Genomic DNA, 57,250 nt, shown 5'->3' with positions numbered 1-57,250 from the left:
ATATATACCGTAGTGCTGTTTTGAATTCAACACATTTTGTAAAAATCCACGATGAGACGGTAACGTAATCTTGACTGGACAATGGGTTAACGACATGGTATATGAAAAAATGTTTTCCGAGAGGAAGGCTAATCTTACAAGGAGGTGAAACCGTGGCCCATACCATTACCGACGATTGCACCAATTGCGGCGCATGTGAGGATTCCTGCCCGGTGAACGCCATCAGCGAGCAGGGTTCCAAGCGTGTAATCGACGCCGATACCTGCATTGACTGTGGCGCTTGCGTGGATACCTGTCCCGTGAATGCCATCCATGCCTAATCCGCATTGATGCAAGGTCGCTGAAAAAGCCCGTGGCAACACGGGCTTTTTTTTTATGGTATACAAGGTCGGCTTCCTGCTTTTGGAGCTTATCTCCTGATGAGCCAGAGGATGAGGGATAGGATGGCTGAAATCAGGATGCAGGTGGCGAGGGGAAAATAAAAGCTGAAATGTTCCCGTTTGATGAAGATATCTCCAGGAAGTCTCCCCAGCCACGGCAAACGCGGGGAAATGGACAGTAGAAGACCCGCCGTCACCAGGATAAGTCCCATGATGACCAGAGGGCGTCCCATCCCGTTCACGGCTTTTTCTCCCGGGGGGCATACCTATCCTTTTCGCTGTAGATGCAGCCGCAGTATTGTTGACGGTAAAGCCCCGCCTCTTTCGAAAGCCTGATCCCTTCCTGCCAGCCGCTACGGAAATCTTCATACAGGAAGGCCACGCCAAACTCCTGGCCTGCTTGCTCTCCAAGTAGCCTGATCTCCTCGTGTCGTTGGTAACGGCTGTAGAGTAACGATGTGGTAAATGCTTCAAAAGCGTGCTCGGCAGCGGCAGACGCGGCGGCCTTCAGGCGCGAGGCATAGCAGTAGCCGCACCGCTTGGCAGGGTCTGCTGCGACGTTGACCAGAAAGCCCTCCAAATCATAGTCGTCCCGCACCATGAGAGCCAGTGCCTCGTTTTCGGCCATCTGTTGCGCAGCTTCCAACCGGCGGGCATACTCCTGATACGGGTGGATGTTGTGGTTGAAGAAAAAGCCGGTGACGCTATGGCCGACGGCCCGCAGTCTGTGTAAAGGATAGAGGGCACACGGCCCGCAACAGGTGTGGAGGAGAACATTCATGATGGCAAGGTTTCCTGATGTCGCGTAGTGTTGATGAAGGTTATTGTAACCCCAACAGCCCGGCGGTTCAAAGAAAAATCAGAGCGTAGACTCCAGATCACCGACACAGTGAAAAGCGCGGGACGTCATCATGGTTGCTATTTTTCCCATTTTTAGGTATGTACTGCTTCGCTTGATAGAAATGGTCGGAACGATTATTTAAATGTACTAATAAGTGGGGTTTGAAATGATTATTGAAAAAGCCAAGTGGGTGTTGCGGACAGAAGCCGAAGGCCTGCTGGCTATGGCGGAGAGAATCGGCAGCGACTTTGAGGATGCGGTGGATCTGATATTGTCCAGCAAGGGGCGCGTAGTGGTCAGTGGCATGGGCAAGTCCGGATTGGTCGGCCAAAAGATCGCGTCCACCATGGCATCAACCGGTACACCGGCTTTTTTTCTCCATCCCGCCGAGGGAATCCATGGCGATCTGGGGATGATTATGACCGGAGATGTAGTCATCGCCATATCCAACAGCGGGGAAACCGAAGAGGTACTACGTATTCTGCCGGTTATCAAGAGGCTTGGCGCCCGTTTGATCTCCATGAGCGGCAATTCGGCTTCCGCCCTGGCGCGCAGCAGCGACGTTTTTCTGGACGTATCGGTGAAAGAAGAGGCCTGCCCGCTTGGGCTTGCCCCCACGGCATCCACCACCGCCACTTTGGCCATGGGAGACGCTCTGGCTGTAGCCCTTCTGGTTAAGCGGGGCTTTCGCGCCGAGGATTTCGCCATCTTTCATCCTGGCGGTTCGTTGGGCAAGAAGCTGCTTTTGCAGGTCGAGGATATCATGCACGGGGGGGAGGCGATACCGCTTGTTTCCGAGAATGTGCTGATGAAGGATGCCTTGTTCGTCATCACGGCCAAAGGGCTGGGGGTAACCGGTGTAACCGCGGAAGGGGGGGCATTGCGAGGGGTGATTACCGACGGCGATTTGCGCCGGGCTCTGGAAAAAGGCTACGATATCCTCGGCAAACGGGCTGCTGAAATCATGAAGCTGAACCCCAAGCGCATCATGCGCCACGAACTGGCCGCAGCCGCATTGCAGATCATGGAGCGTTGTTCAATCACCTCGTTGTTTGTCTTTGACGACGAGCAGACCAGTGTCCCCTGCGGCATCATACATCTGCACGACATCCTCAAGGCGGGTATTGCATAATATGGACGAACGGCTCAAAACGATCCAACTGCTGCTCCTTGATGTGGACGGCGTCATGACGGATGGTGGCATCATCTACGATGGCAACGGTCTCGAAACCAAGGTTTTCAACGTCAAGGACGGCCATGGCATCAAAATGCTGCAACGCGCCGGTATTGAGGTGGGTATCATCACCGGACGTTCCTCCGCCGTGGTAACGGTTCGCGCCCAGGAGTTAGGGATTGAACTGGTCTACCAGGGCTCTCTGAGAAAACTGGAAAGCTACGAAGATGTCAAGCTGAGGACCGGTCTTGCCGACAGTCAGATCGCATATATGGGGGATGACATCATTGATGTGCCGGTCATGCGGCGCGTTGGATTTGCGGCTGCTCCGCAGGATGCGCTTTCCGAAGCAAAGAAAGCTGCTCATTACATTGCGTTCTGTAACGGCGGGCGAGGGGCGGTGCGCGAGGTGTGTGATCTGATCCTCAAGGGGCGCGGCGTATGGGGCGAAGTAACGGCGCGTTATGAATTGTGCTGATTATTCAATCTTTGTGCCAAAAATCAGGTTTGACGCACCTTTTGCTGGACAGCCCTGCCAGCCGATGCTATAGTATACGCCGATATGGTATCGCCCGGAAACATCAGGTTTGTATTGGCTGTTCTTGTCACGTCGGCGATTATCGGCATTGTGGCCGCCATCACCCTGAAAGGCTCACGCCAGGCGGCCCCACCGGAGCCGATCTCACGGCAACTTCCCCAGAACATCGACATGGCCATACATGACGCATGCTTTTATGAGGTACGCGAGGGTACGGCTGTGTGGAAGCTGGTAGCCAAGAAGGCCGAGTACGACAAGAACGGTGAGATGGCGTATCTGTCCGATATCCGTATGGAGTTTTCCAAGACGCCTGCTGCCGGCTCCATTACGGTGACGGCGGCAAAAGGGGCCTATTCCAGCAGGAAACAGAATGTTGCCCTACGTGGCAAGGTGCATGTCGTAACGACTACCGGCATCAGTTTCGATACCGAGGCCATCGATTATGTGGCGTCGCGTTCCCAGTTCAGAACGTCGGACGAGGTGATGTTCCGGCAGCAGCGCCTGACGCTGACCGCACGAGGAATGGAATTTGACGTTAAGAGTCAGAAAGCTCGATTCCACAAGGATATTGATGCCCGCGTGGCAGGTTCGAAGAGTCGATAAAATGAAGGTAATGAAAAAAAAATTATTGTTGGTTATAATTACTTTCGCTAGCCTGGCGCTCCCGTTGTCCGTGGCTTTCGCCGCCGCCCACAAGGATCGTTCGAGCCTGCCCATTGCCATCAAATCCAATGAACTGGCCGCCGACAACAAAGGTAAGACCGCTATCTTTACCGGAAAGGTAGTTGCAAAACAGGGGGATATCACCATTTATGCCGATCGCCTCACCATCAATTACGGCGACAAGAAGAACGACGTCGAAAAGATCGAGGCAGACGGCAATGTACGCATAGTGCAGGAGAACCGCATCGGAACCGCCGCGCACGCGGTCTACGAAAGCAAGCAGGGGCGCATTACCCTGACCGGCAATCCAAAGATCACGCAGGGAACCGACTCCATGTCAGGCAATACCATAACGTATTTCATCGATGATGACCGCAGCGAGGTTTCCAGTGGAGCCGGTCGCCCGGTTGAGGTGCTCATTCATCCGTCGGTAAAAAAAGGCAATGCCGGCACACGCTGATCCTCTCCGACTCTGGACCCGAGGCCTGCTCAAGAATTACGGCGGGCGGCAGGTGGTGAAGGGGGTTGACCTCTCCATCCAGGCGGGCAGGGTGGTTGGGTTGTTGGGGCCGAACGGCGCCGGCAAGACCACTACATTCTATATGGTGGTCGGGCTTGCCCGGCCCGACGGTGGGCAGGTCTTTCTGGGTGACGACGACATCACCGCGCTACCCATGTACCAACGGGCCAGGAGGGGCATCAGCTATCTTCCCCAGGAGGCGTCGGTCTTCCGGAAGCTCTCCGTGGCCGACAACTTTCTGGCGATATTGGAGACGGTCGAGCCGGACCGTGATAGTCGCAAGCGCCGCATGGAAGAACTTCTCGATGAATTCGGGATTACCCATATCGCCGGCGCCAAAGGGTATGCCCTCTCCGGTGGGGAACGCCGGCGGGTTGAGATCGCCAGGGCGTTGATCACGAATCCTGTTTTTATCCTGCTGGACGAACCCTTTGCCGGCATCGATCCCATTGCCGTGGCCGACATCCAGCAATTGATCGTATCTCTCAAGGAACGCAATATCGGCGTGCTTATCTCCGATCACAACGTGCGCGAAACCTTGGGGGTGTGTGATGAAGCCTATATCCTGAGCGGCGGCGAGGTGCTGGAATTCGGCTCTCCGGACGACATCGCATCCAGCCGCAGGGCCCGTGAGATCTACCTGGGGGACGATTTCCGCCTCTGACGGCAGGCCCATTCACCCGTCATTTCAGGTTACGTTTTGTTACGTTTTCTTGTTACGTTTCGTTACTCGCATATTACGTTTTGCTACGGTTTGTTACGTTTCGGTGTGAGCACGCCGATCATCATGTCCTGTTCGAGGTAGCAGCAGCATGGCAATGGAGATGCGCCAACAACTGAAGATGACCCAGCAACTGGTGATGACGCCCCAGTTGCAGCAGGCCATCAAGCTGCTCCAATTGACCCGCCTGGAGCTTCAGGATGTCGTGCGTCTGGAGTTGGAGGAAAATCCGCTCCTGGAAGAAAGCATCGAGGTTGAAGAGGCCCGCGACCCCGAGCCCCTGGAGATCGACGAGAAGGAAAGTATCCCGGAGCAGGGCGGCGACGACTTCCGCGAGGTGGAAACCGGCGAGGACACCCTGCGGGACTGGGACAGCTATCTGGACGGCTACAATTACAGCTCCGGCGAACAGTACAGCGGCGACGAGGAGCGGCCTTCCTTCGAGAGCATGCTGACCCGCAAGGGAACCCTGATCGACCATCTGCTGTGGCAGCTTCATATGGGGCCTTTTTCGGATGCCGAGGTCGTGATCGGCGAGGAGATCATCGGCAACATCGATGAGAACGGCTACCTGCGCGCCGCGGTGGAGGAGATCGCCCAGGCCTGCAACTGCGATGGCGAGCAGGTGGCGCCGGTCCTGGAGCGCATCAAGGAGTTCGACCCCACCGGTGTCGGCGCCCGCGACCTGCAGGAGTGCCTTCTGATCCAGGCCCGCTTTCTCGGGATGCAGGGAAGCGTGGTGGAACGGTTGCTGCTCAACCACCTGAACGATCTGGAAACCCGCAAGTATAAACAGATCGCCCGGGACCTGGGGGTCGATATCAACCAGGTTCTGATGGCGTCCAAGATCATTGCCGGCTTCGACCCGCGTCCCGGCAGGATTTACGGTTCCGAGGACGTGCAGTACATCTCGGCCGATATCTTCGTCTACAAGGTGGGCGAGGAATATGTGGTCATGCTGAACGACGAGGGGTTGCCCAATCTCCGGCTGAGCCCGTATTACACCGAGGTCAAGGGCAATGCCAACGTCGATTCCCGGGCCGAAGAGTATATCAACGAGAAAGTCCGCTCGGCCATGTGGCTGATCAAGAGCATCCAGCAGCGTCAACGCACCATCTACAAGGTCGCCAAGAGCATCATCAGGTTTCAGCGCGAGTTCCTCGACCGGGGCATCGAATGCCTGCGCCCTCTGGTGCTGCGGGATGTGGCGGACGACATCGGCATGCATGAATCCACGATCAGCCGGGTCACGACCAACAAGTACATGCAGACCCCCCAGGGGCTCTTCGAGTTGAAATATTTCTTCAACAGCGGGCTTTCCACCAGCGAGGGCGATTTCGTCGCTTCGGAAAGCGTCAAGAACCGCATCAAGGAGATTATAGACAAGGAGGACCCGCGCAAGCCGCTCTCGGATCAGAAGATCGCCGAGTTGCTTTCCGGGCAGACCGTCAATATCGCCCGGCGCACGGTCACCAAGTACCGGGAGATTTTGAGGATCGGTTCCTCGTCGGAACGCAAGCGGCATTTCTGAGCCTCGTTTATCCGGGGCTCTGGTCACACTACACGATATATTACACGAGGAGGTACGTATGCAGGTAACGACCACATTCAGGCACATGGAACAGAGCGATGCCCTCAAGTCCTATGCCGAGGAAAAGCTTGAGCGGGTGACAAAATATATCGACGAGCCGATCACCGCCCAGGTATTTTTCACGGTTGAAAAAAAGATCCGCCACATCGTGGAGATCGTCATAAATGCGAAGGGGGTCAGCACCAAGGCCTCCGAGGCAACCAACGACATGTACGCCGCCGTCGACGCCGTGATCGACAAGATGGAGCGTCAGCTCAAGCGCTACAAGGAAAAGATCAAGGACCACAAGCCCAATGGCGACGAGCGCGGGCGTCAGGTGACCAAGAAGGTGTTCCAGGCCGAGAGCATCGAGGGCGCCGGCGAACCGGTCGTCATCAAGGCCAAGACGGAGACGGCCAAGCCGATGTCGGTTGAGGAAGCGGTCATGCAGATGGACCTGCTTCACAAGGATTTCATTGTCTTCACCGACTCCAACAGCAGCGAGATCAGTGTCCTCTATCGTCGCAAAGACGGCAATTTCGGCCTGATCGAACCTCAGCAGGCGTAGGTGCCGGACCGGCTCGCCGGAGGTGCAATTGGACGGAATCAGCCTTTCCATACAGGAAATTCTGAACGACAGTGAGTACGGCCTGGGGCTGAAGCTGCTGGCCGGTCAGCGGGGGATGGGTAACCGGATAGCCAGCCCGCGTATCCAGAAACCGGGCCTTGCCCTGAGCGGTTACACCGAGCACCTGCATCCCGAACGGATTCAGGTGCTCGGCAACACCGAAATTTCCTATCTCAACCAGATCGACGACCGTCTGGCCGAGGAAAGCATCAAGACGCTGTGCGTGTTTCCGATCTCCTGTTTCATCATCACCAAGGGGCTGCTGCCGCCGCAGTGTCTGCTGGACATGGCGGAGAACGCCGACATCCCGGTTCTCGGCACCCCTCACCAGTCCTCGACCTTCATCTCGCTGATCACCAAATTCCTTGAGGAACGCCTGCTGCCCACCACCCACCTTCACGGCGTGCTGGTGGACGTGCTGGGGGTCGGTATCCTGCTGACCGGCAAAAGCGGCATCGGTAAAAGCGAGTGCGCCCTCGATCTGGTCATCCGCGGGCATCGTCTGGTGGCCGACGATATGGTCTTTATCAAGAAAAAGGTGCCGGCGGCGCTCGTCGGCCAGGCCGAAGAGGCCATCCAGCACCTGATGGAGATTCGCGGCCTGGGCATCATAAACGTCAAAGACCTCTACGGCGTCTCGTCCATCCGGGAAAAGAAGATCATCGACATGGTGCTGGAGCTGGTCGAATGGGACCCCGACCAGGAATACGACCGCCTCGGCCTCGATGACCGCCGGGAAACGATCCTGGGGGTCGAGATCCCCCATATCTGCATTCCGGTCAGGCCGGGACGCAACCTGGGATCGATCATCGAGGTCGCCGCACGCAACTTTCTGCTCAAAGGGATGGGGTATCATTCCGCGCGGGACTTTCAGGAACGGCTCATGTCGCGGATCGGGGCTCGCCCCCTGGGCAACGAGGTGGAGTAGTCCATGCGGATCATCGTGATAACCGGCATGTCCGGGTCGGGAAAGTCCACGGCCGTCAGGGCTCTGGAGGATGAGGGCTTCTATTGCATCGACAACCTGCCGGTACGCCTCTTCAAACCTTTTGTCGAGCTGATCGAGAAGTCGGGCGAGACCTCCAAGGGCATCGTCCTGGTTGCCGATATCCGCGGGCGGGAATTCCTCAAAGGTTACGAAAGCGCTTTTCAGAAGATCCGCAATGCCGGTCACAAGGTGGAGATCTTTTTCTTCGACGCCCTTGACGAGACCCTGATCAGGCGTTTCTCCGAAACCCGCAGGCGCCACCCGGCCGCCGAGCACTGTTCGGTCAGCGAAGGGATCCGCATCGAGCGCGAACGGCTTTCCGGCCTGCGGCAAATGGCGTCCAGGATCATCGACACCTCCGAGTTCAACGTCCATCAACTCAAGGATTTCGTCCTGAGGATCGTCAGGGGCGAGGAGGGAAGCAGCCCGTTTGTGGTGGAGGTCCAGTCCTTCGGTTTCCGCTACGGCATCCCCATGGAGTCGAGCATTGTCATGGACGTGCGTTTTCTGCCCAACCCGTTCTTTGTCCCGGAGATGAAAAACCTGTCGGGGCTTGACCCGGAGGTGCGGAACTATGTCCTGGGCCTGCCGGAAACGAAGACCTTCATCGATGCATTTTTTCCGCTGGTAACTATGTTGATACCGGCGTATCAACGGGAGGGGAAGGCCTACCTGACCATCTCCATCGGATGTACGGGAGGGCGGCACCGTTCGGTCGCCGTCGCCGAAGCGACCGTGGAATACCTGCGGCGCAGTTATCCCGGCGTGCGCATTACTCACAGAGACATTGAAAAGGGACAACCATGACAGGATTGGTTCTTGTAACACATGCGGGGTTGGCAGGGGCGCTGCTGCGTTCGGCAGAGATGATCTCCGGCCCGATCGACGCCTGCGAAACAGTGGAGGTCGCGGCTGAAGAGCGTTCCGAGCAGATCATGGCCAAGGTGGTCGCCGCCGTGGAAAAGGTAAGCGCCGAAGGCGCTCTCATCATGACCGATCTGTTTGGCGGGACGCCCTCCAACATGGCCATGCCGTTTTTGAAAGACGGCGCCGTGGAGGTGCTGACCGGCGTCAACCTGCCCATGATCATCGAATTCTGTTCGAAACGCGACAGGATGGGCGTTCCCGAGCTGGCCGCCGAACTTCAGCAGTGCGGTCGCGAAGGGATCATTATCGCCGGAGAGTTTCTGAAAAGGTAACAGGACGGAGATTAAACAAAAAACGGCACGTAGGCCGCAGAGACGCTGAGACACGGAGAAAACCGGGAGTAAGGCGGGAAAAAACGAAATTCCTGACAATGGTTTTATCGAAAAAGTTTTTTGCCGTTCTCCGTGGACCTCTGTGGCTCCGTGGCGAATGCTTTTTCCGAAATACTTCATACCAAGGAGCAGCGCGCTCCCACGAGGTCATACCACGCCATGCTCCACCAGGAATTCACCATAATCAACAAGCTCGGCCTGCATGCCCGCGCTTCGGCGCTGTTCGTCAAGACGGCCAGCCAGTTTTCCTCCGAGATCCGCTTGGAAAAGGAAGGGATCGAGGTTAACGGCAAAAGCATCATGGGTATCATGATGCTGGCCGCCTCGAAGGGCGCAACGGTTCGCCTGAGCGTGGACGGCGCCGACGAGGCCCTGGCCCTGCAAACCATGGGAGAACTGATCGCCAATGGTTTCGGCGAAGAGTGACATGCGCCTGTTTTCAGGCATTGCAGCCTCACCGGGCATTGCGGTCGGCAGGTTGCGGGTCGTTGACCGCCGGAACCTGACCATAGACGCCTATCCCATCGAGCACGACTACATAGAACCCGAGATCGGGCGGTTACGGACCGCCATCGACCAGACCCGCGCCGAGCTTGAAGCCATCAGGGCGCGGCTTGCGGAAGACACCGGCTCGGATCACCTCTTTTTCATCGAAACCCACCTGCTGATCATGTCCGACGACCGCCTGTTCACCGAATCGGCGGCAATCATCGAAGGCTCGCGTATCAACGCCGAAGGCGCCCTGCACCGGACCCTCCACAAATACCGGGAATTATTCGCCGGCATCGAGGATGCCTACCTGAGAGAGCGTATCAACGACGTCGAGGCGGTCGTCGAGCGGATCCTGCGCACCATGACCGGACAGGTTCACACGCCGATCTCGGCCGAGCAGGGGCACACCATCGTCGTTGCCCGCGACCTCACCCCCGCCGATATTCTGCAGATGGACAAGACGCGTATCATCGGCATGGTGACGGAGGGGGGCGGCCGGACCGCCCATGCGGCAATTCTCGCCCGTTCCTTCCGGATGCCTGCCGTGGCGGGCATCGACGGCATTGCCGATCCGGCCTATGACAATGCCCCGGCCATTGTCGACGGCACGAGCGGGAATCTGATCGTGCACCCCGACCAGGACACCTTTCAGCGTTACCTCAAGCTGAAGCAGCGTTACGAGTACGACGAGCAGGCGCTGCTCAGGAGCGCCGCGTTGCCCTCCCTGACGCTCGACGGCCATCGTCTCGAACTCAGGGGGAACGTGGAGGTGCCGGAAGAGGGGCAATTCGTGCTCAGTCATGGAGGGGAGGGGGCCGGGCTGTACCGCACCGAAATGCTCTTCATGAACCGGCGCGAGATGCCTGAAGAGGACGAGCAGTACCGGGTCTACAGCGCCATGCAGCAGGCTGTTGTCCCCCATCCGCTCACCATCAGGACCCTGGATGCCGGCAGCGACAAACTGCTGGCCGATATTCCGTTCAGCGTGGGGCAGAACCCCGCCATGGGGATGCGCGCCATCAGGCTGACGCTGGCCATGCCCGACGAGTTCAAAAAACAGTTGCGCGCCATCCTGCGGGTAAGCGCCAACGGTCCCACCCGCATCATGTTCCCCATGATATCGGGGCTGGAGGAATTACGCCGCGCCCGGGCTTTGCTGGACGAGGCCAAAAAAGAACTCTCGGAAGCCGGGATCGCCTTCGACAAGGCAATCCGGGTCGGTATCATGGTCGAGTTGCCCTCGGCCGTGACCATAGCCGACCTCCTGGCAAAGGAAGCTGATTTCTTCAGTGTCGGCACCAATGACCTGATCCAGTATTCGCTCGGCATCGACCGCTCCAACGAACATCTGGCGCCCCTGTACCAGCCGCTGCACCCGGCCGTGCTCCGTTCGCTGCGGCAGGTGGTCGAGGCGGCCCACCAGGCGGGCATACCGGCCTGCATGTGCGGGGAGATGGCGGGGGACCCGTTCTTCCTGCCGATCCTTCTCGGGCTCGGTTTCGACGAGCTTTCCATGAACGCCTCTTCAATCCCGCGGGTCAAACGGATGGTGCGCAGTTGCAGCAGGGAGCGCGCCGCCGGGATTGCGGAGGCCTGTTTTGCCTTTGCCACCGCCGGCGAGGTCGAAGCGTTCCTGAAAAAACAGATAGACATCCACTTTTCGACAGGTCGCAGCTGATGCCCAACCTTCTCGTCCTTGACCTATTTGCCCTTGCGTTCGGCCTGGTTACCGGCTCGTTCCTGAACGTCTGCATCAGCCGCATGCCCAGGAACGAATCGGTGGTTTTTCCGCCGTCCCACTGCCCGCTCTGCAATTACCGCATCCGCTGGTACGACAATATCCCGCTTCTGAGCTATCTGTTCCTTCGGGGCAGATGCCGCGGCTGCGGGGGGCATATCTCGCTCCTCTATCCGTTGGTGGAGTTGTTGAACGGGCTTTTGACCCTGGCCCTGTTCTGGCGTTTCGGGCTTTCCCTGAGCTTCCTGGCGCTCTTCCTCTTCTGTTCCGCCCTGGTGGTGATCACCTTCATCGATATGGAACACCAGATCATTCCGGACCAGATCTCCCTGCCCGGTATCGTGATCGGCTTTCTGTTCTCCTTCTTTCTGCCGTGGCAGAGCTGGCTCAACTCCCTGGTGGGGATTCTCCTGGGAGGGGGCAGCCTGCTGCTGGTCGCCTCCTGTTACCAGTGGCTGACCGGCAAGGAGGGCATGGGCGGGGGCGATATCAAGCTCCTGGCCATGATGGGGGCCTTTCTGGGCTGGAAAGCCATCCCCTTCATCATCTTCGCCAGTTCCCTGGTCGGGTCGGTGATCGGCGTGTCCATGATGCTGATCCAGAAGAAGGATTCCAAGCTGGCCATTCCTTTCGGCCCCTATCTGGCCTTTGGCGCGGTACTGTATATCTTCTACGGCAGGCAGCTCATCCAGTGGTATCTCCACATGGGCAGCTTCGCCAGGGGATAGCGGTGGCTACGGTCCGGCTCAGCCTGACGGCATCCATCCTGGCCTTTCTGACCTGCATGTTGCTCCTGGCGTGGCTGCTTTTCAGCACGCTTGCCTTCAAAACCTCCGCCAACGATCTCTATTCCCAGAAGGGCGAGTACGGCCGGACGCTCCTGAGCGTCTTTACCGCCCAATTGCCCGATGTGGTGCCGACCTTTCCCGAGGGAATGATCCAACCCATGTCCTCTCCGGCCGTATTCGCCCAAAAACTGGCCGATGAGGGCGCATTCGCGCGCTTGAGCCTCCTCGATGCCAACGGGAAGATCATCTTTACCGTCGGCAACGAGTCGGCGGATGTGTACCTGCCCTTCAGCGGTTCCCCCCAATCCCAGGAGCGCGGCGTGGTCCTGCAGGGCGGGGCGGCTATCGCCCGCGTCATTCCCGTGATACGCAACGGCGTCGCCGTGGGCAGGGCGGGGATCGTGCTGACGCTCGCCGCGGAGAATGAGCGCCTGCATCGTTCGCAAAAGCTCTTCATGGCCTATTTCGTCATCGACTTCATTCTCCTTCTCGGATTCGGCTCCTATATCCTGTCGCAGATCGTGGTAAAGCCCATCAACCGCCTCCTGACCGCCACCGGAAAGATCACCGGCGGCCAGTACGGCCAGCAGGTGCATGTCTCCGGCAGCGCGGAACTTGTCCGCCTGGCCGAATCCTTCAACGAGATGTCCCGTTCCCTGCTCGGCAAGGAACAGCAGGTCACCGAACATGTGGCGGCCCTGGAAAGGGCCAACGCCGAGTTGCATCAGGCGCGGGAAGAGGCGGTTCACACCGAGAAGATGGCCTCCATCGGGCTTCTGGCGGCCGGCATGGCCCACGAGGTCGGTACGCCTTTGGCATCCATCATGGGCTACGCCGAACTGCTTTCCGGCGAACAGCCGGACAATCCCGTCATTCAGGATTACGCGCGGCGCATCTCGGGCGATTGCAGCCGTATCGACCGTATCGTGCGGGGGCTTCTGGATTTCGCCCGGCCCAGGGGCAGCGCCGTGGAGGCGTGCGACCTGGACCGCCTCATTGCCGAGACGCTCGAACTGCTTGCGCAGCAGGGGGTGTTCAAGCATATCAAGGTCACCACCCAGAAGGACGATCATCTTCCGCCGGCGCTGGTCGATCCCCACCAACTGCAACAGGTGCTGATCAATCTGATTCTCAACAGCCGCGACGCCATGCAGGGTGGCGGCAAGCTGGCCCTGCGGGTCAGGCAGGAGGCCTGCCCGGTCTTCCTTCGCCAGCCGGCCGACTGCCTGCGCCTCGATGTGATGGACAGCGGCGGGGGGATACCCGAAGAGGACCTTTCGCGCATCTTCGATCCTTTTTTCACCACCAAGCCGCCCGGAAAGGGAACCGGCCTGGGGCTCGCCATATCGGCGCGCATCATCGAGGCCTTCGGGGGCAGGATTACCGTCAAGAGCGTGCCGGGTACGGGAAGTTGCTTCACTTTATGGCTACCCGCCCAAGCAGGTTGTTGAAAAACCCAGGTTGTTCAAAAATAGTCGAATCTTCGCACCCGGAGAAGGCCCTGAGGAGGCGTAGCAGCGCTACGCCGCACGAAAGGGCTTTCGAGGACGGCGGAGAGACGGCTGTTTTTCAACAACCTCCTCGTGGAGAGGTCCCATGACAGATTCCCCCAAACATATCCTGATCATCGACGACGAGGAAAACCTCCGCCACATGCTCTCGGTCATGCTGACGCGCCAGGGATACCGGGCCGATACGGCCGCCGACGGCGTCCTGGGGCTGGAACTCCTCAATGCGGCGACATATGATTTCGTCCTCTGCGATATCCGCATGCCGGAGATGGACGGCAAGACCCTTCTGGCGCGGGCGCTGGAAGCGGGCATCGCTGCGCCGTTCATCATGATGTCCGCCTACGGGACGGTGGACACGGCGGTGGAGTGCATGAAGATGGGGGCCTACGACTTCATCTCCAAACCGTTTAAAAAAGACGAGATCGTGATGGTGTTGAGGAAGGCCGAGGAACGGGAGCGCCTCAAGTCGGAAAACCGGCGGCTGCGGGAGGTCGTGGCCGGCAAGGACGGCTTCTGCGGCATCATCAGCCGCAATCCGGCCATGCGGGAGATCTTCTCCCAGGTCGGCAGGATCGCCGGCCTCAAGACCACCGCGCTGATCCTGGGGGAATCGGGCACCGGCAAGGAACTGGTGGCAAGCGCCATCCACAACTGCGGCGCCAGGGCAAAGAAACCCTTCGTGGCGGTCAATTGCGGTGCCATCCCCGAGACCCTTTTGGAAAGCGAGTTGTTCGGCCATGTGCGCGGCGCGTTCACCGACGCCTCTGGCGACAAGGCCGGCCTGTTCGAGCAGGCCGACAACGGGACCCTTTTTCTCGACGAGATCGGCGAGATGCCGCTTTCCCTGCAGGTCAAGCTGTTGCGCGTGCTCCAGGAGGAGGAGATCCGCCGGGTGGGGGCCGACGCATCCCGCAAGGTCAATGTGCGGGTCGTCTCGGCCACATCGCGGGACCTGGAAGCGGATGTGCGCTCGGGCCGTTTCCGCGAGGATCTCTACTTCCGGCTCAATGTCTTCAGCATCACCTTGCCGCCCTTGCGGGAGCGTATCGAGGATATCCCCCTCCTGGCGGACTATTTCATGGCCAAATATGCGGCCGACGGCGGCGCCGTGCCGGTCAGGATCGCCCCGGACGCCATGCGCCTCTTGTCGGCATACGATTGGCCCGGCAATATCCGCGAACTGGAAAACGTCATCGAGCGCGCCACGATCCTCTGCGCCGGCGGCGCCGTTACCGCCGAATGCCTGCCGCCCAGGGTCAGGAGCGGAATGGGGGCAGGCCCGGCGCACCTGCCGGACGAAAACCTTTCCATCAAAAAGGCCGAAGACGCCCTGGAGCGGGACCTTATCCGCAAGGCGCTGCTCAAGACCGGCGGCAACCGCACCAAGGCGGCCATAATCCTGGAGATCAGTCACCGTTCCCTGCTCTATAAGCTCAAGGAATTCGGTATCGAGTAGGCAAAAATTGCGTGGTTGTCGAACATGTGGTACACCAGGTATGAAAAAATTGCGGAGCAATCGGCACCCGCTTTAAAAAACTCATTGGAATCAACGTGTTGTGCCTTTACTGCGTAAAGGCATCCATTTTGCTTGATATTCATCCATATTCTCGAAAGGAATCCATCCATGCTCAAGGTACTTTTCTTCGCAGCCGCTGTTATCACGCTTTTCGGTTCCCCGTCATTCGCCATGGACAAAGCGGGGCACGGCACCGACTGCACGTCATGCCACACCCTCTCCGTCAAAGAGGCCTCGGAACTCCTCAAGGTCACCGGCGGGACGGTGAAATCCATCAAGCCGGCTCCCATACAGGGGATGTTCGAGCTTTTGGTGGAAAAGGACGGCAGGCAGGGCCTCGTCTATATCGACTACGCCAAGAAACGGCTCATGCAGGGGTTCGTTATCGATCTGACGACGCTGCAGCCGGTTTCGGCCCACACGCAAGAGGAGTTGCCCCAGAAAAAGCAGGCGACCTCCCTGGACACCAAGACCATTCCCTTGGAAAACGCCATTGTCATGGGCAACCCGAAGGGCGACAGGAAGCTGTACGTGTTCACCGACCCGGACTGCCCCTACTGCCGCAAATTCCATGAAGAACTGAAGACCCTGGCCAAAACCGCGCCTGATGTGGCGATCTACATCATACCGTTCCCGCTGGCCATGCATCCCGGCGCCTACGACAAGGCGCGGGCGATCCTGGAAACCCAGAGTCAGGACGTGCTGGACAAGGCCTTTGCAGGCAAGGAAGTGCCCAAACCGACGCAGGACGCCAGCAAGGCCCGGATCGACGCCAACATCAAGTTCGGCAATGCCAACGGCATTTCGGGCACCCCCACGATGGTCATGCCGGACGGCAAGATCGTGGTCGGGGGCAGGGATGCGGAGACGCTGAAGAAGATGCTGGAAGAGAAATAGGTTTGCTGCCAAAGCGTTATCTTGGGCCGGAAGGCCGTTGACAGATGTTTGGCGTGCGGTTGGGCGGACTTGTCTGCTTGGGTCCCAATACAACATTGGCTGTGGGCATTGTGGAGTTCGGAGGTCGAATAATGAAAAACACGCGAAACTGGTTGCTTCTCACGAGTCTCGGCATCGTTCTCACGGCTGGTTCCGCCCTTGGCGCCGATGAGATGTTCCGTGCCAAATTGCTGAAGAATAAAGGCGATTATCTGGTGGTGAGGACCACCAGCGGGACTCAGCGGGAGGTCAGGCTGAGCCGGAAGGTCGTGGTCGTTTCCCGGGAGAAGGCGACCACGGAGGCCGGGAAGATCGTCAGGAATTCCACCCTGCTCCTGTCGCTCAACGGCGGCGAGGTTACCACGATCGTCGTGGAGGAGGTGCCGAAATGAACATCTTCAGACACCTGCTGGTAGCCATGTTCTTGGTCTCCATCCTGGCAAGCGGCGCCAGCGCCGGGGTGCCGTACGTCAGTTCGACGACCCCCGCGAACAATGCGACCGGCGTCAGCGTCAGCGATCCCATTGTCATCAACTTCAGCGAAGCGGTCAAGTGGACCACGGTCTACAATAACGGTTCGTACCGTATTACCGTATTCGAGGATGCCCCCAACACGCCGTTCACCGCACTTACCTATTCGCCGACCTCGGACAGCACCAGGTATACCCTGACGCCGACAACGGCGCTCAAGTTTTCGACAAAATACCGGGTGGTCGTCAATTATCGCATAAAGAGCGTCTACACCAACGAGAGTATGGGTAACAACAGCAATACCTATACCTTTTATTTCACCACGGAATCCGCCCCCGATACGGTGCCCCCCACCGTGACGCCGAGTTCCCCCGCCGACGGAGCGACCAATGTCCCGCTGAATTCCACGATCGTTGCCCAGTTCAGCGAACCCATGACTTCCACGAGCGTCACGACCAGCTCCTTTACCTTGAATAACGGCGTAAGCGGGACGGTCGTCTACGATTCCACCAACAATACGGCGACGTTTACCCCGAGTTCAGCCCTTGCCGGCGGCACGACCTACACCGCAACCGTTACGACCGCGGTAACCGACCTGGCCGGCAACCACATGGCTGCGAACAAGACCTGGCAGTTTACCACCCTGATTCCGGATACGACGCCCCCCACCGTTCTTTCCACGTCGCCGGTCAGCGGCGCCACCTCCGTCGCGGTCACCTCGGCCATAACCATTGTCTTTTCCGAGTCCATGGATCCCAGCACCATCACCACAGGCACCATTACCGTGGCCGGTGTGAGCGGGACGGTGAGCTACGACAGCGGCACCAACACGGCAACCTTTACGCCGTCGTCCAGCCTGAATTACGGCACCGATTACACCGCTACGGTGTCGACCGGGGTCAAGGACCTGGCGGGGAACGCCCTGCAGGCCTCGCGGGTCTGGACCTTCACCACCGGGCAGAATGTCACGCCCCCGGACGTGAACGAATACTGCCAGGTGCCGCCTTTCATCGCCGGCACCGGCGTGCAGCCGAACGTGCTGCTTACGATCGACAACTCCGGCAGCATGATGGAGTTTGCCTACAAAACCAAGGGCAAGGGCGGTGGGTCGGGCACCAGCGCCGATAGCAGCTATGATCCGACTACTACCTATTACGGCTACTTCGATTCCACGCAGATGTATAAATACACCTCCACGTCGGGCGGCTTTTTCGAGGTGGACAGTACGAAAACCCTGTCCCTTACGAGTTTCTGGTCCGGCAACATGCTCAACTGGCTGACCATGCGGCGAACCGACGTCGTGCGCAAGGTCCTGGTGGGGGGCAAGACCACCCCGCGTTCCGCCAATACCGCCAACTATCTGATCCCTCTCGAGAACACCGACAGGGACTACTATAAGGCCTATGGCGGCGTTTATTACAAGATTGACGACGGCCCCACCGTCAAGGTGTGTTCGTCTTCCTCATGTTCCAGTTTTTCAACGACATACAATACAAAAGTGTATGTGGGGGATCAACCTCCCCAGGATGGTCTGGTGTTGCGTTATTCGGACCGCATCCGTTTCGGCATCATGTTCTTCAATGACGACGGCTCGCGTTACGAGGACGGCAGCAACTCGGACCGCGACGGCGGCAATGTGGCCGTGGACATCGGCTCCACCGGAACCAATCTCATCACCCAGATCGAGAATACCGATCCGTCCACCTGGACGCCGCTGGCCGAATCGTTCTACGAGGGGGTTCGGTACTTCGAGGCCACGACCAGCGCCTATAACGGCGGCACCTATTCGGGCAAGGACCCCATCACCAGTTCCTGCCAGCGGAACTTCATGCTGATCCTGACGGACGGGGAAGCGACGAAGGACCAGAACCTGCCGGGTGGCTCGTTTAACAATAAGGCCGGCACCAAGAGCAATCAGGTGACCGACAGCTATGGGTTCAACATCAAGACCTGGATGGACGCCATCGGCACCAACGAGGGCACGACCAGTCTCTACAGCACGGACCCCGGCTCCAATGGGTCGTATTATCTGGCCGGCGTTGCCTATTATGCGCACAATACCGATCTGCGCAGCTCAACGGTCGGAAACGGGGCGATTAGCGGCACGCAGAACCTGATAACGTACACGGTCTTTGCCTTTGACGATTCCGCCGTAGGAAGAAAGCTGCTCCAGCTTGCTTCAAAATATGGCGGGTATGATGACCGCGACGGGAACGGCAAGCCATATACCGATAGTACCTGCGGCACGGCGTCGCCGAATGCAAAATGCACCGAGTGGGATAAAAACGGCGACGGCGTTCCCGACACCTATTATGAAGCCAACCAGGGAAGCCAGCTTCAGGATGCCCTGACGTCGGCCTTTAACGACATCCTGACCCGCGTTTCCTCCGGGACGGCCGCCTCGATCCTGAACAACAGCGAGGGGAGCGGCGCCAGCCTGCTGCAGGCGGTGTTCTATCCCAAGAAGGCCTTCGACAGCGGCACGGAGGTCACCTGGGTCGGGGAGCTGCAGAACCTCTGGTACTACCTCGATCCTTATCTGCAACTGAGTTCGATCAGGGTCGATACGGTCTCCGACTATAAACTGAGCCTTCTGGACGATAACATTGCCCAGTTTTATTTCGATTCCTCCACAAACCAGACCCTGGTGCGCCTGTCGAAAGATGTGAACGGCACGGGAACCACGACCGTTGACCTGGGGACGTACAGCCCCGACGACGCCACCAACGTCAAGAGCCTGTGGCGGGCGGGAAAGCTGCTCTGGTCCCGTGATCTTACAAGCGATAATCGCACCATCTACACCCACACGGGGTTGGCCGCCTACGACACGGTCGTCAACTCGGGGGGGGATGCCACGGGTTTGGCGAGCTTCAGCTCCGCACTGAAGAACGACCTCTCCGTCCAGAGTTATCTGCGCGCCGCCAACGCGACGGAGGCCAATAAGCTTATTTCCTACATACGGGGAAGCGACCAGTCGGGCTATCGCACGCGCGCGGCCACCATAGCGGGTGCCGCGGGAACATGGCGCCTGGGGGACATCATAAGTTCGACCCCCAAGATAGAGGGCAACGTGGGGCTCAACTCCTACCACCAGGACATACCGACCGGCTATACCGACAGTTCCTACAGCCAGTTCATCAAGTCCAACGACTACACCAATCGCGGCATGGCCTATGTGGGGGCCAACGACGGCATGTTGCACGCATTCAGGATGGGGGTTCTGCAGGAGCTGACCGATCCGTGCCGCCAGAGTGGGGCAAACCAGGCTACCTGTGCCGCCGATAAGTCTCAAATCAACGATTATACGGTTGTTACCTCCGGAGCGAACCAGGGGGCCAATGCCAATATCAGGGCGGATGCAGCGGATAACATCGGCCGCGAGGAATGGGCCTACGTCCCGAGGCAGGCATTGCCGTACCTGAAATTCCTGAGCGATGCCGATTACCCGCACCTGTTTTATGTGGACGGCACCCCCCTGATCGTGGATGTGGCCGTCAATAAACACACGGAGTGCGCCAGTGCCGGTACGGCCAATTACTGGGACTGCGCCAAACAGACCAGGTACACCACGGTTTCCGGCGTCCAGACCAAAAACCTCGATGTCGCCAACACCAGTTGGAAGACTGTTTTGATCGGCAGCACCGGGCTGGGAGGCGCGAGCCGGAACAGGGGGGGCGCCGGGGCCTGCTACGGCGCCGGCTCGGATTGCGTCAAGACGCCCATGGCCGATCTGGGGTACTCGAGTTACTTCGCCCTGGATGTCACAAACCCCAAAGAGCCGAAGTATATGTGGGAGTTTCACGGCGACCCGACGGCTGGCGCCACCGCCGCCCTGAAGGGCGGCAACCTCGGCTTCGCCACGACCGGCCCGGTGATTGTCCGTGTCGGGGGAGCAACCAAGAACGGTCGCTGGTTCGCGGTCTTTGCGTCCGGGCCTACCGGAACGATCGATGCGACCAATCACCAGTTTCTGGGGCGTTCCGATCAACCTCTCCGCCTGTTCATCGTCGATGTGGCCACGGGGGCTCTCGTGAAGACCATCGACACGGGCATAGCCAATGCCTTTGCCGGATCCGTGTCCAACGGGGCGATCGACAACGACCGTTCATTTCCGAACAAGAGCGGCTTTTATCAGGACGACGCCGCGTATATCGGTTATGTGCAGAAGACCGATTCGACCCATTGGACAAGCGGCGGGGTTATCCGCCTGGTGACCAACGAGAGCATTGACCCTAACGACGCCAGCAAACCATGGACGTGGAGCTCCGTGATCAGTGGCGTCGGCCCCGTCACCACGGCCGTCACCAAGTTGCAGGACAGGGGCAACGGCAAATTATGGCTCTATTTCGGCACCGGCCGGTATTTTTACAAAAACGCCACGGAAATCGACGATGAGGACAATGGCCGCCGTATTTACGGAATCCAGGAACCATGTTACGACGCCGCCGCAGTGAAGATTTCCCCAACCTGCACAACATCCCTGTCTACCGCCCAGTTGCTGGATCAGACGACCACGCCGACGTCGACCCTGGCGTCGACCTATAAGGGATGGTACATTAACCTGGATACCTCGGCCCTGAACGACGGCTATGCATCGGAACGGGTGATAACGGACCCGGTGGCGTCGACGAACGGGGTCGTCTTTTTCACCACCTTCCGGCCCACGGGGGATGTGTGCGGTTACGGGGGCAACTCCTACATCTGGGCGGTCAATTACGCCACCGGCTCGACGCCGGCAACCAATGCCATGAAAGGCAAGCTGATGGTTCAGGTCTCGACCGGGGCCTTCGCAGAGGTTTCCATGTCTTCCGGCTTCACGGCCAAGGACAACCGGCGCTCCACCAGCGCGATCCAGGGGGTGCCGCCGAAAGCCCAGGGCCTTTCGCTTCTGACGAACCCGAAGCCGGTCAAGAAGATTATCCATATCCAGGAAAAGTAAACCTCCGGGAGCATGCGTTTGACGAGGAACAGCTTATGAACCGTCGTGGTTTTTCATTGATAGAGTTGATAGTCGTGATGTCCCTGATAGGGATACTCGTCGCGATCGCCGCCCTGAACTTCAATTCCTGGCAGACCAAGTACAACATCGAAGCCCAGGTGAAGGAGATGCTGGCGGATTTGACCGGGGCGCGGTTAATGGCCATCCAGACCAAAAGGGAACACAGGATAATTCTGAACCCCACGTCATATGCGTTCTGGCGTTACACCGGTGAATCTGTCGCAAGCGACACCCGGGTTTTCAATAAGCAAACGAAGTACCCAATTCAACAGTTTTCCGACTCCGGCACGCTGTCTAATTTCAGCAACACAACCATTACGGTCGATGAACGGGGTTACACCTCGGACCTGCTTACCATTGCGGTGGGGATCGGTTTGGGGAACCCCGCGTACGACTGTCTGGTTGTCCAGCGCGCCCGGGTCAACATGGGGAAGATCAATGGCAATAAGTGTGTCTACTGATACGAAGGGTTTCACCCTGATCGAGTTCCTGGTGGCCATTGTGATTCTGATGGTGGGGCTTTTGGGCCTGCTCCAGACGGTGAATTACGCCATCCACTACAACATGGGCAACCAACTGAGGCAGGGGGCGCTGTTGGTGGCCGACGAAAGCATGAACCTGGAGAAGGCGAAACCGTTCGATTTGATCTCCAGTTCCCCGTCTCCCCATGTCCAGTCGACGGTGGTTTCACGCGTGGTTAATGGCGCATTTCGCAGCTATTCGGTCGTCAAGACCAACGCGGATGTAACCTCGAAGACAAAAAGCATAGATCTTCAGGTGAGCTGGCGTTACCAGCGTACGCGGTTTGTACACTCGATCATGTCGCTCGTGTCCAACTACTAGCAGGAATTTACCGGAGGCGTGTTCATGCTGAATTCCCGCAAGGGTTTTACCTTGGTAGAGCTGATAGTCGTCATGGCGGTATTCACCGTGGTCATCATGATCGCGGGGGATTCCTTCAAGACGATTCTCAACCAGATGGGTAAAATCACCAAATCCGAGGAGAGCAACATCGAAGGCGTCCTGGGGCTGGAGATGTTTCGTCACGACCTGCAGCAAGCCGGTTACGGACTCCCCTTTTCCTATCTCGCCCCGATAACCTACTATGAAGCGGGCTATGCCCCCGCCAGCGCTTATAACGACGGCACCGGCACCACCGCCAGCGGCGTTCCCCGCGCCATCGTTGCCGGCGACACCCTTGCCGCAACCACGGCCTCGGACGGCACGGACAGCTATAATATCCTTGCCGGAACCGACTATCTGGCGCTGAAGGGTGCGACGCTCGGTCTGACCAAGGCCGCCCAGAACTGGACCTATATGCCCTACAGCAGCGGTATTACCGGCAAAAAGAAACCGCGAATCTGGCAGAAGGACAACCTGGCCAATACGGACCGGGTGATCGTGTTGAAGAAAACGTTTTCCGGAAGTACGTACACGAACCAACTCATCTTCAATACCGCCCATCCCGAGACATACTGGGCAAACTACAACAGTGGCGGCTTTGCCGATACATCCTTCAATCCGACGCTTCCGGAGGAAATGTACTATATCTATGGCATCTCGGCAGACGACAATGTCGGCATGCCGTTCAATCGCGCGGATTATTTCGTCGCCTCGCCGGCAGATTCCACGAAGAAACCTTCGTACTGCTCGCCCGACAGCGGGGGCGTTCCGACCACCGGCATCCTGTACAAAGGTTCGCTGAATCATTCGTCAAGCGCTCCGGGCGGTCATCTGACGTACATTCCCCTGTTGGATTGCGTCGCGGACATGCAGGTCGTCTTCGGTTGGGACGTGGACGACGGCCAGGGCAGCGAAGGGCAGGACGGCGTTGTCGAGACCTTTTCGACACCGCTGGCCAGCGGCGGGGCGATCACCGTCTCGCCTGCCGGCAATATGGGCCGCGTCACGAGCGCGCTGGCGGACCCCGAAAAGCTGCGCAACAGCCTGAAGGTCGTCAAGGTCTACGTGCTGGCCCAGGTGGGGCGCCGTGACGCCAACTACCAAAGCCCCGCCACCTTTGAAATCGGCGACCCCACGTTGGACAATTCCATTTCCAAAACGTTCACCCTCAGCGCCGCGATGCGCAACTACCACTGGAAGGTTTACCGGCTGATCGTGCGCCCGAAAAACCTTTTGACGAATCAGTAGCATTCACGGGGAAATTTCATGAATCGCTTGCTCGCAAAACAAGACGGGATCGCTTTGGTCACAGCCCTTTTCATGACCTTGATTTCACTGACCATCGTCATGGCGGTCATGTACATGATTAGCCAGAACATCCAGCAAACCGGGTCGTCGAAGCGCTATAAAACGGCGTTGGAGGCGTCGTACGGCGGCACGGACATCGTCATGAAGGAGATTTTGCCCACGGTCCTCAAAAACTATGCATCCGCCACTCTTGTCACTGACCTCCAATCCAGTTTTGCCGGAGTCAACCTCGAGGTCAGGGCGACACAGACATGTCTGCAAGACAAACTGAGCAAGGGCACCTCGGACTGGGATCCCGCCTGTAGCCGGTACCCGGACCCCAAGTCGACGCCGGACATGACCATGCAGCTTCAGGCGACGGGGGGGCAAAGATATACGGTGTACTCGCAAATCGTGGATACCGTCTTCGGCAATACGGACACCAGCGGACTTCAGCTGGAAGGCGCCGGCGTTGCCGAATCCCTGTCCGTCATCACCCCGCAGCACATTCCCTATGTGTACCGCATGGAGGTGCAGGCGCAAAAAGAGACGAATGCCGTAGAACGTGCAAACATGTCGGTCCTTTATGCCTATTGATCGACAGGGCCGGGAACCGGTTCGCTCGGAAATTTGTTCTATATTATAATGGTTTAAAAAACCGGATTGTACGAAAACGCTTGACAAATCGCCGTATACATGGTTTGAAAACCGTGTAGCAATATTATGATTTTGTATTTTTTTGAGGGGGGCTTGTACCGTGCACGGGAAAATGCCATGTGTTGCTCTAGTTCTGTTTGTAATCGCCGCCGGTATGCAACTTCTTTCGTTTTCCGGCTCCGCCGGTAACGCCTTTGCCTTATCCGGTCAATCGTCCCCCCTGAAAGCGTCCTGCGTTACCGCCGACTGCCACGGCAAGATGGGTACCGAGAAGTACGTGCACGGTCCCGCGGCCACCGGCGACTGCACCTTCTGCCACAAGCCCACGGGAAAGCATTCGTTCGAAGCGATACGGGACACGGGCAAGCTGTGCGCCGAGTGCCACGAACGGCTCGATACCCATAAATATGTCCATGCGCCGGTCAAGCAGGGGAAATGCTTCACCTGCCACGATTCCCACCAGTCCCCCAACAAGTATCAGTTGCGCGCAGCCGGTGCGGAACTCTGCTTCAAGTGCCATGACCGGTCCATCATGAAGGGCAAGTTCGTCCACGGCCCTGTCGCCGTGGGGAGCTGCACCACCTGCCACGCCGTGCATCAGGGGGATTACCCCCGGTTGTTGCGGGCGCCCGTCAACCAGGTCTGTTTCGAATGCCATGCCGACAAGGCCGAGGCGTTCAAGAGCAAGAAGTTCACCCACGCTCCGGTCCAGAAGTCCTGCACCGAGTGTCACGACCCCCATAACGGCGAATACCGGTACAACCTGAAAGCCGACGGCTCGGAGGATCTCTGCCTTACCTGTCACAAGGAAAAACAGATGGAGATCAACTCGGCCACCGTGAAACACAAGGGGCTGGCGACGGAGAAGAAATGCCTTGCCTGCCATGATCCCCACGCGTCCAATTACGTCAAGCAGTTGACCATGCAACCGGCGGACCTGTGCCTGAGCTGCCATAACAAGGAGTATGGGGCCGGCGCCACGCGCGTGGCAAATATGAAAGCCGTGCTGGATAGCAATACCGAATATCATGGCCCCATCAAGCAAAAGGATTGCTCGGGATGCCATAATACCCACGGCTCCAAGAATTTCAGGATCCTGCGCGAAAATTTCCCCGCGGTTTTTTATGCCGGCTACAACGCGGAAAACTACAAGCTGTGCTTCATGTGCCACGAAAAGTCCCTAGCCGAGGACGAACATACGACGAAATTGACCGCCTTCAGGAACGGGGATCAGAATCTGCATTTCGTCCATGTCAACAAGACGGTAAAGGGTCGCACCTGCCGGGCCTGCCACGATGCCCACGCGACGAACAATCCGCGCCATATCCGGGATGCGGTTCCCTTCAACGCCTGGAAGCTGCCGGTCGGCTTCGTGAAGACCAGCGACGGCGGCAGTTGTCTGCCGGGGTGCCACAAGCAGTTTTCCTATAACCGGAACCATGCGGTAAAGAATCAGTAATGGCGGCGGGCCGTATCGACGCCATGACGGCACCGGCCGTATCCCGTTTGCGCACGGCCGTGCTTTGGTGCGCGCTGGCCGGTATGAGCGCCGTGCTCGCCTGCCCCGCATCATGGGCGGCGGACGGGGAGGCCCCCCAGGCGGCCGTCCCGGAAAAGCAGCCGGCTCCCGTGTCCGCTCCGGCCGCCGCAAACCCGGAAGAGAAGGAGATCCGGGGCCTGCGCGAGCAGATCGCGCAGGCCCCGGACGATTCCCTCCTGTATGTGCGCCTCGGGTATCTGTACCTGAACGCCGGGGCGCTGACGGAGGCGAAAGCCGCCTTCGACGATGCCCTGAAACGCAACCCCTACTCCCATGCCGCCATGACGGGGGAGGGGATCGTCCTGGCCCGCACCGGGAACCTCAAGGAGGCCGAACAGGTGTTGAAAACGGCCCTCGCCCGTAATCCGAATCCGGTCAGAACACACTATGAGCTGGGGTTTGTGTACGAAAAATCCGGCGATCTCGAGAAGGCCCTGGCCGAGTATAAAGAGGGGATAGCCAAACATCAGCAGGGAAGAAAGTAACGTCCGATCCCGCCGCTCCCTCCCGCCACGACGATTGTTAGAAGGAACGATGACCAGGCATATTTCCCCATTTTCCCGGATGTTCTCGAGAAGGACCGCGCTCCTGGGCGCTCTGCTCGCACTCTTGGGCGTTTTTCCGTTCACCTCGGCCGACGCCACGTTGCAGCAGCTTCAGGTCGGCATGGAGGCCCCCGGCTTCTCCCTGCCGCTCGTCTCCGGCGAACGGAAATCGTTTGCCGACCTGAAAGGGGATAAGCTGACCGTGCTCCTGGTCTGGTCCACCTGGGACCGGAAATCGGAAAAGGCCCTGGCCCGGATGCAGACCCTGTATCAAACGTACCGGGACAAGGGGCTGGCGGTGGTGGCCATCGAGGCGGATGTGCAGGGAAACGCCGACGCCGACCTGGCCAGGATCCGTTCGACGGTGGAGCGGCTCAAGCTGACCTATCCCGTTCTCGTGGACAACGGCCTTAGCTACTTTCACGATGTGGGCATCATTGCCCTGCCTTCGACGGTCATCGTGGACCGGGAGCGGGTCATAAAGTACGAGCTTTCGGGGTATCCCCTGGTGGGTGCCGAGGAGATGGCGGACTTTCTGACCGCCTCCATCGAGGGCACGAAACCGGCCATGGCGGAGAAGAAGGGGTATCAGCCCGCCAAGAGCGCGCTGCGGTTTTACAATATGGGCCGGAACACCCTGAAGTCGGGGCGCATGGCCGAGACCGCGGAGATGTGGTTCAAAAAGGCCATCGAGGCCGACCCGAACTTCGTCCTGCCCCATATCAGCCTGGGCAGGTTCTATGTGCAGCGGGGCGACAAGGCGCTGGCCGGGGAGCAGTTCCGGGAAGCCCTCGCGAAGGAGCCGACCCATGTGATCGCCCTGTGCGAATCGGCGCTTTTATTGTTCGAGGACAATCGTCTGGCGGAAGGTCAGAGCTTGCTGGAGAGCGCCTTCAAGGCGGATGAATCCTACACGCCGTGTTACTATTATGCCGGTTTTGCCTACGGCAGGCAGGATAAGCTCGATCAGGCGTTGAAGATGTTCGACGAGGCGGAGAAGATCAACCCGCTGGACTATAACCTGTATGTGTACAAGGGGCGGGTGTTCGAAGAGCGGAAGAGGTTGCCGGAGGCCGCGGCCGCCTATGGGAAGGCGTTGGAAACCGTCTTCCAGACCGACGAAACCTTGAAGCGCAAACAGCGCGTTCCCGACGGCAGGACGGAAGAGGGGATCGTCCTGGCCCGCGCCGGGAACCTCACGGGGGCCGAACAGGCACTGCGGGCGGCCCTGGCCGGCAATCCCAATCCGGTCATGGCCCACCATGAACTGGGACGTGTGTACGAAAGATCGGGCCGGCTCGAAGAGGCGCTGGCCGAGTATAAAGAGGGGATCGCCAAGTACCGGCAGGGGAGACGGTAACGTCGGCCCTGCGTCGTCATAACACTCATGCGCCGGTCGCATACTGGAAGGTATAATGTCCCGAAAAAAAGTCTCGTTATGGTCTCGATTTTCGCAAAGAACCGCACTGCTGGCGGTGCTTTTTACCGCCTACGGCATTTTCCTGTTCACCCCGGCGGCCGCCACGTTGCAGCAGCTTCAGGTCGGCATGGAGGCCCCCGGCTTCTCCCTGCCGCTCGTCTCCGGCGAAAATAAATCGTTTGCCGACCTGAAAGGGGATAAGTTGACCGTGCTCCTGGTCTGGTCCACCTGGGACCGGAAATCGGAAAAGGCCCTGGCCCGGATGCAGACCCTGTATCAAAAGTACCGGGACAAGGGGTTGGCGGTGGTGGCCATCAATGCGGACGGCCAGAAGATTTCGGACGCCGACCTGGCCAGGATCCGTTCGACGGTCGAGCGGCTCAAGCTGACCTATCCCGTTCTCGTGGACAACGGCCTCGACTACTTTCACGATGTGGGCATCATTGCCCTGCCTTCGACGGTCATCGTGGACCGGGAGCGGGTCATAAAGTACGAGCTTTCGGGGTATCCCCTGGTGGGTGCCGAGGAGATGGCAGACTTTCTGACCGCCTCCATCGAGGGCACGAAACCGGCCATGGCGGAGAAGAAGGGGTACCAGCCCGCCAAGAGCGCGCTGCGGTTTTACAATATGGGCCGGAACACCCTGAAGTCGGGGCGCATGGCCGAGACCGCGGAGATGTGGTTCAAAAAGGCCATCGAGGCCGACCCGAACTTCGTCCTGCCCCATATCAGCCTGGGCAGGTTCTATGTGCAGCGGGGCGACAAGGCGCTGGCCGGGGAGCAGTTCCGGGAAGCCCTCGCGAAGGAGCCGACCCATGTGATCGCCCTGTGCGAATCGGCGCTTTTATTGTTCGAGGACAATCGTCTGGCGGAGGGTCAGAGCTTGCTGGAGAGCGCCTTCAAGGCGGATGAATCCTACACGCCGTGTTACTATTATGCCGGTTTTGCCTACGGCAGGCAGGATAAGCTGGATCAGGCGTTGAAGATGTTCGACGAGGCGGAGAAGATCAACCCGCTGGACTATAACCTGTATGTGTACAAGGGGCGGGTGTTCGAAGAGCGGAAGAGGTTGCCGGAGGCCGCGGCCGCCTATAGGAAGGCGTTGGAAACCATTTTACAGATCCATTAGCAGGTCGTTGAAAAACAGCCATCTTAGCGCCTATCGGCGTCCCGCTAAACGGGATGACTACGCTGTCGCTCCGTCACCGATAATTATGCTCACGCATAATTATACGCCGCCTTCCTCGAAGTCCCTTTCGTGCGACGTAGCGCTGCTACGCCTCCTCAGGGCCTTCTCCGGGTGCGCCGATCTGACTATTTTTGAACAACCTGAAATTTTGAACAACCTGCTAGAAGATTGTTCGTGGCGATCCGCCTCGTTCTAGCTGGCAGCTATCCTTTCTGATATTCGAGAATAAAGGCCTTCTCGATATCGGCGGCCTTGACATCCAGGCTGGTCAGGGAAAGATAGCGAAGACCCCCCTCAATGGTGTTTTCGCTCGCGCTGAGCGGTCCGTCATGGGGGTCCTTGACCTCTTCGTTCTGGGACCCGATGACCAGGAGGGTGTTGTCGTAGAGCGTTCCCTTGACATTGACCTTGGGGTTGGCCCGTTCATCGACCTTCGAGCGGAGGGCCATGACCCGGTCGGTCAGGGTTGCGCGGGTTTGCCGCAGCTCCTCGATCTCCTTGAGCGATGATGTCTGGCCGATCTTCTGGTGGTTGTCGGCCAGTTCGTCCATCAACCGTTCCAGTTCCTCGGCGTCGCGATAATCGACGCCAACGGTGAGCTTTGTCCTGACCGAGGCCAGCGATCCGATCTTTTTGGCCTCAATCCCCCCCAGCGCAATGCATGAACCTCCGGCAATGGCCCCTTTGTTGACCACGATCCGGCCCAGCGTCCTGACGGTGCAGTTATGCATCTCCACCTCGACGATGACATCGCCTGCGCATTCGATGGTGCAGTCATGGAGAAACTGCGCCCTGATGCTGCCGCCGCACACGATGGACCCCTTGCCCTGGCCGTCCATGCCGCACAAGGTAATGTCTCCGCCGCTGGTTATGGTGCAGTTCCCGATATTCCCGTTGACGCGCAGCCCCTTGGTGGCGCTGACGCTGAAATCGTCCAGCACGTCGCCCCGCACCTCCACCACGCCGTTGAAGACGATCGAACCGACCCTGAAATTGACATCGCCGGACACGACGTACTCTTCCTCGACGGAGATCTCCCCGGAGGCCAGGCACACCCTGCCCGCGGCAGTGGCGGCAAGCCGCTCTCCATTATCTTCGATGGTGATGTTTTTGCCGATCTTGAGGGATAGGGGCTTGCCGGGCTGGGCGGGAAGGGTTTCGCCGGTCACCCCCCTGCCGGAGACGCCCGGTTTGGGAGGGACGATGCGGGCTATTTCGTCCCCCGCGTCGACGTTGATGAAGGTCTGAACCTGGTGCAGGTCGATGTCGGCGTCATCGTCGCCCTCTGCCTGAACCAGGACGGATGGTTGCGCCGTATAGGAGAGCCAGGCGTCGATGCCGTTGACTGCCGGAGTGCCGGTTGCCACCACCACGTTGCTCAACGATTGGCCGGCTGCGGCATTGACCGCAAAGGTGGTGACGGCGTCTTCGTCAAGGCCCTCCTTCACCCCGGCTGCGGCAAGATAGCCGTTGAGCTCGTCCCTGGTCATCATGGCGCCCTGCTGGCGGGGCACATAGCTGCACCGGCAATCCAGCTTGTCGGCGGCTACGGCAATGAACAGACTATAGCCGAGCTTCTTGAACTCCTTGCCCGGGATGCTTTCCTTCACCTCTTCGCCTGAAGACGCGTCGCCCATCATGAATGTGACTCCGTTCGCTAGAGTGACTTCCGGTTATTTGACGTGTAAACGTTTTCTCGTAGCTGCGGCCGGGAATTTCAGGAAGCGATCGTTCCTTTAATTAATATCGGCACAATGGTCTCACAATTGTAGAAATATTTGCACTTTTAATTGCGGGGGCGGGGAAAAGGCAGGACTCCCCCGGCAGGGCCGGGGGAGTTTGAGTCGGTTATTTCGCGGCAGCTTTGACCATCAACTCGCTGACCATCCTGGTGAAACGCAACGGGTCCTTGATGGGCGAACCCTCGGTCAGGAGGGCTTGATCGTAGAGCAGGTCCGCATAATCGCCAAGGGCCGGGGCGTCCTTGTCGGCCGTGTGGAGGTCGGCCATGACCTTGAGGATCGGGTGGTCCGGGTTCAGTTCCAGGATGCGTTTGGATTCGGGCACACTCTGGTTGAGGGCCTTCATGATGCGTTCCATATTGGCGTTCATGCCGTGTTCGTCGGCAACCAGGCAGCAGGCGCTGTCGGTCAGGCGGTTGGAAAAGCGCACCTCCTTGACCTTGTCCTTCAGCCGTTCCGTCATGAGCGAGATCAGGTCGGAGAACTCCTTTTGGGCCTCTTCCCGTTTTTTCTCCTTCTCTTTCTTCTCCTCTTCGCTGTCGATGCTGATGTCGCCCCGGTCCACCGCTTTGAGCTGTTTGCCGTCGTACTCGGTAAGCGCCTGCACCACCCACTCGTCCACCGGGTCGGTCATGAAAAGAACCTCGAAACCCTTTGACCGGAACACCTCCAGGTGCGGAGACTGCTCCAGGGCCTCGCGACTGGTGCCGGTGATGAAGTAGATCTCCTTCTGGGCCTCGGGCATGCGCGCCACATACTCTTTCAGCGACACGAAGGAGCCGTTTTCGGTCCCGGTGCTTTCGAACAGGATCAGATCCTGGAGTTTTTCCTTATTGGCAAAATCGAAATGGACCCCTTCCTTGATGACCTGGCCGAATTCCTTCCAGAACGTCACATACTCTTCGGCGTTTTTCTCCTTCACCTCGGCCAGGGTGGAGAGGATCTTGCCGACCAGGTTCTTCTGGATGCGCCTGATCTGGGCGTCCTCCTGCAGGAGTTCGCGGGAGACGTTGAGCGGCAGGTCGGAGGAATCCACCACCCCTTTGACGAAGCGCAGGTAGTCGGGGATCAGCTCTTCGCACTTGTCGGTGATGAACACCCGTTTGACATAGAGTTGCAGCCCCTTTTTGCGGTCGGCGAAGAACATGTCGAACGGCTTGCGGGCCGGCAGGTATACCAGGGCCTTGAACTCGCTGGTGCCCTCGGCCGAGAAGTGGATGGTGCGGAAGGGGGCGTCGAAGTCGTGGGAGATATGTTTGTAGAACTCGTTGTACTCCTCTTCGGTCACATCGCTCTTGGAACGCGCCCAGATGGCCTTCATGGAGTTGAGGGTTTCCTCCTCCGTCTTCTCGATGGTGCCGGCCCCTTCGATCTCCTTGCCGTCCACCCCCTTGGGCACTTCGGTGCGGGTGACGTCCATCACCACGGGGTACTGGATGTAATCCGAATATTTCTTCACGATGGAGCGGATCTTCCACTCGTCCAGGTATTCTTTGAATTCTTCTTTCAGATGCAGGATGATCTCGGTGCCGCGCCGCTCCCGGCTGCATTCCTCGATGGTATAGGAACCGTCGCCGGTGGACTCCCAGCAGCATCCCGCCTCGATGGACCCGGCCGTGCGCGTGAAGAGCGTGACCTTGTCCGCAACCATGAACGAGGCGTAAAAGCCGACGCCGAACTGGCCGATCAGTTCCGGGTTGTCGCTGGACGCCTTCTCCTTGAGGGTCTGCATGAAGGCCTTGGTGCCGGAGCGGGCGATGGTGCCGATGTTCTCCTCGACCTCGGCCATGGTCATGCCGATGCCGTTGTCGCGGATGGTGAGGGTGCCTGCGTCCTTATCGGGGATGAGTTTGATCTTCCAGTCGCTGTTGCCTTCCAGTATGGTTTCGTTGGAGTGGGCCTCGAAGCGGATCTTGTCGATGGCGTCCGATGCGTTGGAGATCAGCTCCCGCAGAAAGATGTCGCGGTTGGAATAGAGGGAGTGGATGACCAGGTCGAGAAGCTGCTGGACCTCGGTCTGGAACTGCTTGGTGGTCTTGGACATGCGTATATACTCTCCTTTGTGGGATGGAATGGATACGGGAACAACCTAATCATCGCAGGGGAATTTTTCAAGGGGGAGGGACAACCTTTCCCCTCACCCGGCCTCCGGCCATCCTCTCCCGCTGGGAGAGGGGTTGATGCATATCCCTTCTCTCCACGGGAGAGGGTGCCCCGGAGGGGCGGATGAGGGGGACTTTGACGACTAACCGGGGTACACTAGCCTTTCAACTTCTTCCTGATGGCCTCCACCACGTGATAGGCGTCGTTGATGGCGGTGTAGATCAGGTTCGGGTGCTTCTCCTCGGCAATGGCCCCCTCCTTGATCTTCATGTAGGAAGGGGAGATGGCGCCGCCGATGACGTAGACCCCCTTGCGGGTGGATTCGAATTCGGCGGTCAAAAGCACCAGGCGGTCTCCCTCCCGGGCGATCTTGCAGACCCCGGCCGCGCAGGCGATCATCTGGATGCCGAGCTTGTCGAAGATGGGCATCGGCCCCTGGGAACCGATGCAGGCGATCACGTTCTCCATGGGGAAGCTCAGGGCGTGGTACAGGTCGATGCCGTCCGCCTGCTTGAATTCGTTGATGCGGATGACCAGGCGGTCGACCCCCTCCGCGTCCACCTCGCCGATGCGCGGCGTGGCGCCGGGATACAGGCGGATATTGCCCCCCAGCAGGATCTCTTCGCCCAGGCGCTGGGCCGTCTCCTTGTTGACGTCGAATTTTCCCGACGTGTGGGACCAATAGACCGGCTGGTTGTCGTTTTTCTCGCGCTTGGCCTTGAGTATGGCGATGACCACGTCGGCCGCCGTGTTGCCGCCGCCGATGACCAACGTCTTGATGCCGACGAACTTGCTGGCGTCCTCCAGGTTCTTGGCCACCATCTTGGCGTCGCCGTACACCGACAGCTCGCGGGGGATGCTGCTCCCGAAGGCGAGCACGACCTTGCGTCCGCGGAACACGCGTTTGCTGGTGACGACGGAGAGCACGTCCCGTTCTTCCCGGATGTCCTCGAAAGCGACGTCGGTTTCAACCTTGATATTCTCATGCTGCACGAAATGCTGCACGTACTGGATGTAACTCTCCACCGTGACCGGCTTGTCGGGCGGACGCAACTCGTCCACCAGGAACGGCTCCGGGGCGTCCTTGGGTTTGGAGGCATACACATGCTTGCCTTCGGGATAGGTATTGGCGATCCCCTGGAATACCGCCTTGCCCGATTCCAGCACCAGGTAGGAAAGGCCGTGTTTGTGGCACAGATAGGCGGTGGCCAGGCCGGCCGGCCCGCCGCCGACGATGAGAACATCGTATAGTGAGCTCATGGAGTGTCCTCTGTCTCGTGATGAGATATCGTACGAAATTTTTATAACATGACTTACCGCTAATATAAAGCCATTCGGAAAAAATGTGCGCGCAGGGGGGGTATTCCGGCATGAGTGGCTTTTTTCCCACAGTAGGGTACAATGATACTTACTACGAACAAAGGAGGATTATCATGGGAGATAGAGATAATAAGGTTGCTGCCGCGGCATTGCTGATCATGGCGGGCGGGATACTGGGGGCCGGGTTTGCGCTGCTGTGGGCGCCCCAGTCCGGCCGGCGCACCCGCCGGGACATCTCTCGTTATGCCAAGCGCGCCAAGGGCCGGGCCGATGAGGCGGTGGAGGATATTACGACCAACATCAAAGACCTGGTTGAAACCATCGGTGAGAAGACCGATGATCTGGTCGAAAAAGGCAAGGATGTGGCCGGCGGCGCCCGCAAGGACCTGATCCACTTGATCGAGGAGGGCGCCTCGCGGCTGGAGAAGTTTCGCACCAAGCTGAGCCGGATGTAGCGCCGTTTATTATTCCAAGTAGCAATCAAGATGGCGCTACTATCAGCCACCCCCAGCCCTTTAGGCCCCAGAGGGTCCTCCTTATCAAGGAGGGGAGCCTATAGTCCCCCTCCTGATTCAGGAGGGGTCAGGGGTGGTCAGATATCAGCTTGAATGTTTTTTGGAATTACTGGTTTAGGGTAGGTGAGGGGGCAGCCGGTGAGGGCGAATGAGAACCGCCGCCGTTCGGCTGCTCTTTCTGCTTTACCGGGTGCGGTGGGGCCTGCTGCTCTTTGGCCGGCGGCTCTTTGGGCTGCGCCTCCTTCGGTTTCGCTTCGTTCGCTTTCTGACCCTCCTCTTTGGCCGCCGGGAGCAGGGTTATGTCGCCGTAGTAGCCTGTCGCCGACCCGTGGGTGTTGTCGCTATCGGTCATAATGACGATTGCACCGGCTTTCGGGGCCTCCTCGCCAAAGGCCGCGCGGTAGTCCTCGGCAAAATTGCGCCGGTGAACGACCCAGTGCCCCGCCTGCTCCTCACCGCTATCCACCGCAATCACGGCGGCGCTCTTCGAGTAAGGGCTGCGCATGCTCTCCCCCTTGTGCAGGCTGTTGCCCCACACATACTCGATCGCCCGCATCCTGGAAAAAAATCCCCTGGGGAATACCACATAGAGACGGGCCGCGAAGTCGTTGCCGTCCTTGGTCCTCTCGTTGGCCTTCTTGATCGTGTGGTCGATCTTCCATGACCACTTGATCACCGGATAGGCCTTGGGGTCGATATCGATCTTGTAGAGCAGCCCGGAAGCCGCGTCGTTGCTCTTCCCCACCAGAACGGTTTTCCCGTTGTCCTGGGCAAAGGCGTAGGTGGATTTCTTCGAGCCGAAATAGGTTTGTTCCTTCCAGCCGGTGAGGTCCGCCGAACTGAACTTGCCGACGCGCAATTCCGGCTCGGCCGCCAGGGCGGGCAGGCAGGTCAGGAGAGAAGCCATGATGAGGGTGGGGTACATCGTCAGGTAGGGGAACATGTTATTTAGCCTTTTGAGATGGTTATGGCCGTTTCGCCGTCGCCGGGGATCAGGGCGCTGAAATACTCGATGGAGGCGAAAGCGGTCGACGGTTTCGGATGGACCCTGGAGCTGAAGCGGCTGATATACACCGGGTACCCGATGCCGTACTGCGCCGCCGTGGCAAGGTTGGTTTCGCTGTCTTCCCCCAGGAGGGTCCGGGCGGGGTCGTAGCTGACGAACCTCTGGAGGGCCTCCCAGAAACCGGGGTCCTCCTTGGGCAGGCCCACCTGGTGCGCCGAGACGATCCCGTCGAAGTATGACCCGATACGGGTGGTTTTCATCTTCAGGTCCAGGGTCTTGGAGTGGGCGTTGGTCACCAGCCAGATGTTTTTCCGGTGCTGTCGCAGAAACAGCAGGAACTCCACCACAAAGGGGTGGACGGCGATCAGGTGCTCCACCTCCCGTTTGAGCTGGGGGATATCGAGCTTCAGGCGTTCCGACCAGTAGTCCAGGTCGGTCCAGTTGAGGGTCTGTTCCTGGGATTTGAACAGGGCGTGCAGGTGCGTCCGGGCATGCTCCACACTGGCGCCGTTCTTGGCGGCCCAGCGCTCGGGAACGTGCTCCAGCCAGAAATGGTCGTCGAAGTGCCGGTCCAGCAGGGTCCCGTCCATGTCCAGCAGTACGGTGTCTATGGTGTTCCAATCAATGATCATGGCAGTAATGAGGATTTTTCTCAGGCTATGAAAAATTCAGGTTGTTCAAAAATAGTCAGATCGTCGCACCCGGAGAAAGCCCCGCGGAGGCGTAGCAGCGCTACGCCGCACAAGAGGGCTTTCGAGGATGGCGGCGAGATGGCTGTTTTTCAACAACCTCCTTTCTGGCTATTTAGCGTTTGCCGTTGGCCATCTTCATACTCTCCGGATCCCGCCGAAGCCGCCACATGAAGACCGGGCCGGCCAGCCCGCCGATGCCCACGCTGGCAAAGGCCACGCCCCAGGCGGCGTTGACGCCGGGGAACGGCTGCCACCCCCGGAAGGTGTCCAGGGCCCAGCCGAAGACCGTCGGCGAGATCGTGGCCAGGGAATAGCCGATCAGCGACTGGAGCCCCATGGCTGCCCCCAGGTAGCCGGGAGCGACCAGTTCCGTCAGCCCGGTGGAGAACACCGGCGATTCCGCCACCACCAGATAACCGTACAGCAGACCGGCGGCCAAGGTCAACCAGATGTTGGTGTTGATCAGCCAGCCGAAGGTAAAAGAGAGCAGGGCGCTGGAGAGCATGACCATGCTGATGGTGGCGGTGCGGCCGAAACGGTCGGACAGGGTGCCGGTAACGGCGGTGGAAAACGCGCCGACCCCGACCAGGAGCGCGGCAATGGTCGAGGCGAGGCCGGTGGCGCGTCCCTGCCCGTAGCCCCAGCCGATCAGGGCGGAGGTGAAAAACGGCGCCAGCCAGCTCCGCATGCCGTACATCTCCCACATGTGGGAACCATAGGCGAAGATCATCAGGAGGGCAGGCCGGTTGCGGACCACTTCCGCCGTGTAGCTGCTGGTGCTGTGCGGCCGCGGGGCCGGGCGATAACCGCGGAAGAGCCGGAAGGAGAGCAGCGCCCCGGCGAACACCCCGGCGGAACAGCCGATAAAGGCGATGCGCCAGCCGTACAGGCCGCTCAACCATCCGGTGACGGCCAGGGACAGGGACGACCCCAGCATCAGCGAGCCCACGTAGATGCCGATGGCGCGCCCGCGTCCGGCCGGGGCAAAACGCTCGGCGACCAGCTTGAGCCCCGGCATGTAGGTCCCGCCCATGCCGATGCCGGTGAGGGCGCGCAGGATCAGGCCGCTGGTGAAGTCGTGGGCGTACAGGGCGAACAGCAGGTTGGCCGTGGCGGACCAGAGCGCGGCGCCGATGAAGATCCGCTTGGTGTTGATGCGGTCGGTCAGGGCCGAAAGGATGACCCCCGAGGTGATGTAGCCCAGTTGATAGACCGAGAAGATCATGCCGGCCCGGGTATTGTTGATGCCCCATTCCTGCCGCAGGGTGGGGAGGACGGCCGAATAGTTGATGAATACCAGCATGATGAAAAGCTGGCAAAGACAGATCGAGAGCAGCCAGCGGGTGTTTTCCCGTTCCTGCGCTGCGTCGGCGCCGCCTGTCGGGTTGCTCATGGAAACAGGTCTGCTTCCCTGAACCGTTTGCCTTCGCGGTCCTTGGCCGAAACGGTCGGTTCGGAGGCCAGCGGCCAGGTGATGGCCAGGTCGGGGTCGTTCCAGGCGATGCAGCGCTCATGCTCCGGCGCCCAGTAGTCGGTGGTCAGGTAGAGGAACTCGGCATACTCCGAGGTGACGCAGAAGCCGTGGGCGAACCCCGGCGGTACCCACATCTGCCGCTTGTTTTCGGCGGAGAGGTGCGCGCCGAACCACGCGCCGAACGTGGGCGAACTGCGGCGGATGTCCACCGCCACGTCGAACACCTCGCCGGAGATGACCCGTACCAGCTTTCCCTGGGGCTGCTGGATCTGGTAGTGCAGGCCGCGCAGGACTCCGCCGGCCGAGCGTGAATGGTTGTGCTGGACGAAATTGACGTCAAGCCCGGTCAACTGGCGCCAGACCCGCTCGTTGAAGCTCTCGAAGAAAAAACCGCGTTCGTCGCCGAAGACCTTGGGTTCGAAAATGAGGACTTCGGGAATGGTAGTGGTGACGATATTCATGGCTGCCCCGCAGGAAAAGAGTTGGTGGACCTTTCTAACAAATTACGGGAACATCCCGCAAGAGATACTTTTTTGTGAAACCGGCCTTCAAACAGGGTGGCTTTTTCCAAAAAGCGAGGTATGATGGGGCTATGACAAACTCTACAGTCCTAACCAACGGCGTCAGGCTCATCAGCCAGCGTGTGGAATACATGCATACCGTTTCCATCGGCATCTGGGTGGCCAACGGCACGCGCCACGAAACCCCGGACCATAACGGCATCGCCCACTTCATCGAACATCTGCTCTTCAAGGGAACCGAACGGCGCACCGCACGGCAGATCTCCCACGAGATCGATTCCATGGGAGGCATCCTCAATGCCTTCACCGGCCACGAATACGTCTGCTATTACGCCAAGGTGCTCGCTTCGTTCCTCCCCAGGGCGGCGGACCTGCTGACCGACATCTTTCTCCATTCGAATTTCCCGGCCGACGAGATCGAGCGCGAGCGGAAGGTCATCCTCCAGGAGATCAAGATGCGGGACGACGCGCCGGATGAGTGCATCCACGACCGCTTCCACGAAAGCTTCTGGAAGGGGCATCCGCTGGGGCTGTCGGTACTCGGCTCGGAAGAGACCATCGGCAGGATCACCCGCAACGACATTATTGCATACAAGCAGAGCCGCTACCGCCCCGAGGACATCATCATCTCGGCCGCCGGCAACGTGGACCACAATGAGTTGGTCGGTCTCATGGAAAAGGCCTTTTCGGGGGTTTCATCGGGCTGGGTTCCCGCCGCGCCTGCCGGAGAGCCCGACAGCTCGCCCGGCCGGTGCGTCCACCTGATCGAGCGCGACCTGGAGCAGTCGCTCATCTGCCTGGGAACGCGGGCGTTGCCCCAGGACCATCCCGACCGCTATGCCCTGTACCTGCTCAACACCATCCTGGGGGGCGGCATGAGTTCGCGGCTCTTCGAAGAGGTGCGCGAGAAGAAGGGCCTGGCCTACTCGGTCTATTCCTATGTGATCTCCCACGCCGACTCCGGTTCGCTGGTGGTCTACGCCGGAACGGAACAGAAGCATTGCCGGGAGGTCATCGATATCGCCCTGCGGGAGATGGGGCGGCTGAAGCGCGAAGCGGTGCCGGCGGACGAGCTGGATTCCTCCCGCGAGCAACTCAAGGGGAAGATCCTCATGTCGTTGGAAAGCACCGACAGCCTGATGACCCGCCTGGCCAAGAACGAGATCTACCTCCGGCGTTATCAACCGGTCGAGGAGGTCCTGGCCGGTTTCGACGCCGTCACCGCCGAGGATATCCTGGCATTGGCGGGCAGGTTGTTCGACGGCAGCAGGCTGAACCTGGAAGTGATGGGCAAGACCGCCGGTCTTGATGTCACCGGGGAACAACTGGTTTTCTGACGCCGCTCATTTAATCTAAGTTACTCAGAAGATGACATTAAAGCGACCACCCCCAGCCCCTCCTTATCAAGGAGGGGAGCTTATAGTCCCCCTCCTATTTTAGGAGGGGCTAGGGGTGGTAAGATGTCCGCTTGAATACTCATTTGTATTCACCCCCTGCCGGTGTGGCCGAAACCTCCTGCACCGCGTGAACTGTCCTGGCTGAACTCCCCGACAATATTCAATTCCGTCTGGACAATCGGCACGAACAACATCTGGCAGATGCGTTCGCCCGGCTCCACGGTGTAGGCTGCCGCGCCCCGGTTGAGGATGCCGATGCCGATCTCCCCCTGGTAGTCCGAATCGATCACCCCGACGGTATTCGCCAGCACGATCCCGTGTTTGATGCCCAGACCGGAGCGCGGCACCAGGAGCGCCACCAGGTTCCGGTCGTGGATGCTGATGGCTATGCCGCTGGGGATGAGCACGGTTTCGCCCGGCTGTACGGTCAGGGGGGCGTCCAGACAGGCCCTCAGATCCATGGCCGCCGAACCGTCGGTGGCATAGGTGGGAAGGGGGATGCGCGAACCCATCAACGGGCTCATGATTTTGGTTTCAATTTTATGACGGTTCATGATAGTTTTTCCCGTGATTCGGAATGATTTTGTTTGGTCGTTACCATAACCAGAGCGGCTGCCGAGCGCAACCAAAATCTGACGGCGCAAAGGACGTATGAACGATGAAAGATCCTAGAATAACTCAGTTCGCAGAGATATTGGTGGACTACTCGACGCGGGTGAAAAAGGGCGATGTGGTGTTGATCAACGCCGCAGGCCTCGAAGCCCTGCCCCTGGTCAAGGAACTCCACGCCCTGTGCCTCAAGCGGGGCGCGGCGTATGTGGAGTATGCCTTTTCCGTTCCCGAGATCGACCGCAATTTCTACAACCTGGCCAACAAGCAGCAGTTGGACCATTTCCCCCAGCACAAGCTGGATTTCTTCAAGACCCTGACCGTCTACATCGGCATCGCGGCCGGCGACAACTCCATGGTCATGGCCAACGCCCGCCAGCAGGCCATGGTGGCCTACCAGAAGCTGACCAAGCCGCTGATCGACCAACGGGTCAAGCATACCCGCTGGGTGGTGACCCGTTACCCGACCCATGCCGCTGCCCAGGAAGCCAGGATGAGCCTGGACGAATACGAGGATTACCTGTTTTCGGCCTGCTGCATCGACTGGCGCGCCGAGTCGAAGAAACAGGACAAGCTCAAGAAGCTGATGGACAAAACCAGGGCGGTGCGTATCGTTGCGCCGGATACGGACCTGTCGTTCAGCATCGACGGCCTGCCGGGGATCAAGTGCGACGGGCGTTTGAACATGCCGGATGGCGAGGTGTTCTCCGCGCCGGTCCGGGATTCGGTCCAGGGGCACATCACCTATAACTGCCCCAGCATCTATCAGGGCAAGGAGTTCAACGGCGTGCGCTTCGAGTTCAAGGACGGCAGGATCGTCAAGGCCGTGGCCAATGCCGGCATGAGCGGGGCGCTCAACAAGATTCTCGATACCGACGAGGGGGCCCGCTACATCGGCGAGTTCTCGTTAGGCATCAATCCCGGCATCCGTCGGCCCATGCGCAACATCCTCTTTGACGAGAAGATCTTCGGCTCGATCCACTTCACGCCGGGACAGGCCTACGATGAGTGCGACAACGGCAACCGTTCCGCCGTGCACTGGGACCTGGTGAGGATTCTCGCCGACGGCGAGATCTGGTTCGACGGCGTCCTGATCCAGAAACAGGGCGTATTCGTCCACAAGGATCTGCTGGAACTGAACCCGTAACGCCGGAACGCGGCAGCGACCGGAAGGACCGGAGCCCGCACGCCGCCCGTGTTGTGACACGCCGCTCATTCTGCCGGTACTCCGGCAGGTTGCGGTATATTTTTAAAAGCAAAGGCTGAGGCCTTCCGGGCAAACAAGGCATGGAGGCGCCACGGATTCAGGTGACCTGTATATGAGTGAAGAATTGAAACAGCCAGAGGTAGAATTCGAGCACGATGATTTCGAGTGTGCGTCGCTCGACGATGAACTCCGGGTGGACGAGTGCTGCCAGGAGTTGCTCAAGCGTTTTTACCTCCACCTGGTCGGCAAGGGCATGACGCCGGAGCAGGCCTCGGAACGGGCTTTTAGCGCCGATCTCTATGTGCGGGATTTTCTGGTGGACTTTGCCCGTCTGAACGTGGTCCGGCCGCAACCGGGTGTTGTCAGGCGTTTTGCGGCGACCTGGTTCGTCACCCATACCCTCGACCCGGAGATGCGCATCCTGGAACGGCATCTGGCCGGCATCCGCGAGTTGTACCGCTATCTGCACGGGCAGCACCTGATCTCCCGCGAGGAGTTGAACTTTCTGGAGGACGAGGCGGCGCAGGAGGACTATTACCGCCAGCGCATCGAGAGTTTTCTCAATATTGTCGGCGACGGTTACTTCGCCTGGGAGGCGGAGTGCCCCCTCCGGGGCTGATATCTACCCAGGTTGTTGAAAAACAGCCATCTTAGCGCCTATCGGCGTCCCGCTAAACGGGATGACTACGCTATCGCTCCGTCACCGATAATTATGCTCACGCATAATTATACGCCGCCGTCCTCGAAAGCCTCCTTGTGCGGCGTAGCGCTGCTACGCCTCCGCGGGACTTCCTGCGGGTGCGACGATCTGACTATTTTTGAACAACCTAATTACAGTGCAAAAGGATTGTGGGACCATGGCAGGTAAACGATTGAAGGAAATGACCGTCACGATCCTGGCTCAGGAACACGTCAGGAAAGAGTGGTATTTCGACTTTGACGCGGAGGTATTCCGACGCTTTTGCGATAGTCTGACGCGGGATATGAAAAAGCTGGGCGTGGCGCTCAGGATCGCCCGTAATCCCGACGCAACCATCAAGATCACGAGCTATGCCGACCTGCTGAACTGCGTCAAGATCTCGTCGCTCGACGACGGCCATGCCAACCAGTGCGTCGGGCATATTATCGGCAAGAGCGAACATCTCGATATCATGGAAGATATCGGGGTTGCGGTGCGCCGGGTCGCCTTTGCCCCGGAAACCATCGCACCGTCCAGCGAATTCAGAAAGGTGTGCCACAACTGCGGGTGCGGGTGTTGAAACGAAAATTATGAAAGACACTACGGATAGATTCGAGGCATTGCTGGAAAGGGTGGAACGGCTTGTGGAAGGGATGATGCCCGCTGCGCCGGTCCCCCCCGATTTTGGACAATTTCTGGCGTTTCGCTGGGAGCGTGTCGGAGAGCGGGGCCGGCTGGCGCCGGTGGCGCGTCCCCACCTCTACGATCTGGACGACCTGGTGGGCATCGACGACATCAAGGAAGACGTTGTCCGCAACACGACCCAGTTCGTCCAGGGGTTGCCGGCCAACAACGTGCTTCTGTGGGGCGAGCGGGGGTGCGGCAAATCGTCCCTGGTCAAGGGGCTCCTGAAACCGTTCGCCTCCCGCGGGTTGCGGATCGTCGAGCTGAAGCGCTGGGACATCATGTCCCTGCCCCACATAACCTCCCTGTTGCGGGATGCGCCCTACCGGTTCATCCTGTTCTGCGACGATCTCTCCTTCGACGAGGGGGAGGGGGATTTCCGCGCCCTCAAGACCCTGCTGGACGGCGATATCGAGGAGCGCCCCGGCAATGTGCTGATCTATGCCACCTCGAACCGCCGCCACCTCATGCCGGAACGGATGGAGGACAACACCGGCGAGCTGGAGATCCATCCCGAGGAGGCCGTGGGCGAAAAGCTGGCATTGTCCGACCGGTTCGGCCTCTCCTTCGGTTTCTACAGCCTCGACCAGGATGAGTATCTCGACGTGGTCCGCTATTATGCGGCCCACCGGGGGCTCCCGATCAAGGATGCGGAGTTGTGCGCCCTGGCGTTGAAGTGGTCGCTGTATTCCGCCCGCCGCAGCGGACGTTCGGCCCGCCAGTTCGTGGACGACCTGGAGGGGCGCCTGGGTCTGTCGAAGAAAGGGAAGCGGGCGAAAACCTCCGCCTGACCGGCCCCGGCGACGGGGCAACCCTTGGAAAGTAGTAGCGTTAAAAGGTTTTATGGTGTATTTGTTAACGTTGTCGCACCTCGCACCTGCCGCGTCCGATAACCCGCCCGCCGCCGCATCCGGTTCGGGTTTGCCGGGCGTCACGTGCTGTCAACCTCCCGTCCGTGAAGGAGATGCTTGTTTATGACCACCGTCGTCATACCGGAAACCGTCAGGAAGTTGCTCGCCTCGCAGCCCATCGAGCTGCCGATCTTTCATCCCGTTGCCCTCAAACTCCAGCGGATGCTTTCCGATTACGACTTTACGGTGGACGAAGTGGCCCAGGTGGCGATCGAGGACCAGTCTTTGGCGACCCAGATGCTGAAGATGGCCAACTCGCCCATGTACATGGGGCGCACCAAGGTCGCCACCATCAAGGAAGCGGTCATCCGCCTGGGGGCGCAGCAGGTCATCAACCTCGCCATCGCCGCGTCCCAGGCCGCCACGCATTCCTCGCACAATGAAGCGCTTAACCGTTACATGAAGCAGCTTTGGCTCCATAGCCACGGATCGGCCCTGGGCGCGCGCTGGCTCGCCCATGCCTGCGGCATGCGCGGGGTCGCGGACGAAACCTACCTGGCGGCGCTGCTGCACGATGTGGGCAAGCTTTACCTGTTGAAAGCCATCGAGCGCCTGGTGGATGCCGGCGTGATCAGCTCCCTGTTCGACGAAGAGCTGATCGCCGATATCTTCGAGGCCATGCACGTGGAACAGGGCTACCGCCTGATGGTGCACTGGAACTTCCCGGCCATGTACTGCGATGTGGTCCGGGACCACCATATCGAACAGTGGGATGTGGTCAACAAGATGCTGACCATCGTTCGCTTCGTCAACCTGGCCTGCCGCCGGATCGGCCTCGGCCTGAAACACGAACCCGAATTGGCGCTGATCGAGACCAAAGAGGCCGAGGTCCTGGATCTCACCGATTTCCAGATTGCGGAACTGGAAGCGCTGCTGGAAGAATCCCGGGAAGTCGGGTTTGCCTGACCCGCGCCCGACGGGATGTTGCCCGTCCGTCCCTGAAACGGTGCCGCACGCCATGCCCTTATCGACCACCCTTCGCTGTTACCTGACGCTTCTTCGGCCGACGCAATGGCTGAAAAACCTGATGATCTTCTTTCCCCCCTTCCTGGGGGGAACGCTCTTCACGGCCGTTGTCCGTCCCGCCGCGCTGCTCCCGTTCGTCTCCTTCTGCCTGGCGTCGAGCGCCACCTACGTCCTCAACGACCTGCTGGACCGGGAAAACGATCGCAACCACCCGGAAAAGAGGTTGCGGCCGCTGCCCTCCGGCCGGATATCGGCCGTCTCCGCCGGTATGCTGGCCCTGGCGCTGGCCCTGGCCGCCGTGGGCCTCGCCTGGAGCGTATCCCTGCCGTTTCTGCTCTTCCTGGCGATCTACGGCCTTGTCTCCTGCGCCTACTCCATCAGGTTGAAGGAGTACGCCCTGGTGGACATCTTCTGCATATCGGCCGGATTTCTGTTGCGGCTGGAAGCCGGGGGGGCCGCTTTCGGGGTGACGATCTCGGAATGGCTGTTCCTCAGCGTATTCCTTTTGGCGATCTTCCTCAGCACCGGCAAGCGCCTAAGCGAGAAGAACCGCCTGGGGGCGTCCGCCGCCGATCACCGCAAGGCGCTGGCCACCTATCCCGAAGGCTTTCTGGACGGAACCATGTACCTGACCGGCTCAGCCGTGCTGGTGACCTACACCCTCTACGTGATCACGCGCCACTCGCCGATTCTCATCTATTCCGTGCCGCTCTGCTGCTTCGGGCTCCTTCGCTACATCCTCCGGGTCCAGTCCGGGAAGGGGGGCGACCCGACCGAATCCCTGACCAGGGACCTGCCGCTGTTCATGGTGGGGCTCGCCTGGATGCTGATGGTGGGGTGGGGGATCTACGCCCCATGAGACGCGCCCTGCTGGGATGGCTTTACAAGGCGTTCCCGTTCGACCTGCGGGGGGATTGTTCCGTGCCCCAGGCGCGGGACGGTATCCGCATCTCCTGCGTCATCAACTTTTACGGCCGGCTCGACCTGCTGTCCGGCATTCTTAACTCCCTTGCCCAGCAGCGCTATGACCGGGACCGTTTCGAGGTGGTCCTCGTCGAGGACCGGAACGGCACGGACGGCGGCAGGCGGCTTGCGGAACATTTTTCGGACCGGCTGCGGATCGTCTATCTCCCCCTCGATGCGAATTTCGGTAAAATGGGCTATTCGAGGAACTTCGGCCTGTCCCGGACCAAGGGCGAGATCGTGCTGTTCCTGGACGACGACACCATCATATTGCAGCGGGATTTCCTCGCGATCCTCGACGACCGGTTCGGGCGGGATGCCGGCCCGGATGCCGTGGTGCCCCACGGCCATGCCAGCTTCAACCTGATCCGGGGCCGCTACGGCTTCCATGATCCCTATTTCATGACCAGCCGCTGTACCGCCTATCGCCGGGAGGTCCTTGAGGAGTTGGGCGGATTCATGTCCCACTTCGTGGGGCAGGAGGACGTGGAATTCGTCGTCAGGTTTCTGATGGCCGGCAAGCGCTCGGAGAACGTCCCGGAACTGAACTATTTTCATCCGCCGCTCCTGGTCCCCAATTTTCGCAAGCCACGGTCCGTGGGACACTCGTTCTATGGCTTGCGCTCGAAATACCCCTTGCCGATCTGGCTGATAATCATCCTCAACTGCTCCCGGCACGCACCCTTGTACCTGCTTCCCGTCAGGCGATGCCGGGAGATGGGGCGCTTCGGCATCGGCTTTTTTGCCGGGGTGTTTGTTTCCCTTTTCAAAAAGGAAGGCTTTCAGTACAATTGAGACGATGGAACAGCCGGAAATCATCATAAAGCCCGGTATGGGCGCGCTCCACTACTGGCGCGATATCTGGCGCTACCGGGAGCTTTTCTTCTTTCTGGCGTGGCGGGATATTCTGGTGCGCTACAAGCAGACCGCCATCGGTATCGCCTGGAGCGTGTTGCGCCCGCTGTTGACCATGGTGGTCTTCACCATCGTCTTCGGCAAGCTGGCCAAACTTCCCTCCAACGGCGTCCCTTATCCGATCATGGTCTACGCGGCCATGCTGCCGTGGCAGTTCTTCGCCAACTCGCTCACCGAGAGCAGCAATTCACTGATCGACAACTCGAACCTGCTCACCAAGGTCTACTTCCCCCGCCTGATCGTCCCGGCCGGCTCGGTCATCGTCAGCATGGTGGATTTCCTCATCTCCGCCGTCATCCTCGTCGGGCTGATGGTCTGGTACCGTTTCGTCCCCGACATGAGAATCCTCTTTTTGCCCGCCTTCTTCATGATGGCGTTCATGGCCTCTTTCGGCGCCGGGTTGTGGCTCTCGGCGCTCAACGTGCAATATCGCGACTTCCGCTACGTGGTGCCGTTTCTGGTGCAGTTCGGGCTCTACATCTCGCCGGTCGGCTTTTCCAGCGCCATCGTGCCGGAGCAGTGGCGCTTCCTGTACTTTCTCAACCCCATGGTCGGCGTTATCGACGGTTTTCGCTGGGCGCTCCTGGGGGACGCCTTCCCGGTCAACTGGCCCGGCTTTGCTCTCTCCTTTGTCCTCGTCGTCCTGATCCTTGCCGGCGGAGTTTTCTACTTCCGCCGCATGGAACGCAGCTTTGCGGACGTGGTGTAACCGCATGTCCACGGTCATTACGGTCGAAAATCTCGGCAAGAAATACCTCCTGCGGCACCAGTCCGGCCAACAGCCGTATGTGGCCTTGCGCGACGTGCTGAGCGACGGCGTGAAAACTCTCGGCCGCAGGCTGCTGGGGCGGGGCGGGGCAACGACGCGCAGTGCGGAGCGGGAAGAGTTCTGGGCGCTGAAGGATGTGTCCTTCGAGGTCAAGCAGGGGGACCGCATCGGCATCATCGGCCGTAACGGCGCCGGCAAATCGACGCTGCTCAAGATTCTCAGCCGCATCACCGAACCGACCACCGGCAGCGTCCGCATCAAGGGAAGGGTGGCCAGCCTGCTGGAGGTGGGGACCGGTTTTCATCCCGAGCTGACCGGCCGGGAGAACATCTACCTCAACGGCGCCATCCTGGGGATGGGGCGGGCGGAGATCAGGAAAAAGTTCGACGAGATCGTCGACTTTGCCGAGATCGAGAAGTTTCTCGATACACCGGTTAAGCGCTATTCCTCGGGGATGTACGTAAGGCTGGCCTTTGCCGTGGCGGCCCATCTGGAGCCGGAGATTCTTGTCGTCGATGAGGTCCTGGCGGTCGGGGATGTTCTGTTTCAGGCAAAATGTCTCGGGAAAATGGAGGAGGTCTCATCTAAAGAAGGAAGGACAGTGTTGTTCGTGAGCCACAATCTTGGTGCAATCAAGGCAATGTGTAGTAGTTGCCTCTGTATGCATGCTGGGGCCATAGCTGGATCAAGCACCGACTTCGAAGCGCTTTTTGCTAAATATCTGGACCTACAAAAGCAGCAACAGCTTAGCCCCTCGGCAAAGATAAACAGATTCAAGTCTGTCTCTATTGAGGGTGGAGACGTCGGCGTGCTGAGCCAACGCGACAACGTGCACCTGTCGATAGTCGTTGAAATAGGTTTCAATAAAAACATAAACTGTGGCATCACCATCTACAATTCCATCGGTATCCCTTTGCTGTCATCGTGCATTCTGGACAGCATGACACATGTAAGTCTCGGTATTAATGAATACATACTCAAGATACCGATGAAACTATTTCATTCAGGCCACTATCGGGTCGAAGGAGCCATTTGGGGGAACTCCACCTGTTTCGACCAGAACGAGTGTTTGTGTGCCTTTGACGTGTTGCGGGATGATTCGCTACTTGAAATAAATGGTGAAGGTTACAAGGGTTACATGAAGCTGCCTGATTCGTGGTTGGTATCGCCTAGAACGACAGGAGGCCCCGGTGAAGCTTAATTTTGTAACTCCTCCTCTGAGTGCCACCAATTTTAGCGGTGGCATTTACTGTATATTAAAATACGCGGATGGACTTGCTCGTAAAGGCCATGACGTCATAATTACGCCTGGTGTGCATAGTGCTATGCCAAAATGGATAAGATGTGACGCCTCTTTTCTGTTGAGAGAGAAGAATAGGCTGAAACTGTCAAGCATTTCTGAATTCAAACATAGTATTTTGAATATGATCGAAATAGCCAGTTTTAACTACAGGTCTCAGGAGATGAAGGCTGCCATAACAAATGATTATTTCGCGCGAATCATGCCAACAGATTCAGTGATCACCATTGCAACGGCGTGGGACACTGTGGAGCCGGTCATCAAATTCGGCAGCGGGAAGAAGGTCTATTTCATGCAACACTTCGAAACAGTATTCTTCGATGGAGAGTGCTATGAGAAAACGAAGTGTGAAATGACCTATCAATTGCCTATTGTCAAGATTGCAAACTCACAATGGCTCTACAATACGGTGAATGAGTATGCTCGTTCACATTGCCTAAAACCCGATATCTTTAAATGTTTGAATGCTGTAGATCACGAAATTTACAAGAACATGCACTTTGCCAAGGATACCGAATCCGTCAAGATTATCAGCTACGGTGGACGCTGCGCGGCTTGGAAAGGTTTCCTTGAAATGGCAAAGGCCGTGGCGCTAACTCGATCACGTCTACCTAATTACACCATCGAGTGGTTTGTTTATGGAAACGCCATACTGCCACCGGATAACCCGGTAGCCCGTTACCTGCCCCTGGGGTTTTTAAAACCTGTAGAGCTCGGTCAAGCCTACAATAAGGCGGATATTCTCCTCAGCGCGTCGTGGTATGAGAGTTTTCCCTTGTTTCCTATCGAAGCGATGGCCTGTGGTCTAGCTGTGATAACAACGCAGCCTGGTACAGAAGATTACGCTTTTCATGCTGATACCGCCCATATCGTTGAGCCTAGGAATGTAGAGTCGATTGCCGACGGCTTGTGCAAGCTGATTGTCGATATTGATTACCGGAATAACCTTTCATTAAAGGGAGAGGAGATGGCTACAAAGTTCACTTGGGAATCTTCAGTGGACACAATGGAAAAAATCTTGGGTGAGATAGCTATGAATGAATGCTGACATGAGTTGTATCTCGAATTACTGGATAGCGATAAGGATTCTTAGAGGTGTGTAATTCACCGAGTGCCATTACGAACGCCATTCTGGTCGTCGCTGAATTTTCGGCTGACTTTTCGGAACATTTCCTTCCAATTGTCGATGAAATTCGAAAACAGTATGTTGGTGTAAAGGTCAATGCGATCCTACACAGGGTTAAATTGACCAACTGGGCCGACTGTTATGCCGCTTCAGAGAGTTTTCCCTTTGACAACCTTGTTATCACGGAGGGAAAGGACCAACTTTCCGCTGCTCTATCAAGTAAGAGTTCGGAAAGCGTCTTCATTTTTTTTAAGCACAATTTTGCTCCTGGCGATCTTGAACTCTATCGGGTCGTCCCGTCCGTCATCCCTTATGCTGTTTATCTCCTGAGAAATACCCTTAAGCTACGCGATTTCTTGCAATCAGGAAAGGACAACGCGGGAGAAATAAGCCGCTTATCTCGCCGCTACGCCAGACGTGAGCTTGAAATAGCGTTTAAGGTGCGCATCGTTTATATCGTAGCTTTAGTCTTTCAGACACTGCTCGGCATCCTTGTGTATTTTCGAAAAGGTTCTGACCGCCACAGGATTCTTTTCATACGTCTTGACGTGTTGGGCGATATGGTCTTAACCCTTCCAACTTTACTCGCCATACGTGAGAAATACCCCGAATCTGAAATAACGGTGCTTGCGTCCCGAAGAAGCGGCAGCATAATCGAGGAACAACATAGAGTGCAGCCAGCGAGATTTTGTGACCGACTCCAGTATTGGCAAGCGCCTTGGCACGAGCAAAAAGTTCAACTGCAAGGATTTAAGGCGTTTTTTAGGATTCTCCAACGTGTTCTTCAGTTACGTTTGGAACGCTACGACATCATCATCCAACCGGTCGAGCTTGGAACGGGAGTGTTATTCGCCACACTTCTTAAGGGAAAGGTAACTGTTGCCACCATTGCGGAAAGACTACCACTGGCGCGACTCATGGTTCACCATGTTCAGTCTGTAGTTATCCCAACATATATGATGTACCACATTGCTGATTTGCCGGCATTTATGGCTGAGGAATTAAGTTGTAAGAACGTGCGATCTTACTTGCATAAGTCACTTCTAGTTTCTAAGGCAGATAAGTTAGCCGTATTTCAGACTCTAACAGCACACAAGTGGAACCCACACTCCATCGTTGTTACTATCAATATCGGAGCCGGGAGCCCAAAGAGAAGATGGAGTCCGCACAAATACGCCGGTCTGGTCAGTGCACTGACAGAGATAAAGGATATCTTCCCCGTGATAGTCGGCGGAGAAGGTGAGCGTGAACTTGGAGAGACGATTAATGCTCTGATTGATCGGCCACTACCTAATTTGGTTGGCACGCTAAATCTAAACCAGCTAGTCTCATTATTGTCTATTTCTGACCTTGTAGTAACACCAGATACAGGTGTTATGCATATTGCGGCAGCTCTTGATAGAAAGATTGTTGCACTTTACGGAGCGGGCCTGGTATCTTTTTGCCGACCGCTATGTTCCGAGTATCTGATCGTGAAGGCAGAGTTGGGGTGCTCCGGGTGTGGAGACCTCTGTTTTGTTGATGGTGAACCCCCTTGTATATCCGCCATAACGGTTGAAATGGTCCTTGATGCAGTGCACTCTTTGCTGAAATAGAACATCCCTTGTAAGGGAATTACCATTCAGGAGCGGACTTAACTGGCATGCCACTTGTTTATATCATCATTGTAAATTGGAATGGTCTGGCTGATACCGTGGAGTGTCTCGAATCTCTTAGGTCAATAGATTACAGCAACTACAGAGTCGTGGTAGTTGATAATGCGTCATCTGATAATACTGTGGAAGTAATAAAATTGAAATATCCAGATGTCTTCTTGATTATTAATTCCGAAAATCTTGGATTCGCAAGAGCTAACAACAGAGCGATCAGCTTTGCCTTGAGTCATAAGGCTGACTTCATTTTTCTTCTCAATAACGACACTATTGTTAAACCTGATATTGTTAGTCGTCTGTTGCAGGCACACTCCGTCTTGACTAATCCAGGTCTCTTGGGATGCAAGATCTACTATTATGATGAGCCCGAAACAATTCAATATTGCGGTGGAATACTGGAGTATTTTCCCGAGTTAAAAGGATATCATGGAGAAGAAGGCTGCATTGATGATGGCGGTTACGATGACATTACGGTTACAGACTTTGTTACCGGTTGTGCAATGTTCGGAAGCCGGCAGTTGTGGGAAAACATCGAAGGCTTTGATGAAAATTTTTTTATGTATTGGGAGGATTCGGAACTAAGCTTGCGGGTACGGAATATGGGAAGCTTCAATTATGTTATACCATCCGCAATCCTCTATCATAAAGTAGGATCGTCAACAGGGCGAAGGGATCATCCTCTAAACTGGTTTTACTGGAGTAGGAATCGAATCTATTTTGCTAAAAAACATAACATTCCTTTCCCCGCTTTCAGGTTTGCTTTATGTCGCCTACGTACGGTTCTAGGGATGAAGTGGCCATTACGTTATACTGGGGCACTTTCGGAAAGTCTGGCATATCTTTACGGTGCTTTAACAATAATGGGACGAGCACCTCGTTTTCTTGAAAGATCGCACGATTCATTTCTTGAAGCCAGGGTCAGGAAGAAATTTGGCAAGACGTGATTCTGCTCGAAGCCCAATTTCCCTGAAATTATCCACCCCTCTTAAGGTATAGAAAAGGTACTGACAAAGCATGACCATCCTCATCCTGGGCGCCGGCCCCACCGGCCTGGGCGCCGCCTACCACCTCGATAAACTGGGCCACACCGACTGGCAACTCTTCGAGCGCAACGGTAATGTTGGGGGGCTATCCGCCTCTTTTCTCGACGATTCCGGTTTTACCTGGGATGTCGGCGGGCATGTCCTCTTTTCCCACTACGACTATTTCGACAAGGCCGTTGCCGCCGCGCTGGGCGACTCGTACTACGAACACCAGCGGGAGAGCTGGGTCCGCATCCTGCAAACCTGGGTGCCGTATCCCTTCCAGAACAACGTCCGCCACCTGCCGGACGAGGCGTTGCAGGCGTGCGTCGAAGGACTGCGCAATCTCTCGGGAAGCCCGGTAAATACAACCAATTTCCGCGAGTGGATGGACACGGTCTTCGGCAGCGGCATCGTTAACTACTTCATGGAGCCCTATAACCGCAAGGTGTGGGGCGTGCCGCTGGAAACCATGAGCAAGGAATGGATCGCCGAACGGGTCAGCATGGTGGACCTGGCCCGTATTGAAAAGAACATCGCCGATGGATTGGACGACCTGAGCTGGGGGCCGAACAACACCTTCAAATTCCCGAAACAGGGGGGGACCGGGGCCATCTACGAGGGGATCGCCGGGCCGCTCAGGGAGAGGATTCACCTGAATCACGAGATGCGGACGGTCGATCTGGAGGCGAAACAGGTCAGATTCGCCAACGGCAGGGTGGAATCGTATGACGTGTTGATCACCACGGTCCCGCTGGACCTGTTTGTCGGGTCGTGCAGCGCCGTGCCGGAAGCGGTTGCTTCCGCCACGGAGGGCCTGGTCCACAATGGCGGCCTGATCGTTGGACTCGGCTTTACAGGGCATCGGGAGGATACGAAGTGCTGGATGTACTTCCCGGAGAAGGACAGCCCGTTCTACCGGGTGACGAACTTTCACAATTATTCTCCCTACAATGTGCCGCTGGGCGATACGGACCATGCGTTTTCCCTCATGTGCGAGACCACCTATTCGCCGCACAAGCCGGCGTCTCCAGCGGCCATTGTGGACGAAACGGTCCAGGGGCTGGTCAACAGCGGCATGATCGAAAACAGGCAGAGGGAGGATATCGTCAGCCGTTACCTGATCGATATTCCCTATTCCTATCCGGTGCCGACGTTGGGGCGGGACAGGGCGCTCGACCTGATTCAGCCGTATCTCGAATCCCGCAACGTCTATTCCCGCGGCCGTTTCGGGGCCTGGAAATACGAGGTGGGCAACATGGATCATTCCTTCATGCAGGGCGTGGAGGTTGTGGACCGGCTCCTGCTCGGCAAGCCCGAACCGACGGTAAGCGGCGCTTCCCGATGAATATCGGTGTGATGAAATCCCTGGACGCCGTGATCGGGCGGCTGGCGGCCTCATTGATGCCCCGGCCCGGCGTGAAGGCCACGCCTGCTCCAATCACCGCCATCCTCCTCATCCGCCCCGGCGGCATCGGCGACGCCGTGCACCTGATCCCCGCCATCAGCGCCATCAAATCGGCATACCCGGACGCAGCCATCGATTGCCTCGCCGAAAAGCGCAACAGCGCCGTCTTTAGCCTCTCCCCCCATGTCCGCCAGATCTTGCATTACGACCGTCCGGCCGAACTATTCCGCGCCCTGCGCGGCAGGTACGATGTGGTCATCGACACCGAACAGTGGCACCGCCTGTCGGCCGTGGTGGCGCGCCTGATCCGCGCACCCGTGTCGATCGGCTTTGCCGCCAACGAGCGCGCTCGCCTGTTTACGCATCCCGTGGCCTATTCCCAGGACGACTATGAGATCGACAGCTTTGTAAAACTGCTTGGGCCGTTGGGTATCGAGCAGGGCGAGGTTTCGTTGCCTTTTCTCACCGTTCCCCAGGCGGCGGTGGAGCGGGCGGATGCACTCGTGGAGAAATTCACGGGGAGGGCCTTCGTGACGATCTTCCCCGGCGCCAGCATCCCGGAGCGGCGCTGGGGGGCGGATAAGTTCGGAAAAACGGCTGAACTGTTGGCTGCCGTGGGGGTTCCGGTCGTCGTGGTGGGCGGCAGGGAGGATAAAGCCCAGGGGGAGATGATCGTAGCGGGAGGAGAGGGATTGAACCTGGCGGGCCGGACCTCGTTGTCCGAAACCGCGGCGGTTATTCGGAAGAGCGCCTTATTGCTCGGCGGCGATTCCGGCGTGCTGCACATTGCCGTAGGGCTGGGGATTCCCACCGTGTCGCTGTTCGGGCCGGGGAGGGCGCGAAAATGGGCTCCCCGGGGGGATCGCCACATTGTGATCAACAAGGGCCTGCCCTGTTCGCCCTGTACGACCTTCGGCACCACGCCGCCGTGTCCCATTGCCGCCCGGTGCATGAGCGATATCACGGTCGATGAGGTCTTCAACGCCGTGACCGTCCTGTTGACCGCCACGGGGGGGCTTGCCTCCGCCTGCTGCAAGAAGGATTGGATCGTACGCGCCGATGGTCCCTAGCGCAGGCTGTTGAACAACCGTCTCAGGCCTCGATGGGGGCCGGTTCGCACAGATTCTCGGCACAGTTGGCCTCGGCTCCGCAGGTGAAACAATAGAACTTGGGGTCGGTGGTGATGCGCGCGATCTCTTCGGTTTTCCCGTTGCTTCTGAGCATGCACATGTGGCTGTGGGTGGTTCCGCCGCAGCGGCAGGTTGCTGTTGTCATGGTCTTTCCCTCCTTTCGTGAGATGTCCTTTTCCGATTTATATACCAACTTGGCCGCACGGGCAAGGGTAGAGCCCCGCCGCTTGCCCGGCAGGAGTTTTTTTATTCGCAGACCACCGGCAAATATGGTACATTTTTTCGGTTAACAGATCACTACCATGTGTCTCCGAGGAGAGCCCGCAAGATGCCATTCCAGCCGACATCCATTCTCGTGACCGGAGGTGCCGGTTTCATCGGCTCCAACTTCATCCATTCTTTCGTTGCCGCCAATCCGGGCTGCGACGTGACCAACCTTGATTGCCTGACCTATGCGGGCAATCTGAAGAACCTGACCGCGGTGGAGGGCAACCCCCGCTACCGTTTCATCAAGGGCGACATCTGCGATGCCACTCTGGTGGCGGCCGTACTGAAAGAGCGGAAGGTCGATGCGGTCGTCCATTTTGCCGCCGAATCCCATGTGGACCGTTCCATTACCGGCCCCGAGATCTTCGTGCGCACCAATGTGCTGGGAACGCAGGTCCTGCTGGAGGAGAGCCGCAAGCACTGGCAGTCCGGGGCGGTCACCGGCTTCCGCTATCTCCAGATTTCCACGGACGAGGTCTACGGCAGCCTTGGCGAAACCGGTTATTTTACCGAGCAGACGCCCCTGTCCGCCAATTCCCCCTATTCGGCCAGCAAGGCCGGTGCCGACCTCCTGGTGCGGGCCTACCACGAGACCTACGGCATGCCGACCCTCAACACCCGCTGTTCCAACAACTACGGCCCCTATCATTTCCCCGAGAAACTGATCCCGCTCATGATCCACAACATCATCAACAAAAAGCCGCTGCCGGTCTACGGCGACGGCCTGAATGTGCGCGACTGGCTGCATGTGCGCGATCACGGCGCGGCGGTGGAGACGGTCCTGAAGCAGGCCGCCCCCGGCTCGGTCTACAACATCGGCGGCAATAACGAGTGGAAGAACATCGACATCGTTCATCTGGTCTGCGACCTGCTGGACGCACGTCTGGGCCGGCCTGCCGGCGAGAACCGCAGCCTCATCACCTTTGTCAAGGACCGCCCCGGCCACGACCGGCGCTATGCCATCGACGCCTCGAAGCTGAAAAACGACCTGGGCTGGGGCCCGGCCTTTACCTTCGAGCAGGGGATTGCCGAGACCATCGACTGGTATCTGGCCAATCAGGAGTGGGTGGCCGAGGTTACCTCCGGGGCGTACCGGGAATATTACACGCAGCAATACGGGGGCAAACCATGATTCTGGTAGTCGGAGCCAACGGCATGCTGGGCCGGGACATGATGGCCCTGCTCGGCGAACGGGGGCGGGGTGTGGATATCGACGATATCGACATCACCTCGCTGGAATCCACCGAGCGCGTTCTCACGGCGGTGCGCCCGTCGGTGGTGGTCAATTGCGCCGCCTACACCGATGTGGACGGCTGCGAGAGCAATCAGGAAACCGCCATGCAGGTCAATGGCGAAGGTGTGGCCCATCTGGCCATGGCTACCCGCATGATCGGAGCGCGCCTGGTCCAGGTCAGCACCGATTATGTCTTCGACGGAGGCAAGGGGGCGCCCTATCTTGAGAACGACGCCCCCAATCCCCTCAACGTCTACGGCGAATCCAAGCTGGCGGGCGAGATGAACGCAGCCGTCAACCCCGATCACCTGATTGTCCGCACTCAATGGCTCTACGGCCTGCACGGCAAGAACTTCGTCGAGAC

Annotated in this window: 56 protein-coding genes (1 of these 56 running past the window's edge); 45 read left to right on the top strand and 11 right to left on the bottom strand. The window is 58.4% G+C overall.

All coding sequences use genetic code 11. The annotated features are described in order from the left end of the window. The first annotated feature begins 152 nt into the window (after nt 1-152). Nucleotides 153-320: a DUF362 domain-containing protein gene (locus tag LDN12_RS10010; RefSeq protein ID WP_223922536.1), complete on the top strand. Its 168-nt coding sequence runs from the start codon at nt 153-155 to the stop codon at nt 318-320. Between the two features lie 89 nt (nt 321-409). On the opposite strand, the gene LDN12_RS10005 is transcribed toward LDN12_RS10010, so the two are convergent. Then, nucleotides 410-622 (bottom strand): DUF2905 domain-containing protein, encoded by a 213-nt coding sequence (locus tag LDN12_RS10005; protein WP_223922535.1) that lies wholly within the window; start codon nt 620-622, stop codon nt 410-412. Continuing rightward, on the bottom strand, nt 619-1,161 hold the full coding sequence (locus tag LDN12_RS10000) for an epoxyqueuosine reductase QueH (RefSeq protein ID WP_223922534.1): 543 nt from the start codon (nt 1,159-1,161) through the stop codon (nt 619-621). Before LDN12_RS10000 ends, LDN12_RS10005 begins: the two co-directional genes overlap by 4 nt. 226 nt (nt 1,162-1,387) lie before the next feature. On the opposite strand from LDN12_RS10000, the gene LDN12_RS09995 reads away from it, so the two are divergent. From LDN12_RS09995 to LDN12_RS09870, 26 genes are all read left to right on the top strand, one after another. Beyond that, the gene (locus LDN12_RS09995; RefSeq protein ID WP_223922533.1) at nt 1,388-2,353 is read left to right on the top strand and encodes an SIS domain-containing protein; all 966 of its coding nucleotides are present in this window, start codon (nt 1,388-1,390) and stop codon (nt 2,351-2,353) included. A gap of 1 nt (nt 2,354) precedes the next feature. Beyond that, nucleotides 2,355-2,873, top strand: coding sequence for an HAD family hydrolase (locus tag LDN12_RS09990; protein ID WP_223922532.1), 519 nt, complete (start codon nt 2,355-2,357; stop codon nt 2,871-2,873). A gap of 114 nt (nt 2,874-2,987) precedes the next feature. Continuing rightward, nucleotides 2,988-3,536: an LPS export ABC transporter periplasmic protein LptC gene (gene lptC, locus LDN12_RS09985; protein WP_223922531.1), complete on the top strand. Its 549-nt coding sequence runs from the start codon at nt 2,988-2,990 to the stop codon at nt 3,534-3,536. A gap of 1 nt (nt 3,537) precedes the next feature. Continuing rightward, a complete protein-coding gene (gene lptA / locus LDN12_RS09980) occupies nt 3,538-4,056 on the top strand; it encodes a lipopolysaccharide transport periplasmic protein LptA (RefSeq protein WP_223922530.1) in 519 nt (172 codons plus the stop codon). Continuing rightward, entirely contained in the window at nt 4,040-4,780 is a 741-nt protein-coding gene (lptB, locus tag LDN12_RS09975) for an LPS export ABC transporter ATP-binding protein (protein WP_223922529.1), read from the top strand. The genes lptA and lptB overlap by 17 nt, the downstream gene beginning before the upstream one ends. Nucleotides 4,781-4,928: 148 nt before the next feature. Next, nucleotides 4,929-6,368: an RNA polymerase factor sigma-54 gene (gene rpoN / locus LDN12_RS09970; protein ID WP_223922528.1), complete on the top strand. Its 1,440-nt coding sequence runs from the start codon at nt 4,929-4,931 to the stop codon at nt 6,366-6,368. 58 nt (nt 6,369-6,426) lie between these two features. Beyond that, a complete protein-coding gene (gene hpf, locus LDN12_RS09965) occupies nt 6,427-6,975 on the top strand; it encodes a ribosome hibernation-promoting factor, HPF/YfiA family (RefSeq protein ID WP_223922527.1) in 549 nt (182 codons plus the stop codon). 28 nt (nt 6,976-7,003) lie between these two features. Further along, nucleotides 7,004-7,963, top strand: a complete 960-nt coding sequence (gene hprK, locus LDN12_RS09960; RefSeq protein WP_223922526.1) for an HPr(Ser) kinase/phosphatase — start codon at nt 7,004-7,006, stop codon at nt 7,961-7,963. A 3-nt stretch (nt 7,964-7,966) separates the two neighbouring features. Then, complete coding sequence (gene rapZ / locus LDN12_RS09955) at nt 7,967-8,830, top strand: RNase adapter RapZ (RefSeq protein WP_223922525.1); 864 nt, start codon at nt 7,967-7,969, stop codon at nt 8,828-8,830. Further along, complete coding sequence (locus LDN12_RS09950) at nt 8,827-9,222, top strand: PTS sugar transporter subunit IIA (RefSeq protein WP_223922524.1); 396 nt, start codon at nt 8,827-8,829, stop codon at nt 9,220-9,222. The genes rapZ and LDN12_RS09950 overlap by 4 nt, the downstream gene beginning before the upstream one ends. 219 nt (nt 9,223-9,441) lie before the next feature. After that, nucleotides 9,442-9,708 (top strand): HPr family phosphocarrier protein, encoded by a 267-nt coding sequence (locus tag LDN12_RS09945; RefSeq protein ID WP_223922523.1) that lies wholly within the window; start codon nt 9,442-9,444, stop codon nt 9,706-9,708. Between the two features lies 1 nt (nt 9,709). Next, on the top strand, nt 9,710-11,452 hold the full coding sequence (ptsP, locus tag LDN12_RS09940) for a phosphoenolpyruvate--protein phosphotransferase (RefSeq protein ID WP_308464313.1): 1,743 nt from the start codon (nt 9,710-9,712) through the stop codon (nt 11,450-11,452). Then, nucleotides 11,452-12,240 (top strand): A24 family peptidase, encoded by a 789-nt coding sequence (locus LDN12_RS09935; RefSeq protein ID WP_223922521.1) that lies wholly within the window; start codon nt 11,452-11,454, stop codon nt 12,238-12,240. The genes ptsP and LDN12_RS09935 overlap by 1 nt, the downstream gene beginning before the upstream one ends. Then, nucleotides 12,204-13,751: a sensor histidine kinase gene (locus LDN12_RS09930; RefSeq protein ID WP_223922520.1), complete on the top strand. Its 1,548-nt coding sequence runs from the start codon at nt 12,204-12,206 to the stop codon at nt 13,749-13,751. The genes LDN12_RS09935 and LDN12_RS09930 overlap by 37 nt, the downstream gene beginning before the upstream one ends. Before the next feature lie 145 nt (nt 13,752-13,896). Then, the gene (locus LDN12_RS09925) at nt 13,897-15,267 is read left to right on the top strand and encodes a sigma-54 dependent transcriptional regulator (RefSeq protein ID WP_223922519.1); all 1,371 of its coding nucleotides are present in this window, start codon (nt 13,897-13,899) and stop codon (nt 15,265-15,267) included. A 168-nt stretch (nt 15,268-15,435) separates the two neighbouring features. Further along, nucleotides 15,436-16,224, top strand: a complete 789-nt coding sequence (locus LDN12_RS09920) for a DsbC family protein (protein WP_223922518.1) — start codon at nt 15,436-15,438, stop codon at nt 16,222-16,224. Between the two features lie 131 nt (nt 16,225-16,355). Further along, nucleotides 16,356-16,655: a hypothetical protein gene (locus LDN12_RS09915; protein ID WP_223922517.1), complete on the top strand. Its 300-nt coding sequence runs from the start codon at nt 16,356-16,358 to the stop codon at nt 16,653-16,655. Beyond that, on the top strand, nt 16,652-21,673 hold the full coding sequence (locus LDN12_RS09910) for an Ig-like domain-containing protein (protein WP_223922516.1): 5,022 nt from the start codon (nt 16,652-16,654) through the stop codon (nt 21,671-21,673). Before LDN12_RS09915 ends, LDN12_RS09910 begins: the two co-directional genes overlap by 4 nt. Nucleotides 21,674-21,708: 35 nt before the next feature. Then, nucleotides 21,709-22,194, top strand: coding sequence for a Tfp pilus assembly protein FimT/FimU (locus LDN12_RS09905; RefSeq protein WP_223922515.1), 486 nt, complete (start codon nt 21,709-21,711; stop codon nt 22,192-22,194). Beyond that, on the top strand, nt 22,172-22,576 hold the full coding sequence (locus LDN12_RS09900; RefSeq protein ID WP_223922514.1) for a prepilin-type N-terminal cleavage/methylation domain-containing protein: 405 nt from the start codon (nt 22,172-22,174) through the stop codon (nt 22,574-22,576). The genes LDN12_RS09905 and LDN12_RS09900 overlap by 23 nt, the downstream gene beginning before the upstream one ends. 24 nt (nt 22,577-22,600) lie before the next feature. Beyond that, nucleotides 22,601-23,884 (top strand): PilW family protein, encoded by a 1,284-nt coding sequence (locus tag LDN12_RS09895; RefSeq protein ID WP_223922513.1) that lies wholly within the window; start codon nt 22,601-22,603, stop codon nt 23,882-23,884. Between the two features lie 18 nt (nt 23,885-23,902). Next, nucleotides 23,903-24,520: a hypothetical protein gene (locus tag LDN12_RS09890; protein ID WP_223922512.1), complete on the top strand. Its 618-nt coding sequence runs from the start codon at nt 23,903-23,905 to the stop codon at nt 24,518-24,520. A 214-nt stretch (nt 24,521-24,734) separates the two neighbouring features. After that, nucleotides 24,735-26,039, top strand: coding sequence for a cytochrome c3 family protein (locus tag LDN12_RS09885; protein WP_223922511.1), 1,305 nt, complete (start codon nt 24,735-24,737; stop codon nt 26,037-26,039). Then, nucleotides 26,039-26,605 (top strand): tetratricopeptide repeat protein, encoded by a 567-nt coding sequence (locus LDN12_RS09880; RefSeq protein ID WP_223922510.1) that lies wholly within the window; start codon nt 26,039-26,041, stop codon nt 26,603-26,605. The genes LDN12_RS09885 and LDN12_RS09880 overlap by 1 nt, the downstream gene beginning before the upstream one ends. 49 nt (nt 26,606-26,654) lie before the next feature. Further along, a complete protein-coding gene (locus LDN12_RS09875; RefSeq protein WP_223922509.1) occupies nt 26,655-28,025 on the top strand; it encodes a tetratricopeptide repeat protein in 1,371 nt (456 codons plus the stop codon). Nucleotides 28,026-28,080: 55 nt separating this feature from the next. Then, entirely contained in the window at nt 28,081-29,214 is a 1,134-nt protein-coding gene (locus LDN12_RS09870; protein ID WP_223922508.1) for a redoxin domain-containing protein, read from the top strand. Between the two features lie 263 nt (nt 29,215-29,477). On the opposite strand, the gene LDN12_RS09865 is transcribed toward LDN12_RS09870, so the two are convergent. The 3 genes from LDN12_RS09865 to LDN12_RS09855 form a co-directional block, all read right to left on the bottom strand. Beyond that, the gene (locus LDN12_RS09865; RefSeq protein WP_223922507.1) at nt 29,478-30,914 is read right to left on the bottom strand and encodes a DUF342 domain-containing protein; all 1,437 of its coding nucleotides are present in this window, start codon (nt 30,912-30,914) and stop codon (nt 29,478-29,480) included. A 208-nt stretch (nt 30,915-31,122) separates the two neighbouring features. Beyond that, nucleotides 31,123-33,060: a molecular chaperone HtpG gene (htpG, locus tag LDN12_RS09860; protein WP_223922506.1), complete on the bottom strand. Its 1,938-nt coding sequence runs from the start codon at nt 33,058-33,060 to the stop codon at nt 31,123-31,125. Nucleotides 33,061-33,275: 215 nt separating this feature from the next. Next, nucleotides 33,276-34,379: an NAD(P)-binding domain-containing protein gene (locus LDN12_RS09855; protein ID WP_223922505.1), complete on the bottom strand. Its 1,104-nt coding sequence runs from the start codon at nt 34,377-34,379 to the stop codon at nt 33,276-33,278. A gap of 173 nt (nt 34,380-34,552) precedes the next feature. Between LDN12_RS09855 and LDN12_RS09850 the strand changes: the two genes are divergently transcribed. Next, the gene (locus tag LDN12_RS09850; protein ID WP_223922504.1) at nt 34,553-34,894 is read left to right on the top strand and encodes a YtxH domain-containing protein; all 342 of its coding nucleotides are present in this window, start codon (nt 34,553-34,555) and stop codon (nt 34,892-34,894) included. A gap of 166 nt (nt 34,895-35,060) precedes the next feature. On the opposite strand, the gene LDN12_RS09845 is transcribed toward LDN12_RS09850, so the two are convergent. The 4 genes from LDN12_RS09845 to rfbC all read right to left on the bottom strand — a co-directional run bounded on the left by LDN12_RS09845 (nt 35,061) and on the right by rfbC (nt 38,587). Next, the gene (locus tag LDN12_RS09845; RefSeq protein WP_223922503.1) at nt 35,061-35,897 is read right to left on the bottom strand and encodes a DUF3047 domain-containing protein; all 837 of its coding nucleotides are present in this window, start codon (nt 35,895-35,897) and stop codon (nt 35,061-35,063) included. A 5-nt stretch (nt 35,898-35,902) separates the two neighbouring features. Continuing rightward, a complete protein-coding gene (gene yrfG / locus LDN12_RS09840) occupies nt 35,903-36,592 on the bottom strand; it encodes a GMP/IMP nucleotidase (protein WP_223922502.1) in 690 nt (229 codons plus the stop codon). A gap of 172 nt (nt 36,593-36,764) precedes the next feature. Then, the gene (locus LDN12_RS09835; protein ID WP_223922501.1) at nt 36,765-38,045 is read right to left on the bottom strand and encodes an MFS transporter; all 1,281 of its coding nucleotides are present in this window, start codon (nt 38,043-38,045) and stop codon (nt 36,765-36,767) included. After that, entirely contained in the window at nt 38,042-38,587 is a 546-nt protein-coding gene (gene rfbC, locus LDN12_RS09830) for a dTDP-4-dehydrorhamnose 3,5-epimerase (RefSeq protein WP_223922500.1), read from the bottom strand. The genes LDN12_RS09835 and rfbC overlap by 4 nt, the downstream gene beginning before the upstream one ends. A gap of 131 nt (nt 38,588-38,718) precedes the next feature. Here rfbC and LDN12_RS09825 point away from each other — a divergent pair, with 131 nt between their 5' ends. Beyond that, nucleotides 38,719-39,984 carry a pitrilysin family protein gene (locus tag LDN12_RS09825; protein WP_223922499.1) on the top strand — a complete coding sequence of 422 codons (1,266 nt, stop codon included), beginning with the start codon at nt 38,719-38,721 and terminating at the stop codon, nt 39,982-39,984. 149 nt (nt 39,985-40,133) lie between these two features. Here the strand turns inward: LDN12_RS09825 and dut are convergent, their stop codons facing one another. Continuing rightward, complete coding sequence (gene dut, locus LDN12_RS09820) at nt 40,134-40,598, bottom strand: dUTP diphosphatase (RefSeq protein ID WP_223922498.1); 465 nt, start codon at nt 40,596-40,598, stop codon at nt 40,134-40,136. Between the two features lie 104 nt (nt 40,599-40,702). On the opposite strand from dut, the gene LDN12_RS09815 reads away from it, so the two are divergent. From LDN12_RS09815 to LDN12_RS09750, 14 genes are all read left to right on the top strand, one after another. Beyond that, nucleotides 40,703-41,800: an aminopeptidase gene (locus LDN12_RS09815; protein WP_223922497.1), complete on the top strand. Its 1,098-nt coding sequence runs from the start codon at nt 40,703-40,705 to the stop codon at nt 41,798-41,800. 172 nt (nt 41,801-41,972) lie between these two features. Further along, complete coding sequence (locus tag LDN12_RS09810) at nt 41,973-42,479, top strand: hypothetical protein (RefSeq protein WP_223922496.1); 507 nt, start codon at nt 41,973-41,975, stop codon at nt 42,477-42,479. A 238-nt stretch (nt 42,480-42,717) separates the two neighbouring features. After that, nucleotides 42,718-43,119 (top strand): hypothetical protein, encoded by a 402-nt coding sequence (locus LDN12_RS09805; protein WP_223922495.1) that lies wholly within the window; start codon nt 42,718-42,720, stop codon nt 43,117-43,119. Between the two features lie 10 nt (nt 43,120-43,129). Continuing rightward, nucleotides 43,130-44,014 carry an ATP-binding protein gene (locus LDN12_RS09800; RefSeq protein WP_223922494.1) on the top strand — a complete coding sequence of 295 codons (885 nt, stop codon included), beginning with the start codon at nt 43,130-43,132 and terminating at the stop codon, nt 44,012-44,014. 183 nt (nt 44,015-44,197) lie between these two features. Continuing rightward, nucleotides 44,198-45,040 (top strand): HDOD domain-containing protein, encoded by an 843-nt coding sequence (locus LDN12_RS09795; RefSeq protein ID WP_223922493.1) that lies wholly within the window; start codon nt 44,198-44,200, stop codon nt 45,038-45,040. A 52-nt stretch (nt 45,041-45,092) separates the two neighbouring features. Continuing rightward, entirely contained in the window at nt 45,093-45,959 is an 867-nt protein-coding gene (locus LDN12_RS09790; RefSeq protein WP_223922492.1) for a decaprenyl-phosphate phosphoribosyltransferase, read from the top strand. Continuing rightward, a complete protein-coding gene (locus LDN12_RS09785; RefSeq protein WP_223922491.1) occupies nt 45,956-46,858 on the top strand; it encodes a glycosyltransferase family 2 protein in 903 nt (300 codons plus the stop codon). Before LDN12_RS09790 ends, LDN12_RS09785 begins: the two co-directional genes overlap by 4 nt. Nucleotides 46,859-46,862: 4 nt before the next feature. Beyond that, nucleotides 46,863-47,687 (top strand): ABC transporter permease, encoded by an 825-nt coding sequence (locus LDN12_RS09780; protein WP_223922490.1) that lies wholly within the window; start codon nt 46,863-46,865, stop codon nt 47,685-47,687. Between the two features lie 4 nt (nt 47,688-47,691). Then, the gene (locus tag LDN12_RS09775; protein WP_223922489.1) at nt 47,692-48,948 is read left to right on the top strand and encodes an ABC transporter ATP-binding protein; all 1,257 of its coding nucleotides are present in this window, start codon (nt 47,692-47,694) and stop codon (nt 48,946-48,948) included. Further along, nucleotides 48,938-50,095 carry a glycosyltransferase family 4 protein gene (locus LDN12_RS09770; protein ID WP_223922488.1) on the top strand — a complete coding sequence of 386 codons (1,158 nt, stop codon included), beginning with the start codon at nt 48,938-48,940 and terminating at the stop codon, nt 50,093-50,095. Before LDN12_RS09775 ends, LDN12_RS09770 begins: the two co-directional genes overlap by 11 nt. Before the next feature lie 47 nt (nt 50,096-50,142). Continuing rightward, the gene (locus LDN12_RS09765) at nt 50,143-51,768 is read left to right on the top strand and encodes a glycosyltransferase family 9 protein (RefSeq protein WP_223922487.1); all 1,626 of its coding nucleotides are present in this window, start codon (nt 50,143-50,145) and stop codon (nt 51,766-51,768) included. A gap of 47 nt (nt 51,769-51,815) precedes the next feature. Continuing rightward, a complete protein-coding gene (locus LDN12_RS09760; RefSeq protein ID WP_223922486.1) occupies nt 51,816-52,769 on the top strand; it encodes a glycosyltransferase family 2 protein in 954 nt (317 codons plus the stop codon). A gap of 70 nt (nt 52,770-52,839) precedes the next feature. Then, nucleotides 52,840-54,195: an NAD(P)/FAD-dependent oxidoreductase gene (locus tag LDN12_RS09755; RefSeq protein WP_223922485.1), complete on the top strand. Its 1,356-nt coding sequence runs from the start codon at nt 52,840-52,842 to the stop codon at nt 54,193-54,195. Continuing rightward, nucleotides 54,192-55,325, top strand: a complete 1,134-nt coding sequence (locus LDN12_RS09750; RefSeq protein WP_223922484.1) for a glycosyltransferase family 9 protein — start codon at nt 54,192-54,194, stop codon at nt 55,323-55,325. Before LDN12_RS09755 ends, LDN12_RS09750 begins: the two co-directional genes overlap by 4 nt. A gap of 22 nt (nt 55,326-55,347) precedes the next feature. Here the strand turns inward: LDN12_RS09750 and LDN12_RS09745 are convergent, their stop codons facing one another. Beyond that, the gene (locus LDN12_RS09745) at nt 55,348-55,530 is read right to left on the bottom strand and encodes a hypothetical protein (protein ID WP_223922483.1); all 183 of its coding nucleotides are present in this window, start codon (nt 55,528-55,530) and stop codon (nt 55,348-55,350) included. Nucleotides 55,531-55,713: 183 nt separating this feature from the next. Here LDN12_RS09745 and rfbB point away from each other — a divergent pair, with 183 nt between their 5' ends. Both rfbB and rfbD read left to right on the top strand, forming a co-directional pair. Beyond that, nucleotides 55,714-56,784: a dTDP-glucose 4,6-dehydratase gene (rfbB, locus tag LDN12_RS09740; protein ID WP_223922482.1), complete on the top strand. Its 1,071-nt coding sequence runs from the start codon at nt 55,714-55,716 to the stop codon at nt 56,782-56,784. Continuing rightward, nucleotides 56,781-57,250 carry the 5' portion of a dTDP-4-dehydrorhamnose reductase gene (rfbD, locus tag LDN12_RS09735; protein ID WP_223922481.1) on the top strand. It continues 358 nt past the right edge of the window, so the window shows 470 of its 828 coding nt (coding positions 1-470); it begins with the start codon at nt 56,781-56,783; the stop codon falls past the right edge of the window. Before rfbB ends, rfbD begins: the two co-directional genes overlap by 4 nt.

The organism is Geobacter sp. AOG2 (assembly GCF_019972295.1).
Taxonomy (GTDB): Bacteria; Desulfobacterota; Desulfuromonadia; order Geobacterales; family Pseudopelobacteraceae; genus Oryzomonas.
The sequence above is the reverse complement of the archived record's forward strand: the minus strand, read 5'-3'. Positions and strand labels throughout refer to the sequence as shown.

Bases quoted from the DNA above. Each gene is read 5' to 3' on its own strand.
- LDN12_RS09760 (WP_223922486.1), top strand. From the start codon at position 51,816: ATGCCACTTGTTTATATCATCATTGTAAATTGGAATGGTCTGGCTGAT.
- LDN12_RS09875 (WP_223922509.1), top strand. From the start codon at position 26,655: ATGACCAGGCATATTTCCCCATTTTCCCGGATGTTCTCGAGAAGGACC.
- LDN12_RS09800 (WP_223922494.1), top strand. From the start codon at position 43,130: ATGAAAGACACTACGGATAGATTCGAGGCATTGCTGGAAAGGGTGGAA.
- LDN12_RS09795 (WP_223922493.1), top strand. From the start codon at position 44,198: ATGACCACCGTCGTCATACCGGAAACCGTCAGGAAGTTGCTCGCCTCG.
- LDN12_RS09935 (WP_223922521.1), top strand. From the start codon at position 11,452: ATGCCCAACCTTCTCGTCCTTGACCTATTTGCCCTTGCGTTCGGCCTG.
- LDN12_RS09755 (WP_223922485.1), top strand. From the start codon at position 52,840: ATGACCATCCTCATCCTGGGCGCCGGCCCCACCGGCCTGGGCGCCGCC.
- LDN12_RS09790 (WP_223922492.1), top strand. From the start codon at position 45,093: ATGCCCTTATCGACCACCCTTCGCTGTTACCTGACGCTTCTTCGGCCG.
- LDN12_RS09895 (WP_223922513.1), top strand. From the start codon at position 22,601: ATGCTGAATTCCCGCAAGGGTTTTACCTTGGTAGAGCTGATAGTCGTC.
- LDN12_RS09750 (WP_223922484.1), top strand. From the start codon at position 54,192: ATGAATATCGGTGTGATGAAATCCCTGGACGCCGTGATCGGGCGGCTG.
- LDN12_RS09920 (WP_223922518.1), top strand. From the start codon at position 15,436: ATGCTCAAGGTACTTTTCTTCGCAGCCGCTGTTATCACGCTTTTCGGT.
- LDN12_RS09890 (WP_223922512.1), top strand. From the start codon at position 23,903: ATGAATCGCTTGCTCGCAAAACAAGACGGGATCGCTTTGGTCACAGCC.
- LDN12_RS09870 (WP_223922508.1), top strand. From the start codon at position 28,081: ATGTCCCGAAAAAAAGTCTCGTTATGGTCTCGATTTTCGCAAAGAACC.
- LDN12_RS09865 (WP_223922507.1), bottom strand. From the start codon at position 30,914: ATGATGGGCGACGCGTCTTCAGGCGAAGAGGTGAAGGAAAGCATCCCG.
- LDN12_RS09775 (WP_223922489.1), top strand. From the start codon at position 47,692: ATGTCCACGGTCATTACGGTCGAAAATCTCGGCAAGAAATACCTCCTG.
- LDN12_RS09845 (WP_223922503.1), bottom strand. From the start codon at position 35,897: ATGTTCCCCTACCTGACGATGTACCCCACCCTCATCATGGCTTCTCTC.
- LDN12_RS09915 (WP_223922517.1), top strand. From the start codon at position 16,356: ATGAAAAACACGCGAAACTGGTTGCTTCTCACGAGTCTCGGCATCGTT.
- LDN12_RS09785 (WP_223922491.1), top strand. From the start codon at position 45,956: ATGAGACGCGCCCTGCTGGGATGGCTTTACAAGGCGTTCCCGTTCGAC.
- rpoN (WP_223922528.1), top strand. From the start codon at position 4,929: ATGGCAATGGAGATGCGCCAACAACTGAAGATGACCCAGCAACTGGTG.
- LDN12_RS09850 (WP_223922504.1), top strand. From the start codon at position 34,553: ATGGGAGATAGAGATAATAAGGTTGCTGCCGCGGCATTGCTGATCATG.
- htpG (WP_223922506.1), bottom strand. From the start codon at position 33,060: ATGTCCAAGACCACCAAGCAGTTCCAGACCGAGGTCCAGCAGCTTCTC.
- LDN12_RS09825 (WP_223922499.1), top strand. From the start codon at position 38,719: ATGACAAACTCTACAGTCCTAACCAACGGCGTCAGGCTCATCAGCCAG.
- LDN12_RS09855 (WP_223922505.1), bottom strand. From the start codon at position 34,379: ATGAGCTCACTATACGATGTTCTCATCGTCGGCGGCGGGCCGGCCGGC.
- LDN12_RS09810 (WP_223922496.1), top strand. From the start codon at position 41,973: ATGAGTGAAGAATTGAAACAGCCAGAGGTAGAATTCGAGCACGATGAT.
- LDN12_RS09945 (WP_223922523.1), top strand. From the start codon at position 9,442: ATGCTCCACCAGGAATTCACCATAATCAACAAGCTCGGCCTGCATGCC.
- LDN12_RS09880 (WP_223922510.1), top strand. From the start codon at position 26,039: ATGGCGGCGGGCCGTATCGACGCCATGACGGCACCGGCCGTATCCCGT.
- LDN12_RS09900 (WP_223922514.1), top strand. From the start codon at position 22,172: ATGGCAATAAGTGTGTCTACTGATACGAAGGGTTTCACCCTGATCGAG.
- LDN12_RS10000 (WP_223922534.1), bottom strand. From the start codon at position 1,161: ATGAATGTTCTCCTCCACACCTGTTGCGGGCCGTGTGCCCTCTATCCT.
- LDN12_RS09925 (WP_223922519.1), top strand. From the start codon at position 13,897: ATGACAGATTCCCCCAAACATATCCTGATCATCGACGACGAGGAAAAC.
- LDN12_RS09905 (WP_223922515.1), top strand. From the start codon at position 21,709: ATGAACCGTCGTGGTTTTTCATTGATAGAGTTGATAGTCGTGATGTCC.
- rapZ (WP_223922525.1), top strand. From the start codon at position 7,967: ATGCGGATCATCGTGATAACCGGCATGTCCGGGTCGGGAAAGTCCACG.
- LDN12_RS09950 (WP_223922524.1), top strand. From the start codon at position 8,827: ATGACAGGATTGGTTCTTGTAACACATGCGGGGTTGGCAGGGGCGCTG.
- ptsP (WP_308464313.1), top strand. From the start codon at position 9,710: ATGCGCCTGTTTTCAGGCATTGCAGCCTCACCGGGCATTGCGGTCGGC.
- LDN12_RS09835 (WP_223922501.1), bottom strand. From the start codon at position 38,045: ATGAGCAACCCGACAGGCGGCGCCGACGCAGCGCAGGAACGGGAAAAC.
- hpf (WP_223922527.1), top strand. From the start codon at position 6,427: ATGCAGGTAACGACCACATTCAGGCACATGGAACAGAGCGATGCCCTC.
- lptB (WP_223922529.1), top strand. From the start codon at position 4,040: ATGCCGGCACACGCTGATCCTCTCCGACTCTGGACCCGAGGCCTGCTC.
- LDN12_RS09910 (WP_223922516.1), top strand. From the start codon at position 16,652: ATGAACATCTTCAGACACCTGCTGGTAGCCATGTTCTTGGTCTCCATC.
- LDN12_RS09990 (WP_223922532.1), top strand. From the start codon at position 2,355: ATGGACGAACGGCTCAAAACGATCCAACTGCTGCTCCTTGATGTGGAC.
- LDN12_RS09815 (WP_223922497.1), top strand. From the start codon at position 40,703: ATGAAAGATCCTAGAATAACTCAGTTCGCAGAGATATTGGTGGACTAC.
- LDN12_RS09805 (WP_223922495.1), top strand. From the start codon at position 42,718: ATGGCAGGTAAACGATTGAAGGAAATGACCGTCACGATCCTGGCTCAG.
- rfbB (WP_223922482.1), top strand. From the start codon at position 55,714: ATGCCATTCCAGCCGACATCCATTCTCGTGACCGGAGGTGCCGGTTTC.
- dut (WP_223922498.1), bottom strand. From the start codon at position 40,598: ATGAACCGTCATAAAATTGAAACCAAAATCATGAGCCCGTTGATGGGT.
- LDN12_RS09995 (WP_223922533.1), top strand. From the start codon at position 1,388: ATGATTATTGAAAAAGCCAAGTGGGTGTTGCGGACAGAAGCCGAAGGC.
- rfbC (WP_223922500.1), bottom strand. From the start codon at position 38,587: ATGAATATCGTCACCACTACCATTCCCGAAGTCCTCATTTTCGAACCC.
- LDN12_RS09780 (WP_223922490.1), top strand. From the start codon at position 46,863: ATGGAACAGCCGGAAATCATCATAAAGCCCGGTATGGGCGCGCTCCAC.
- yrfG (WP_223922502.1), bottom strand. From the start codon at position 36,592: ATGATCATTGATTGGAACACCATAGACACCGTACTGCTGGACATGGAC.
- LDN12_RS09745 (WP_223922483.1), bottom strand. From the start codon at position 55,530: ATGACAACAGCAACCTGCCGCTGCGGCGGAACCACCCACAGCCACATG.
- LDN12_RS09885 (WP_223922511.1), top strand. From the start codon at position 24,735: ATGCAACTTCTTTCGTTTTCCGGCTCCGCCGGTAACGCCTTTGCCTTA.
- lptA (WP_223922530.1), top strand. From the start codon at position 3,538: ATGAAGGTAATGAAAAAAAAATTATTGTTGGTTATAATTACTTTCGCT.